Here is a 57,127-nt window from a genome sequence, read left to right as displayed (position 1 = left end):
AAAAAACTTGATAAAGTGGCCTATATTCGCTTTGCTTCAGTGTATTTGAGTTTTGATGATATTCAACAATTTGGCGATGAAATTGCCAAGCTAACAGAAGAAAGTGACAAGGATTAATATGACAGCGGCAGAATTTGATCGCAAAGCGATGCAGCGCGCTATTGATCTTGCGTGGCTGGGGCAATTTACCACCAGCCCAAACCCGATGGTGGGCTGCGTGATTGTCAAAAATGGCGAGATTATCGGCGAAGGCTACCACCAAAAAGCAGGCGAGGCGCATGCTGAAGTGGTGGCGTTGCAAGATTGCGCGCGGCGCTGTATCAATCCGCGTGGAGCCACGATTTATGTCACCCTTGAGCCTTGCGCGCACACTGGGCGCACGCCGCCGTGTGTTGATCGCATTTTGGCTGCGAATGTGGCGCGCGTGGTTATTGCGCTTGAAGATCCAAATCCAAAAGTGGCTGGCAAAAGTATTCAACGTTTGCGTGATGCGGGCATTCAAGTGGATGTCGGGCTGCTTGCGGAGCAAGCGGAGGTGCAAAATAAAGGTTTTCTCAAACGCATGCGCACAGGGCGGCCTTATGTGCAACTGAAAATGGCAATGACCATTGACGGCAAAACTGCCACTGCCAGTGGTGAGAGCAAATGGATCACCAATGCCCAATCGCGTCAAGACGTGCAAACCCATCGTGCGAGCGCGTGTGCCATTTTGTCGGCGAGTGGCACAGTGCTGGTGGATAATCCAAGTTTGACGGTGCGCTGGGCTGAGCTGCCCAATGCAACGCAGGCGCGTTACGCTGAAGGGATGTTGCGCCAGCCCATTCGGATTATTATGGATTCTAAACACCGCATTCGTCCAAATTTGCAACTCTTTGACGCACAAAGTGCGGTTTGGTTGGTGGGATCGGATAGCCTAGAGCGAGATCTGAGTGCTTTCCCCGCATTTTGCAGCGCGTTACAACTGCCTTCAAATAAGCCACAGTTGCTAGAACTTATGCGAGTGCTCGGTGAAAAAGAGATTAATTTATTGTGGGTTGAAGCGGGCGCTAATTTGGCAGGCTCGCTAATTTCCGCAGGCGTTGTGGACGAATTGATCGTTTATATCGCGCCGAAATTATTGGGCGATCAAGCTCAAGGCTTGTGTCATTTGCCTGATGTGCATACCCTTGCAGGCGCACCGCACTTTACATTATGCAGTAGTGAAATATTTGGGGACGACATTAAGTTGACTTACCGCGCGAAAAGTGAGGATACACCATGCTAAAAAAAATCATACAAGCGGTGGTGGTTGGGCTGTGTGCGGCGGCGATTGTGCTGCTGGCATTGCCGTTAATTGAAAAACGTGATAGCGCCTTTTGGCATAAAAGTGGCGAGATTGTCAGTTATTCTGATGCCGTGCGTATCGCGGCTCCCGCGGTGGTGAACGTGTATAACCAATCGCTACAAAACCGCACTTTAGATCAAGATCAAGGCGATCAACTGCGGGTTAATAACCTCGGATCAGGGGTAATTATGCGCAAAAATGGCTATATTCTTACTAACCGTCATGTGATCGAAAATGCCGATCAAATTGTCGTGGCGTTGCAAAACGGGCAAATTTTTGAAGCCCATTTAATCGGCTCGGATTCCCTGACGGATTTGGCGGTGTTAAAAATTGAGGCGGATAATCTGCCCACTATTCCGCAAAACGATAAACGTCAGCCGCATGTGGGCGATGTAGCGCTTGCCATTGGCAATCCTTATAATCTAGGGCAAAGCGTGAGCCAAGGGATTATCAGTGCACTTGGTCGCAGCGCATTGGGTGAAATTGGGCGGCAGAATTTTATCCAAACCGATGCGTCGATTAACCGCGGCAATTCAGGGGGGGCGCTGATCAACACCGCAGGCGAACTGGTTGGAATCAACACCTTAACACTGGGCAAAGATCAAAACGAAATTGCTGAAGGCTTGAGCTTTGCTATTCCTGTGAGCATTGCGGATACGATTTTGGATAAAATCATCAAAGATGGGCGTGTCATTCGCGGCTTTTTTGGGGTGGAGAGCCAGATTTTTTATAATAACGATGAGCAACTCGGGTTGAACAAACAAGGGGTGCTGGTTACGGCCGTTACGCCCAACGGCCCTGCGGCGCGTGCGGGCATTTTACCAGGGGATTTGATCACGCTTTTTGACCACCAAAAAGTCAATTCTCCAACACAGCTGATGCAAAAAATTGCAGAAATGAAACCCGACAGCCAAGTGAATGTACAAATTGAGCGCTTAGGCAAGGTGATTGATGTGCCTGTAACGATTGCGGAGTACCCAAGAAGTGAATAGTGAAAAAACAAAGTGCGGTCCACCTGTTAGTCATTTTTTTGCCTGCCTTGACCGTTTAAAGTTGATTCAACGTTGGTCGTTAATGCGCAAAATTGAGAATGAAAATCTAGCAGAGCATAGCTTACAAGTTGCACTGGTGGCGCATGCGCTGGCGGTCATTAAAAATCGCTTTTTCAATGGCGACGTGAATCCCGAAAAAATTGCCCTTGTCGCACTTTATCACGATACGAGTGAAATTTTTACGGGCGATTTGCCAACGCCTGTGAAGTATTTCAACCCAGAAATCACCAGTGCCTATAAAGAAATTGAAGTGCAGGCTGAGCGGCATTTGCTTTCGTTGCTGCCTGCGGAACTGCAGGCGGATTTTATGCCAATTTTATGCAGTGAGCATATTGATGCGCAAACGCATCATTTGGTTAAGCAAGCTGATGTGATTTGCGCGTTTATTAAAGCCAAAGCGGAGCTTGCGCATGGCAACCAAGAGTTCAAACCTGCCCTAGTGCGCTTAGAGAGGCTTTTGGCCCAATGGCAAAGCGAAGAAATGGCCTATTTTCTTGATGTCTTTGTTCCGAGCTTTGGCAAAGCGATAGATGAATTCGCCCTGTGATCAAAGTGCGGTTAACCGCACTTTGTATTATAGCCAGAAGTAGTAGGCCAAAAGCCCTATCACCAGCACACAGAATACATTAAGTACAATCCCCACTTTAGCCATATCGGATTGCTTGATATAGCCCGTCGAATAGACAATAGCGTTAGGTGGTGTGGCTATTGGGAGCATAAAGGCACAGCTGGCACCACAGGCGATAATGGCCGCAAGCGCAATGGGCGGCGCATTCAGGCTGTCAGCCACGGAAATAAAAATAGGCATCAGCAGCGCGGCGCTGGCGGTGTTGGAGGTAAACTCCGTTAAAAAGATAATAAAACAGGTCAGCACGATGGTGATCATCAGCCAATGTTTATTACCGATAAACTGCACGATGCTGTCGGCCAAAATATGGCTAGCGCCTGAGCTTTTCAGCACTACACTTAACGTCAGCCCGCCGCCGAAGAGCAGCAGCACCCCCCATTCCACATGCTTTTGCACTTCACTCCAGCGGGCAACCCCACTGGCGGTGAGCGCAACAACCGCACTTAATGCGATGATGCTATCGAAACTTTGAATTTTTTCGCTGAGGTTGAGCACTTGCGTCAGCACGGGGTTGAGTAGTGAGCTGAACACAAGGATAAGTGCGGTGATGCCAAAGATGATCAAGGTCAGCCATTTTTGCCGATCCAAAACCACTTTTTCCATATTAAAGGAAAAATGGATTTTAAAATTAGGGCGCAGAATAAGCCACAGGGCGATGATCATCGACGGCATCAATAGCATCATCACTGGAAAACCGTATTTCAGCCACTCGGCAAATGTGATGTCTAACTGTGAGGCGAGAATGGCATTCGGCGCACTGCCAATTAATGTTCCGATGCCACCGATGCTGGAACTAAATGCCATACCGAGCAGAATAAAAATATACAAAGAGCGGTTTTGTTTGTAGTCAATATCGCGCAGTAAGCCAAGCGTGAGTGGCAGCATCATGGCTGCAACGGCGGTATTGTTGATCCACATAGATAAAAAGGCGGTAACGGTGAATAGATAAACCACCGTGAGAGCTAAATTGCCGCCAGCAAGGCGGATAATATAGTGCGCGATCAACTTATCCAATTCTTGTAAACGTAGTACCGCCGCCAGCACAAAGCCACCGAAGAACATAAAAATAATCGGCGTGGCAAAAGGCGCCAGCGCGGCTTTGGTGTTGATAAGCCCAAGTAAAATGGCCATGACAGGCACCATTAACGAGGTGACAGTAATATTAAACGCCTCGGTGAGCCATAAAATGCCGATAAAACACAGTAATGCCAGCCCGCGGTTTTCTGTCGGGGAGAACGGCAATATATTGATTAAAATAAATAACAGCACGACATCAAGCAAAAAGATAATGCCGCTGCGATAAGGTTTCAGTTGTTGCCAAAGAGATGTTGTCATAACAGCGTCCTGAGTGTGATATTGACTATTTTTAACATATTTGCAACAAGATGGGAAAGCCCTTTTCTCAGATGTGTGAGCTAGGTTACATTTTATTTTGAAGTAAAAGTGCGGTCAAACCGCACTTTGTATTATTTATTATGCGGATTGCGGGTGTTCGTATTCACCAAATTACGCATCAATAAAGCATAATTGAGATCCAAATCCGCTGGCACCGCTAAAAAGACAAAATGCCCGTCACCAAGAGCCGCGTCAACGCATTCACCTTTGCGGTTAAACATCTTTTCGATCTTAAATACGATATTTCCCTGTGGCGTCATCATTTCGACTTCATCACCGAGCAAAAACTTGTTTTTCACAGCCACTTCAGCGAGATTGTCTTTCCGCACGCCAGTAAATTCGCCCACAAACTGTTGCTTGTCGGAAATGGAATAGCCGTAATCATAATTTTGATATTCATCATGGGTGTGGCGGCGCAAAAAGCCTTCCGTATAGCCACGATGTGCAAGGGATTCAAGCGTGGACATCAAACTTTCATCAAACGGCTTGCCAGCTGCGGCATCATCAATTGCCTTGCGGTAAACTTGGGCTGTGCGCGCGCAGTAATAAAAAGATTTGGTGCGCCCTTCAATTTTCAGCGAGTGTACACCAAGTGCGGTCAGGCGCTCCACGTGCTGCACGGCGCGCAGGTCTTTGGAGTTCATGATGTAAGTGCCGTGCTCATCTTCAAATGCGGTCATTTCTTCATCAGGTCGTTGGGCTTCAGTGAGCAAAAACACTTTGTCAGTGCTCGGGCCTTCGCCTAACGTTGGCGTAATATTTTTTACGTCAATCCGCTCACTCGCGTCCACAATTTCACCTAATTCATTTTCCTGTCCTTCTTTAACGTTATATTCCCAGCGGCAGGCGTTGGTGCAGGTACCTTGGTTAGGGTCACGCTTATTGATATAACCTGAGAGCAAACAGCGCCCTGAATAGGCCATGCAAAGTGCGCCATGAACAAACACTTCTAGCTCCATTTCAGGCACTTGCGTGCGAATTTCGGCGATTTCATCAAGGGAAAGTTCGCGCGATAAAATCACACGCGTTAGCCCCATTTGTTGCCAAAATTTCACGCTTGCCCAGTTCACCGCATTGGCTTGCACAGAAAGATGAATCGGCATATCTGGGAAATGCTCACGCACTAGCATAATCAGGCCTGGGTCGGACATAATCAAGGCATCAGGCTGCATTTCCACCACAGGGGTTAAGTCACGAATAAAGGTTTTTAACTTTGAATTGTGCGGGGCGATATTTACCACCACATAAAATTTCTTGCCCAGCGCGTGGGCTTCGTCAATCCCGATTTTGAGATTGGCATGGTTGAATTCATTATTGCGTACGCGCAAACTATAACGCGGTTGCCCCGCATAAACGGCATCTGCGCCGTAAGCAAACGCATAGCGCATATTTTTCAGCGAGCCTGCAGGAGAAAGCAGCTCGGGTTTGTGTGTGGTCATAAATTGTCTCTTCTGATGTCAGGTCAGGCTATACCAAAGTGCGGTATAGGGGCGGCAATTTTAGTCTTTTGCGCTTGGCCTTGCAAGTAATCTGATTGAATTTGAGCCAATTCGGGTTATAATTTCAATTTATTTCAGCGAGATAAGGCGAGCTATGCAACGGGAATGGGCAGCAAGAATTCAAGCAGACAACGCGCGCGATAATGACTATCGCTCGCCATTTCAGCGAGACCGCGGGCGGCTTTTGCACTCTGCGGCATTTCGTTGTTTGCAAGCCAAAACACAAATTCACGCGGTGGGTGAAAATGACTTTTATCGCACACGCTTGACGCATTCGTTAGAAGTAGCTCAAATTGGCAGCAGCTTGCGCATGCAGCTTAAGCAAGGCGACGTGCTCGCGCAACTGGGTGATGTCGAGTTAGCTACACAAGCTAAAGCGGCCTTGCCTGCAATCTCACTGGTGGAATCGTTGTGTTTTGCCCACGACATTGGCCATCCGCCATTTGGGCATGGTGGCGAGGTTGCGCTTAATTATATGATGTGGCAACACGGCGGTTTTGAAGGCAATGCACAGACATTTCGCATTCTCACTAAACTTGAGCCTTACACACAACACGCGGGTATGAACCTCACTCGCCGTACGCTGCTTGGTGTGGTGAAATATCCCGCCATATTAGATGAAACCTCACCACAATACGCCCAGCTGCCCGCCCAAAATGCGCGCGACCCACGTTATATCAATATGCGCCAATGGCGGCCAGGCAAAGGGATTTTTCGTGATGATCAAGCGATTTTTGATTGGGTGCTCAGCCCGCTGGGAGAAGAAGAACGGCAAGAATTTTGTCGCACACAGCCACGTACGAGTACCGATCAACATGTGAAAACTTATTACAAATCCCTAGATTGCTCAATTATGGAGCTGGCAGACGACATCGCCTATGCCGTGCACGATCTTGAAGATGCTATTGTGGTCGGGATGGTTAACCTCCAACATTGGCAACAGGCACTCGCGCAGCTTAAACAGTGCCATTCTCAGTGGATACGAGTGCATATTGACAGTTTAACGGAAAATCTTTTTTCCACACGGCACTTTGAGCGCAAAAATGCGATTGGGGCGCTAGTCAATTTTTTCATCACTGCTGTGCGTTGGAAAGTGCAACCCCCTTTTCAAACCGCACTTTTACGCTTCAACGCCGAACTGCCTGACGAGGTAATCGAAGTGTTGCAAATTTTCAAAATTTTCGTGCGCGATTACGTCATTCGTCATGTCAACACACAACGCATTGAATACAAAGGGCAGCGCATTCTAACTGAACTGTTTCAAATATTTGCCGCCGATCCTGAACGCCTGCTGCCAACTAACACCGCCAATCGCTGGTGCACAGCACAAGACAGCGACAAACAGCGCGTTATCTGCGACTACATCGCTGGCATGTCAGACTCCTACGCACTGAAAGTCTACCAACAACTCTAAGCGCAAATGCAAGCCAAAAAAAAGCCCTTCAGCAGAAGGGCAAAGTATTTGGAGTCATACTTTTTAGGGTATGTGTTCATTGTAACAACAATATTTCACATTTCAATAACAATTTTAACTTTTACTTAATATTGTGATATCGGTCACGGTTTTTTGTAAAAAGGGGATGTTTTATAGTGTAAAAAAATCACTATAATTATGAGATATAAAACTCTTAGTCAAGGTTTAATAGAAAAATGACATATATAGTCGGTCTCACTGGTGGCATTGGCAGTGGTAAGAGTACGATTGCGGATTTATTTGCAGCGCTTGGGGTGCCAGTGGTTGATGCGGATGTGGTGGCGCGTGAGGTAGTGGCGAAGGGTTCGACCGCACTTTTGCACATTGCTGAGCATTTTGGTGACGAGGTGTTGAATGCAGATGGTTCGCTAAATCGTGCGGCGTTGCGCGCGCGAGTGTTTAATGACTGTACGCAAACGCAGTGGCTTAATGATTTGTTGCACCCGTTGATTCGTAAAAAAATGCTGGCTGAACTCAATGCGGTACGCGCGCCTTATGCGCTGTGGGTGGTGCCGTTGTTGTTTGAAAATCACCTTGAGGCATTTTGTGACCGCACTTTGGTTGTGGATGTCAGTCGTGAAACACAAATTGAGCGAGCTACGCGGCGTGACAGCAATAAACGTGAACAAATTGAGAAAATTATTGCGGCGCAAATTGACCGTGATCGCCGTTTGACAACAGCCGACGATGTGATTAACAATGATGAGCCGTGGCAAGAAAGCCAAGCCGAGATTACAGCTCGAGTGGCTAAGTTACATCAATTTTATTTAGATCAAGCGAAGAAAAAGTATGAAAAAAACGAACGTTGACAGTGTCTCATGCCCGATTTGTAAAAAGCAAGTGGCGTGGAGTGAGCAAAGCCCTTATCGTCCTTTCTGCTCTAAGCGTTGCCAGCTAATTGATTTGGGTGAGTGGGCGAATGAGGAGAAAGCCATCAGTGCAGGTAGCGCCGATTTTGCTGAGGATGGTGCTGTCAATGAGTATGGTAGTGATTGGACACATTAGGGAGTGAGTATGGATATTCAGCAAGAACACGATGAATCAGGGGGCAAATTTTTTATTGCGCAAGCGGGTAAACTCATTGCGGAATTAACCTACCAAAAAATCAACGAGCACAGTGTGAATGCAAATCATACTTTTGTATCACCACAACTGCGTGGTCAAGGGGTGGCAGATCAGTTGTATCAAGCATTTAAAGAATACGTTGCTCAACAAGGGTATCATGCTGAGGCGAGCTGTTCTTATGTGGCGGCAAAATTGGCGCGGGAGAAAGCGTAAAAGTGCGGTTTAATACCACTCACAATCTAGTATAATAGCAATTTACCGCACGTTAACCAATAAAAACACGGCACTTTTGGCACAATTTTATCATTTTGTGATCTGGGTTGGCAGAATGAATAATTGCCCTTGAAATTTTATCTTGGGAATACTATGTTAATACCAACCCCAAGGGGTTTTTATCACACAAGTCGAGAGGTAGGTACTATGATCGTGAAAATTACCAGTAAACAAATGGACATCACCCCCGCAATTCGTACCCATATTGAAGAACGTGTGGCCAAGCTAGAAAAATGGCAAACTCAGTTGATCAATCCGCATTTTATTCTGAATAAAGTACCAAAAGGTTTTAGTGCAGAAGCGAATATTGGCACGCCGTATGGTGATTTGTTCGCCTGTGCGGAAAATGACGATATGTATAAATGTATCAATCAATTAGAAGAAAAACTTGAACGCCAGCTGAATAAACTGCAACACAAAGATGAAGCGCGGCGCAATGCCGAGCGGTTGAAAGACTCTTTTGAATAATATCAAAGCCAGCGAAAGCTGGCTTTTTTAACCGCACTTTATTTCTGTTTTGGCTTATTGCTCATGATTTCAATGACCTGTTTATCAGTATGTAGCATACTGCGAGAGGCAATAGCGCAGAGATTGTTGATTGAGGCATCAATATCAAATTCTACAATCCCTTCATTGCCAGTAACATGGGTATTATCCATTGCCATCAGCACGGCTTTGTAGCCACTTGATACGCTGGTTGAAACTTTCATCGCACAGCTATTCGCCGCGCCGTCGCAGATAATGCCACTAATATCGCCAATCATCGAACAAATGCCCATACTCACCGTTTCAAACTTGCCCGTTAGTAGCCAAGCAATGCCTGCGCAACTGCCCATTGAGGCGGTGGTAACAGCACATAAGGCAGAGAGTTTGGGTAATTTGCTGTGGATGAAAATGGCCATTAAATGGGATAAAAACAACGCGCGAGTTAATTTTTCATCATCTGCCGCTAAATATTGGGCAACCACGACAACGGGCATGGTGGCAGCGATGCCTTGATTGCCTGAACCCGAGTTGCTCATTGCAGGCAGGCTGGCGCCACCCATGCGCGCATCGGAGGCGGCGGTAGTGCGAATAATAATGCGGCTTAATAAGTCGTCTGACATCAATCCGCTGCCCACGTGTTTTTGCAACGTGCGCCCGATATGTAACCCATAATTTTCTCGCAATCCTTCATCTGAAAGTGCGGTATTGAGCTTGGCGGCTTGTAAGATAAAAGCAATTTTATCCAGTGGCACGGTCATAGCCACATCGTAGAGCATTTTTGCTGTACACTGGGTGAGCTGCTGATATTGATTATCTGTGGTGCAGCCTTTGGGTATGCGATCTTCAAATAGAATGTTGCCGTTTTTTTCAATTAAAATCACGTTAGTGTGGTGGTCTTGAATACACACCCGCACAGAGTCGTTATCAGCAAACAGCGTAGCTTCAGAATAGAGGATATGCTCGGTTTCAAAAATACCCACCTCAACCTGCGAGGCGTTTAACATGGCTTTAGCTTGTGCTACTTGCTCAGGACGAATATGGGTCAGCACTTCTAATCCCGCCTCAGGATCCCCTCCGATGGCACCGATGGCCGCGGCAATCGGCAAACCCACCATCCCCGTGCCAGGTACGGCGACCCCTAAGCCATTTTTCATTAAGTTGGGCGATACTTTGGCAATAATGCGTTGCGGCAGGGCATTGAGATGCTTGCGTGCAATGGCGCAGGCTAGTGCTAGTGAAATCGGCTCGGTGCAGCCGAGAGCTGGCACAACATCGTCGCGTACAATCTGAATTAAATGATCTTCAAATGTTGAGTTGGGCATAATGTCTCATAATGGCAAAAATATGTGCGCTATTCTAGCCTAAATTTACGTTATTTTTAATCATTGCAGCGTGTTAAAACTGCACATAGTGATAAAATAACACAGAATGATTAAGAAATGTGAAATCTATCACGTTCTATTTTCATTATAGGCTAGGATTAAAAATAAAATTGTGGTTTAATAATGGTAAAATTCAGTTTAGCTGAATTGCGTGTTCAAAAGATAACCTTGCATTAAGGAGTTAAAGGAGCAACTATGTCAAACATTTTAGAACAATTCTCATTGAAAGGTAAAATTGCCTTAGTTACTGGTGCGTCATACGGCATCGGCTTTGCCATTGCCACAGCACTAAGCCAAGCAGGCGCGAAAATCGTATTCAACGATGTCAACGAAGAAAACCTGAAAAAAGGCCTTGCCGCTTACAAAGAAGCAGGCATTGATGCACATGGCTATTTATTCGATGTAACCAATGAAAGTGCGGTCAAAGAGTACATTGAAAAGATTGAAAAAGAAGTCGGCGTGATTGATATTTTGGTCAACAATGCAGGCATCATTCAACGTATTCCAATGTTGGAAACCAGCGCATCTGATTATCGTAAAATCATCGATATTGATTTGACTGGCCCGTTTATTATGTCTAAAGCCGTATTGCCTTCAATGATCAAAAAAGGCCACGGTAAAATCATCAACATTTGTTCAATGATGAGTGAATTAGGCCGCGAAACCGTTGTAGGTTATGCCTCTGCTAAAGGTGGCTTGAAAATGCTGACCAAAAATATTTGTTCAGAATTTGGTGAAGCTAACATTCAATGTAATGGTATTGGCCCAGGCTATATCGCAACACCGCAAACTGCGCCATTACGTGAAAAACAAGCTGATGGCTCACGTCACCCATTTGACCAATTCATTATCGCCAAAACACCCGCTGCACGTTGGGGTACCCCTGAAGATTTGGCTGGTGCCGCCGTGTTCTTGTCATCTGATGCGTCCAACTTCATTAACGGTCACATCCTCTACGTGGACGGCGGTATCTTGGCTTATATCGGTAAACAGCCATAATCGCAATCATCGTTGCAAACAAAACCCAACCGCGCGTTGGGTTTTTTGTTTGCTATAGTTATGTATTTTGCGATCAGCATTCCAAAAAAAGCAAAGTGCGGTCGCTTTTTTAGGGGAAAAAGACTAGATTAATTCCCATTGAATGAGTAGAATTGCGCGTTTATTTCATTCAACGGTTTGGCCGTAATGTGTGACAACGAGGCAACAATGACAACACGCACCAATTTATTGAATTTAAATCGCCAGCAGCTGCGCCAATTTTTGCAAGGATTAGGCGAGAAACCTTTTCGAGCGGATCAATTAATGAAATGGATTTACCATTTTGGTGAAGACAATTTTGATAATATGACCAATATTAACAAAGCGCTACGAGAAAAGCTCAAAGCGGTGGCAGAGATTGTTGCGCCGACGGTAGCTCAAGAGCAACGTTCAAGTGACGGCACAATCAAATGGGCGATGCAAGTGGGCAGTCAGCAGGTGGAAACGGTTTACATTCCTGAAGACGATCGCGCGACATTGTGTGTGTCATCACAGGTGGGGTGTGCATTGGAATGTACTTTTTGTTCCACCGCCCAGCAAGGCTTTAATCGCAACTTGACTGTGTCAGAAATTATTGGTCAAGTGTGGCGTGCTTCGCAAATTATTGGCAATCATGGCAAAACGGGCGTGCGCCCTATCACGAATGTGGTGATGATGGGCATGGGCGAGCCACTGCTGAATGTGGCTAATGTGGTGCCGGCGATGGAAATTATGCTGGATGATTTTGGCTATGGGCTGTCTAAGCGACGAGTTACGCTTTCAACATCGGGTGTCGTGCCTGCCCTTGATCGCTTGCCTGAGATGATTGATGTGGCGCTGGCGATCTCATTGCATGCACCGAATGATCAACTGCGTGATGAAATTGTGCCGCTCAATAAAAAATACAATATTGCGATGTTGATGGATTCTGTGCACCGTTATCTCGCGCAATCCAAAGCGAATCATGGTAAAGTGACGATAGAATATGTGATGCTTAACCAAGTTAACGACAGCACCGAGCACGCGCACCAGCTGGCGAAATTGCTTGCCAACACGCCGTGTAAAATCAACCTTATCCCGTGGAATCCGTTTCCCCAAGCACCTTATACGAAAAGCTCAAACACCCGTATTGACCGCTTTCAAAAAGTGCTGATGGAATATGGTTTAACAGTGATTGTGCGTAAAACACGTGGTGATGATATTGATGCTGCCTGCGGCCAGTTGGCGGGTGATGTGATTGATAGAACCAAACGCACCCTGAATAAAAAAGCATTTGGACAAGCCATTGATGTGGCTTCAACACAGTAATTAAGGAGTAAAAGTGCGGTTATTACGGTTTGGATTATTTTGTTTGGCTTGGCTGCTGACAGGGTGTGCCACACAGCTTGACCACACAACAGATCAAGGCAAGGCCTATGCGCGTGCGCAGGTTGCACTGGGTTATATGCAACAACATCAATACGACAGTGCCAAGCAGAATATTGATAAGGCCTTAGAATTTGCACCAGAGTACTATCTGCCTTATTTGCTGCTCGCGCACTACTATCAACAAATAGGCAATTTAACGCAAGCCGAGCAGTATTACCAATTGGCGATGGAAAAAGACCCCACTCAGGGAGATGTGTATAATAATTACGGTGCTTTTTTATGCCAGCAGGCACGCTTTAGTCAAGCATTTGCAATGTTTGATAAAGCGCTAGCGCAAAAAGAGTATTATAAAGTAGCGCAAACGTTAGAAAACACCGCACTTTGTGCGAATTTGGCACATGATATGACCCGTCAACAACAGGCATTGCAAAAGTTGCAGAAACTCAATCCTGAGCGAGCCGCACAGTTGCGTCAGCAGCTGTAATGTAAAAAGCGGAGAAATCGCACAATATTTTGGATTAATTGTTGCAAATCGTATCCTGTAAATTTAAACTCTCCGTTTGATATTAATTACTGGATAAGCGTATGGACAACGAGCAACCACAATCCCCATCAAGCTTAACGCTTGGGCAACAATTTCGTCAGCGTCGCGAGGCGTTGGGCTTAACCATTGAAGATGTCGTGCAGCAAACCCATTTGAAGACGGCGGTGATCCATCATCTTGAAAATGATGAATTTATCGTGCCGAATTATCCGCCAACATTCATGCGTGGCTATGTGCAAAACTACGCTAAATTCTTAAAAATCCCAAAAGAGCAGTGGCAAAACGCCCACATCTCATTTGGTGCACCAGTTGAAAATGACTTACAAAAGAACCTGCGCAATAACCATAAAGTTAATCATTATTCATCTTACTCTGGTTGGGTGGGACGCCTGACATGGATTATCGTGCTGATTATGATTGGTATGACAGGTTACTGGTGGTGGCAAAACTATTATCAACAATCGCAAAATGAGCGTGAAAGCCTCGTTGAAAACTTTTTAAACAAAAATGAACTAATCGAAACGCCTGTCAGCAGTGAGAATGCTTCAGAGCCTGCGTTGGAAAAAGAGACGCTTGAAACCAGCGAAAATGCACCTGTGCAGCCAAGCACAGTTGATAACCCACCAGTGGTGAATGAACCGAGCGTTGAACCTGCGGGGCTTGAACGAAAAGCACAGGAAGCGCCAAGCAATGCTGCGCCACAAAATGAAAGTGCGGTTGCCAACGACGTGAACCAAGCACAAACTTCAGGCGAAGTGCTCAGCAATGCCATGGAGAAACTGAATAACACAGCACAAAGTGCGGTTGAGTCAACGGATGACAATGTGCAAGTGACAGATGCGACGAGTGCGGTAAGTGAAAATGGCTTGAGTATTGAAATTACGGGCGCAAGCTGCTGGCTTAGCGTGAAAGATGCTAATCGTAAAGTACTGGCGCAAAAAGAATATAAACGCGGCGAAGTGCTGAATTTTGATAACAGTGAAGCCTATTCCCTTGTAATTGGTGCGCCACAAAATGTGAAAATCACCTTCCGTGGTGAGGCCGTGCCACTGAAAATTGATGGGCGTGTTGCGCGCTTTAAATTACCGAAAAACTGATTAGGAACTTATGCAAGCTCAATCTCCAATTAAACGCAGAGCCTCGAAAAAAATTCACGTTGGTAATGTGCCTGTGGGTGGTGATGCGCCCATTTCGGTGCAATCTATGACCAACACTCGGACAACGGATGTCGCAGCGACGGTTGCACAAATTCATCAGTTGGAAAAAGTGGGAGCTGATATTGTGCGGGTGTCGGTGCCAACAATGGACGCCGCCGAGGCTTTTAAACTCATCAAGCAGCAAGTCAGCGTGCCATTGGTGGCGGATATTCACTTTGATTATCGCATCGCGTTGAAAGTAGCGGAGTATGGTGTGGATTGCCTGCGCATTAACCCAGGTAACATCGGGCGGGAAGATCGCATTCGCGCGGTGGTGGACTGCGCCAAAGATAAAAATATCCCGATCCGCATTGGTGTTAACGCTGGCTCGCTTGAGCGTGACCTGCAAGAAAAATACGGTGAACCCACACCCCAAGCGTTGCTGGAATCCGCATTGCGTCATGTGGATATTTTAGATAAATTCAATTTTGATCAATTTAAAGTCAGTGTAAAAGCCTCAGATGTTTTTTTAGCCGTTGAAGCTTATCGTTTATTGGCCGCACAAATTGAACAGCCATTGCACTTGGGCATCACTGAGGCAGGCGGTGCCCGTGCTGGTGCGGTGAAAAGTGCGGTCGGGCTAGGGATGCTGCTGGCAGAAGGCATTGGTGACACGCTGCGGGTGTCATTGGCGGCCAACCCCGTTGAAGAGATTAAAGTGGGCTTTGATATTTTAAAATCGTTACGCATTCGCTCGCGGGGGATCAATTTCATCGCGTGCCCAACCTGTTCACGCCAAGAATTTGATGTGATTGGTACGGTTAACGCGCTTGAGCAGCGGTTAGAAGACATCACCACCGCGATGGATGTGTCGATTATCGGTTGCGTGGTGAATGGACCAGGTGAGGCGTTGGTGTCTGATCTTGGCGTGACGGGAGGCAACAAAAAGAGCGGTTTTTATCTTGACGGCGTGCGCCAAAAAGAGCGTTTTGATAATGATGATTTAATTGATCAACTTGAGGCGCGAATTCGTGCTCAGGTGGCGGTCAAAGACCCTAGCCAACGTATTGATGTAGTTGAAAAATAATAAGGAAGAGTTGTGGCGAATATCATTAAAGCCATTCGTGGCATGAACGATTGCTTGCCAAGCCAAACACCTGTTTGGCAGTGGTTGGAAAAAACGGTACGTGGCGTGTTGGCACAATACGGTTACAGTGAAATCCGTATGCCGATTGTGGAGTCCACACCGCTTTTTAAACGCGCCATCGGTGAAGTGACCGATGTGGTGGAAAAAGAGATGTTCACTTTCGATGATCGCGATGGTGAAAGTTTGACGCTGCGCCCAGAAGGAACTGCGGGGTGTGTGCGGGCAGGCATTGAAAATGGGTTGCTATATAATCAAGAACAGCGTTTGTGGTATATGGGGCCGATGTTTCGTTACGAGCGCCCGCAAAAGGGGCGTTATCGCCAGTTTCACCAAATCGGCGTGGAGGTGTTTGGCATTGCCAACCCTGAAATTGATGCAGAATTAATTCTGCTCACAGCACGGCTGTGGCGTGAATTGGGTATTTTTGAGCATGTGAGCTTACAGCTCAATTCCATTGGCTCAGCGCAGTCGCGTGCGGTGTATCGCCAAGCGTTGGTGGATTATTTACAACAGCATTTGGATGTGCTGGATGATGATTGCAAGCGCCGTTTGACAACGAACCCATTGCGGATTTTAGACAGTAAAAATGAGCGTGTGCAAGCGGTGCTGGATAACGCGCCAAACTTGCAAGATTATTTAAGCGAAGAAGATAAAGCGCACTTTGCTCAACTCTGCCAGATTTTAGATGAAATGGGCATTGCTTATGAAATTAATCCAAAATTGGTGCGCGGTTTAGATTATTATAACAAAACGGTATTTGAGTGGGTGACAACGGCACTGGGTGCGCAAGGCACGGTGTGTGGCGGTGGGCGTTATGATACTCTTGTTGAGCAGCTTGGTGGGCATACCACCTGTGGTATTGGCTTTGCTATGGGCGTTGAGCGCTTAGTATTGTTGGTGCAAGAAGTTAACCCAGCACTTGCCATTAAAAGTGCGGTTGATGTGTATGTGATCCACAGTGGTGAGGCGGCGCGTAAGGTTGCGTTTCGTTTGAGCGAACAGCTGCGCAGTGATTTGCCCGCCGTAAAAGTGATGTTGCACTGCAGCTCAGGCGCGTTTAAAAAGCAATTTAAGCGTGCAGATAAAAGCAATGCGCAGTTTGCCGTCGTGATCGGAGAGGATGAAGCACAGCAACAAATTGTGGCGATTAAACCATTAAAACAAGAGATTGAACAATTCACTTTGCCTGTGGCGCAGGTGAGTGCGTATTTCGCTGAAAACCTAAATAAGGAGTAACGCGTGTCGTATATTACTGAAGAACAACAAGTTGAAGAGCTAAAAAGCTGGTGGAAAGAAAACAGCAAAGTGATTATCACGACCTTGATTTTGGTGTTTGCCAGCGTATTAGGTTGGCGATATTGGCAAAATTATCAGCTCAATAGTCGCCTTGAAGCATCTAACGACTATGAACAAGTGCTCAGTGCCTATCAAAAAGACCCTAAAAATAATGCAGGGTTGCTGTCACAGTTTGTGAAAGAGCATGAAGGTTCAAGCTACGCGGTGTTTGCCTTATTTGAACAAGCAAAAAGTGCGGTTGAGCATAATCAACTTGAGCAAGCACAAGCCTACTTAACACAAGCGCAGCAAATCAGTAAAGATAGTGAACTAAAAGCGACCGCAGCTATTCGCTTAGCCAGTGTGCAGCTGCAAGCCAAACAATTTGAAGCGGCGATTGGTCCCCTCAATGGTGTGGGTGAGGCGGCTTATTATGGTGTCAAACAGCGCCTGCTCGGGGAGGCTTATCTTGGCTTAGGCGATAAAGAAAAAGCGAAGGCAGCGTTTGAAGCAGCGCTGAAAACGCCAAATTTGGATCAACTGGATAAAGATTTGATTCAATTGCGCTTAAATAACCTGTAATTTTATTTTAATACATAACAATAAAAGGAATCCTTATGTCTGATTTACAAACCCTCATTGAATCTGCTTTTGAGCGTCGTGCGGAAATTTCACCTAAAACAGCGGATACTCAACTGCGTGATGCGGTTGCGCAAGTGCTTGCGGATTTAGATTCAGGAAAACGCCGCGTGGCAGAAAAAATTAACGGTGAATGGGTGGTTAACCAATGGCTTAAAAAAGCGGTATTGCTCTCTTTTCGTATCAATGACAATGTGTTGGTCGAGGGAAATGAAACGCGCTATTTCGACAAAGTGCCAATGAAATTTGCCAACTACGATCAAGCACGTTTTGAACGAGAAGGTTTCCGTGTTGTGCCACCTGCAGCTGTGCGTCAAGGTGCATTTATTGCGCGTAATACTGTTTTAATGCCATCTTATGTCAACATCGGCGCATATGTGGATGAAGGCACGATGGTGGACACATGGGCAACCGTTGGCTCATGTGCGCAAATTGGTAAAAACGTGCATTTATCCGGTGGCGTGGGCATCGGTGGCGTGTTAGAGCCATTGCAAGCGAATCCAACCATCATTGAAGATAACTGCTTTATCGGTGCACGTTCTGAGATTGTGGAAGGTGTGATCGTTGAAGAGGGCTCAGTCATTTCTATGGGTGTATTTATTGGTCAAAGCACCAAGATTTATGATCGCGAAACGGGTGAAATTCATTATGGTCGCGTACCAGCAGGTTCTGTTGTTGTTTCAGGCAGTTTGCCATCAAAGTGCGGTCAATATAGCTTGTATGCTGCCGTTATCGTGAAAAAGGTGGACGCCAAAACTCGTGGTAAAGTTGGCATTAACGAATTGTTACGGACAATTGATTAATTTTCATTCAAATTTAGCAAACAATAGGAATTATTTACATTCTTTTGATTGCATTTTGAGCAAAAACGACAAATAATAGTTGAAGTAGCGAGTAGACACGTTAGAATCTACTTGCTAGTGTAAAAAAATCTTTTTTTATTACACAAATTGACGATAAATAATCTAGGAGTTTAGAATGAAAAAGTTACTATTAACAACCGTATTACTTGGCGCAACCGCATTGGCTGTAACAGGCTGTGATGACAAACAAGTACAGGATGTGAAAGATAGCGTTGCCCAAGCAAAAGATACCGTTGTTGAAAAAGCAACTGAAGCAAAAGACGCTGTGGCAGAAAAAGCGGCTGAAGCGAAAGATGCAGTAGCTGAAAAAGCAGCGGAAGTAAAAGATGCTGTGAATAACAAAGTGGAAGAAACTAAAGATGCGGTCGCCCACAAAGTTGAAGAAGTGAAACAAGCAGCCATTGATGCTAAAGACGCGGCAGCGGATAAAGCTGTTGAAGCAAAAGAAGCAGCAGAGCAAGCAAAAGATAGCGCGGTTGCAAAATTAGAAGAAGCAAAATCTGCTGTTGCAGATAAAGTGGCAGATGCGAAAGAAGCTGTGGCGGATAAAGCCGTTGATGCTAAAGAAGCTGCCTCTGACGCTAAACAAGAAGCATTAGATAAAGTGAGTGATGTGAAAAATGCGTCAGCTGAAAAAGTGGCAGATGCCAAAGAAGCTGTAGCAGACAAAGTAGCGGAAGCTAAAGAAGCAGCGGCTGATGTGAAAGCAGAAGCGGCAACTAAAGCGGCTGAAGTGCAACAAGAAGCAGCGGGTAAAGGCGCTGAAGTAAAAGCACAAGCAGATGCTGCAGCACAAGAAATCAAAGAAAGTGCTAAAGGCGTTGCGGATGCCGTTTCACAAAAAGCGGATGAAGCGAAAAAAATGCTGGATGGCGCAACAGAAAGTAATAAATAATTAAAATCTGTTGGTTATTGAAAACCTTTATCCTTTGGGATAAAGGTTTTTTTTCTTTTTAAATCAATGCACTGAAGTTGCTTATTATTATTTTTACAAAACGTCTGAGAAAATGTGATATAATAACGCACTGTAACTGATTTCCTTTCTATATGAAGAGTTTAAACATCTAAGTAGCACATTGGTGCGGAGTATAAGAATGATAGCAGCAAATAAACGTTCAATTATTACCCTTTTTTTTGGTGAGACGGATCTTGGTTCGCACCAAGTGAAAATGGTATTAGCTGAAAAGGAAGTTCCTCATGAGAAAGAGTTGATCGCGCCAAATAGTTTGAATGAAGATTTTCTTGAATTGGGAACCAATGGTGAGTTGCCAACCTTAGTTGATCGCGATTTGGTTTTATATAAACCGCGCATTATCTTGGAATACCTCGATGAGCGTTTTCCTCACCCACCGTTGATGCCTGTTTATCCTGTTGATCGCGCAAAATCCCGTTTGATGATGCACCGGATCGAACAAGATTGGTTTAGTATGATTGAAAGTGCGGATAAATGCGAAGAGGACGCGGAGAAAAAAGTCATTTTAACCCAACTGCGTGATGAGATTCTCTCTTTTGGCCCAATCTTTTCTCAAAAGCCATTTTTTTTGAGTGATGTATTTAGCTTGGTGGATTGTTATATCGCACCGATTTTATATTATTTGCAAGAGCAAGGCATTAAATTCACAGGCGCAGGCAGTAAAGCGATTAAAGGTTATATGGAACGCGTTTTCACGCGTCCAAGTTTTATTGCCTCGATCAAATCAGGCCCCGTTAAAATTGTTGAGAAATAATCATGAGTAGTGCGAAACGTCCTTACTTACTAAGAGCCTATTATGATTGGTTTTTAGATAACGATCTCACGCCTTATTTGGTGGTCAATGCGCTTTATCCAAATACGAAAGTGCCACAGGATTTTGTGCGCGATGGGCAGATTGTGCTGAACATTGCGCCTTCTGCTTGTGGCAATTTGTTGCTCGGTAATGAGCGCATCCAATTTTCTGCTCGCTTTCGTGGCGTGCCGCAAGAGATTGTGGTGCCATTGGGTGCGGCAATGGCGATTTATGCCCGTGAAAATGGCGATGGCGTGTTGTTTGAAGACGAAGAAGCTTATCAATCGGCATCCACCATCACCACAGATCAACCCAATGATTTCACTGAGGCGGTTGATCCGCCGAAAAAAGCCAAGCGCAAGGATGCTGGGCATTTGAAAATCATCAAATAAAATTACCGCACGTTTAAAGTGCGGTTTTTTTTGAGAACGAATCAATAATCGGGCAGTTGCTGTGCTCATCATCTGGGCAGATGTCCACCAGCTGCTGGAGTTGATACTTCACTTCTTGCAATTTGGCAATCTGAGCATCAATTAGTTCAATTTTTTCTTGTGTTTTGGCTTTCACCTCGCAGCTTTTGCGCTGTGGATCAAGCCATAATAGTAATAATTCTTTTGCTTCGTGCAAGTTGAAGCCCGCCTCACGGGTACGTTTTAAAAACTGTAATTGCGCGATGTGTGCGTTGCTGTATTGTCTATAGCCATTAGCGCTGCGCACGGGGGCGTCAATCAACCCTTTTTGTTCATAAAAGCGGATGGTTTTGGCATTTAAGCCAGTTAGTGCTGCCACATGGTTAATTTGCATTTGTACTTGACCTTCCAGTAAGGGAAAGGTTTATTCTAGTACAAAATAGCAAAAAGATAAAATAAGGAGTTTCTATGATTTATGCCCTGTCAGGATTGTCGTGTCAGCACTGTGTAGCCAATGTGTGTAAAGTGCTGAGTGCGCTGGACGGCGAGTGCAAAGTTAACCTCACTTTTGCACAATTGCGTGATGATGTGCCCAGTGAAAAGGTGATTAGGGCAGTGTTCGATGCTGGCTATGAGGCGAAAATTGCTGATGCACCTGCTTATGAATTGGCGCTCACGGGGCTAAATTGCGGGCATTGCATTGCCAGTGTGGAAAAAGCACTGCATGCTTATGATGCAAGCCTCATTTACACGATCAGCAAAACTGCACTGTCGGTGTTTGCCCCGAATGATGCCGATGAGGTGATCGGCGTGATTGAACAGGCAGGTTTTGGCGCAAAAAAGTCTGAGGGGGCGCGGCCCCCAAAGCCTGAAGGGGTGTTAGCACGCCCTGATAGCCCTGAACCTGTGAAAAATATCGCCTATAATACAGCTCTTGCACTCGGTGGCTTAAGCTGCGCTGCGTGCGTGGCTAAGGTGGAAAAAGCCTTAAGTGCGGTTGAAGGTGTCGATGCTGTGCAAGTTAATCTTGCCGATGCCACAGCACAGGTTGCAGGCGAAGCCGATGTGCAGACATTGATTAATGCTGTGCAACAGGCGGGCTATCACGCTGAGCAGGTGGAAAGTGGTGATGCTTTGCGTACTAAAAATGCGCAACGCTATGCCGAAGAAATTCAATCGCGCAAACGTCAGGCCGTGCTTGCGTTAAGCTTGGGGGGGGCTTTAATGCTGTGGGGCTTTTGGGCTGGAATGGAGGTTGATACGCCTTCGCGTGGCATTTGGTTCGCGGTGGGATTAGTGTGTTTGGCTGTAATGGTTTACAGCGGTGGGCATTTTTATCGCAATGCACTGAATAATTTGCGCCATGGCAATGCCACGATGGATACGTTAGTTGCGCTCGGGACAGGCACAGCGTGGCTGTTTTCTATGTCGGTGGTGATGTTTCCTGATTTTTATCCCGCACACGCTCGGCATCTCTATTTTGAAGCCAGCTTGATGATTATTGGATTGGTTAGTTTAGGAAAATTATTTGAGGCCAAAGCCAAGCAGCATTCTTCACAAGCGCTGAATAAATTATTGGATCTCACACCAGACAAAGTGCGGTTAATCACACCGGAAGGCGAGCAGTGGGTTGCTTTAGCGCAAGTGAAATCGGGCATGAAACTGCGCCTGAAAACGGGAGATAAAGTGCCCGTTGACGGCGTGGTTGAGCGCGGCGAGGCGTGGCTTGATGAAGCGATGCTCACTGGTGAGCCGTTGCAGATACACAAAACGCAAGGTGATGTGGTGCGTGCAGGCACCTTAGTTGACAACGGCGGCGTTGATGTTGTTGCGCGTGATGTGGGCGAGGGCACGCTGCTGGCCAATATCATTCGGTTGGTTAAACAAGCGCAAAGCAGTAAGCCGAAAATTGCACAGTTAGCAGATAAAGTGGCCGCTGTATTTGTGCCTACCGTGTTTTTACTGGCATTGCTCGCGTTGGTGTTGTGGCTGGTGTTACCGCAATCACCCAATCTAGCACAGGCGCTAGTGGTGTTTACCAGCGTGTTAATTATCGCCTGCCCGTGCGCATTAGGGCTGGCTACGCCCATGTCGGTCATCGCCGCTGTGGCTCGCGCGGCACAGCTTGGCATATTAGTGCGAGATGCGCAAGCATTGCAAAATGCCGCTAATGTGGATACCGTCGTGTTTGACAAAACAGGCACGCTCACGCAGGGCAAGCCGATGATTACCGATATTGTCACGCACACGCAGGATAAGACCGCACTTTTCACCCTTGCGGCGGTGCTGGAGCAGGCTGCTAATCACCCTTTAGCCTATGCGTTTTTAAATGATGCGCGCTTAGCGCATAGCACATTTCCAGATGTGCAAGCATTTCACACGCACAAAGGCATGGGAATATCTGGCGTGGTGAAGGGTAAATCCGTGTTGCTTGGTAATGCAGCATTGATGGCACAACACAATGTGGCGCTGACGGATTTTGCAGCGCGCGCACAACAGGTGCGTGAGCAAGGGGGAACCGTTGTCTTTTTGGCTCTCGATAGTGCGTTGCAAGGCTTTTTTGTGCTCAAAGATTCTCTGCGTACAGACAGCGTGAGCGCAATTGCGCGCTTACATTCGATGGGGATCAAAACAGTCATGTTAACTGGCGACAGCCATTCCACTGCCACTGCAATGGCGCGTGAGCTGGGCATTGATGAGGTGATTGCCGATGTGCTGCCAGAGGGGAAAGCCAATGAGATTGCCCAATTGCAGCAGCATGGGCATAAAGTGGCGATGGTGGGTGATGGAATTAATGACGCGCCAGCGCTGGCGCGCGCTGATGTCAGCATTGCCATTGCACAAGGCAGCGACATTGCCATTGAAACCGCAGGCTTAACGCTCATGCACCCAAGCATAAGTGCGGTCAGTGATGTATTGCAGTTGTCCAACGCCACCATGCGCAACATCAAGCAAAATCTCTGTGGGGCGTTTATTTATAACAGCTTAGGCATCCCGATTGCGATGGGAGTTTTGTATCCCATTTGGGGGATTATGCTCAGCCCTGTGTTTGCCGCTGCCGCGATGGCACTCTCGTCGGTCACGGTGGTCACCAATGCCAACCGCTTGTTACGTTTTAAACCGTAATAAAAAACCCGAGCCTCGGCTCGGGTATTGACCGCACTTTTATTTGCGACAAATCGTTTTTAAAATGCCGTCTTTCGCTGTGTCGGGCATTGGCTGAGTTTGTGGTTTTTTGTTGGTTTCTTGGCCAATTTTTTTGTTATGTTTGCCATAAATTAAGGTTTGGCGGTTGGCGATGGTCCACTTTTCGCAAGAGTATTGATATTCCATCAATAAATGGGTGATGCCTTTTTGATCGCCGAGATCATTACGTGGTTTTTTGAAATTCACCTTCACCCACACGCGGTCAGTCAATACGTTGCTGCGCTGCATATTGATATAAATTTTATCTCCTGTCACTGTGTCTGCAATGTAATGCCATTTGCTTGCCCAAGCAGGCAAAGCGAATAAACACAGGCAGAGCATCATCCATTTTTTCATAACATCTCCTTGAAGTTTTTGATAACGCTAGATTATCACTGTGTTCTACACAAAACAATCCATTAACGCCCGCGGTGTAAAAAATCCAAGAAAGATTGCCCTTGCCATCCGCAGAGGGTACAATTCAGACCTCTTATTTAAATGAATACAGTTATGTTAAACAATATTCGCATTGTATTGGTGGCGCCTTCTCACAGTGGCAATGTCGGTTCGGTGGCGCGCGCGATGAAAACGATGGGGCTAGCGCAGTTGGTGCTGGTTAACCCCAGTTGCACGCTAGATGAGCAAGCATTTGCGCTGGCCGCAGGTGCGAAAGATGTGCTTGAGCAGGTCAAGATTGTAGCTAGCTTTGATGAGGCCATTGGCGATTGTTCACTGGTGATGGGATCGAGTGCGAGATTGCGCCATTTGCAAAGCACATTGGTGACCCCGCGCGAGGGTGCACAGTTAACCATTAATGAGCTGTCTAAGTATGAGCAAAGTGCGGTTGCGCTGGTGTTTGGGCGTGAGCGTGTGGGTTTGACCAATGAGGAATTGCTCAAATGCCACTATCATGTCAATATTCCCGCCAACCCTGATTATGCTTCTCTCAATTTGGCGATGGCGGTGCAGTTGGTGTGTTATGAGGTGCGCATGGCGTATCTCAGCGCAACGCACAAGGCATTGAAAACACGGCTGTCGAGTGCGGGCTATGCTAGCGTGTCGGAAGTTGAACATTTGCTTGCCCACAGCGAGAGAACATACCGCACTTTAGGGTTTATCCAAAATGAGGCGGTGATGGAAAAGTTGCGTCGGCTTTATAACCGCGCGCGGCTTGAAAAAAATGAAGTCAACATCTTGCAAGGGATCTTAAGTGCGGTGGATAAGCGCATAAAGTAATCACTATCAACATAATCGCTGAAAACTTACAAAAATAGTCAAGTTTAAAGTTGACTAAATTAGTAAGGTATGAAAAAATTTACTCCATTGATTCAACCTGGAGTGAACTATGAAATTAACCTCAAAAGGGCGCTATGCGGTGACCGCAATGTTGGACATTGCGCTCAATTCTCAAGCTGATGAGAATGAAACACCCATCACGCTCGCAGACATTTCAGAGCGCCAGCAGATTTCGCTTTCATACCTTGAACAACTGTTTGCCAAATTGCGTCGACGTGGCTTGGTAAAAAGCGTACGTGGGCCAGGTGGCGGCTATTTACTCGGGTTGTCGGTTGATCACATCTCTATTGGCATGATCATCGCCGCGGTAAATGAAAACATCACCGCAACGAAATGCCAAGGCAAAAGCAACTGTCAAGGTGGCGTGCGCTGTTTGACGCATTCACTCTGGGAGCAACTCAGTGATGAAATTGAAACCTTTTTAAATGGCATCACCATTGGGGACTTGGTCAACAAAGAAAATCAACGCAACGCATTAAAACAACATAAGCACCAACACAGTTTTGAAGTTGAAACGCGCCTGTAAAAAGTGCGGTCAACTTATTTGAGGAGTGACAATGAAATTACCCATTTATCTTGATTATGCAGCCACGTGTCCAATGGATGAACGTGTGGCAAAAAAAATGATGGAATATATGACCTTTGATGGTATTTTTGGCAACCCTGCATCGCGCTCGCACCGCTTTGGCTGGCAGGCTGAAGAAGCGGTTGATATCGCACGTAATCACGTGGCGGATTTAATCGGCGCAGACTCGCGCGAGATTGTGTTTACCTCAGGCGCAACAGAATCTGATAATCTCGCAATCAAAGGCGCCGCGCACTTTTATCAAACCAAAGGCAAGCATATTATCACTTGCAAAACCGAGCATAAAGCGGTGTTGGACACTTGTCGTCAGCTTGAGCGAGAAGGCTTTGAAGTAACTTATCTTGAGCCTGAAAGTGATGGCTTGATTGATTTAAACAAACTTAAAGCCGCTATGCGTGAGGACACCATTTTGGTATCTATTATGCACGTCAACAATGAAATCGGCGTGGTGCAAGATATTGAAAAAATTGGCCAATTGTGCCGTTCGAAAAAAATTATTTTCCATGTGGATGCCACCCAAAGTGTGGGCAAAATTGCAATTGATTTAGCCCAATTGCCCGTTGATTTGATGTCGTTTTCTGCTCACAAACTCTATGGGCCAAAAGGCATTGGTGGCTTGTTTGTGCGCCGTAAACCACGCGTGCGACTTGAGGCGATTATTCACGGTGGTGGGCATGAGCGTGGTATGCGCTCAGGTACCTTGCCAGTGCACCAAATTGTGGGTATGGGCGAGGCGTATCGCATCTGCAAAGAAGAAATGGCAACCGAAATCCCACGCATTAAAGCATTGCGTGATCGCCTCTATAATGGCTTAAAAGATATTGAAGAAACCCACGTTAATGGCTCAATGGCGCACCGCGTGGCGAACAATTTAAACATTAGCTTTAATTATGTGGAAGGTGAATCGTTGATGATGGCGTTAAGCGACATTGCTGTCTCATCTGGCTCAGCGTGTACGTCAGCCAGCCTTGAGCCATCTTATGTGTTGCGCGCATTGGGGCTGAATGATGAACTGGCACACAGCTCTATTCGTTTTTCACTCGGGCGCTACACCACAGAAGAAGATATTGATTACACCATTGACTTGGTTAAAAGAGCGGTACAGAAATTACGCGATCTATCCCCCCTTTGGGATATGTTTAAAGAAGGGATCGATTTAAGCACGGTGCAATGGACAGCGCACTAATTAACGGGAGATTATTATGGCGTATAGCGAAAAAGTGATTGATCACTACGAAAACCCACGCAATGTTGGGTCATTTGATAAAAAAGAACAAAACGTCGGCTCTGGTATGGTTGGAGCACCAGCGTGTGGTGACGTGATGCAGTTGCAAATTAAAGTCAGTGATGAAGGCATTATTGAAGATGCGCGTTTTAAAACCTACGGTTGTGGCTCAGCGATTGCCTCAAGTTCTCTCATTACAGAATGGGTAAAAGGCAAGTCTCTTGATGAAGCGGGGGCAATTAAAAACAGCCAAATTGCGGAAGAGTTAGAATTGCCACCAGTGAAGGTGCACTGCTCGATTTTGGCAGAAGATGCCATTAAAGCCGCCATTGCGGACTACAAATCAAAAAATAACAAATAATAAAAGTGCGGTTCACGCATAAGGATGATTGATGAGTGTGACGCTTTCTGAAAGTGCGGCAAATCGTGTACGCACTTTTTTGACCAATCGTGGTAAAGGCATCGGCTTGCGTCTGGGGGTAAAAACGTCAGGCTGCTCGGGCTTGGCTTATGTGTTAGAATTTGTTGATGCGCTAAATGATGACGATGAAGTGTTTGAACAACACGGTGTGAAGATTATTATCGATCGCAAAAGTTTGGTTTATCTTGATGGCACACAGTTAGATTTTGTGAAAGAAGGCTTGAACGAAGGCTTTAAATTTCACAATCCAAATGTGAAAGATGAATGTGGCTGCGGTGAAAGTTTTACGGTGTAAATGATGCAAAATCCATTTGAGTTATTTGAACTGCCACTCACGTTTAAGCTGGATCTCAATGCGTTAAATGCGCGCTATTTGGCACTTCAAAAAGCACATCACCCTGATAATTTTGCCACCGCCAGCAAAACTGATCAACTCAACGCTGTGCAACGCACGGCAGACATCAACGAGGCATATCACACCTTGAAAAGCCCGCTACTGCGCGCGCAAGCGCTGTTGCAATGGGCGGGTGGCGATACGTGGGACGGTGAGCAAACGGTGCATGACAGTGACTTTTTGCTTTCTCAATTGAGCCTGCGTGAGCAACTTATGGAGGTTGAGCAAAGCCGCGATGAAACCGCACTTTGCGCGTTGCGTGATGAAAACGACAAAATCTATGTCGAGGCTTTGCGTGAGCTTGAAAGTGCGGTTGATCAACGCCACTGGAGTGAGGCTAAACGCTTTATCAACCGCTTGAAATTCATTGAAAAATTTCAGCGTGATGTGGACGCAGTGGAAGAGCAGTTTTATGATTAATTTGCCTGCGTTGCAGGTTTTCTTATTTGAGTGATAAACATGGCGTTATTGCAAATCGCAGAACCTGGGCAAAGTGTAGCCCCCCATCAACATCGCTTAGCGGTTGGCATTGATCTTGGCACGACGAATACGTTAGTTGCGACCGTGCGAAATGGACAAAGTGAAATTTTAAATGATGAAGATGATGTCGCATTAATTCCTTCTGTGGTGCATTACGGCCAAAATAGTCAAGTGCAAGTTGGTCGCGCGGCACTCGCGCAAGCCATTGACGATGCAAGCCACACTGTGATTTCAGTTAAACGCCTGATCGGGCGAAGCCTTGATGATATCCATACCCGCTATCCTAATTTACCTTACACTTTCACACAAAGTGATAACGGCTTGCCGTTGATTCAAACCGCACTTGGGCCGTTAAGCCCTGTGCAAATTTCCGCTGATATTTTAAAGCGCGTTAATGCGCTGGCGAGTGCGCGCCTTGGTGGCGAGTTAGAAGGGGCGGTGATTACCGTGCCCGCGTATTTTGATGACGCGCAACGCCAAGCAACGAAAGATGCGGCTCGCATAGCTGGGCTTAACGTATTGCGATTGCTTAATGAGCCAACTGCGGCCGCCATTGCCTACGGCTTAGATTCAGGGCAAGAAGGTGTGATCGCGGTGTTTGATTTAGGCGGCGGAACCTTTGATATTTCGATTCTACGCCTGTCAAAAGGGGTTTTTGAAGTGTTAGCCACTGGTGGTGATACCGCACTGGGTGGAGATGATTTTGATCATCTCGTTGCAGACTGGATCATCGCACAATCACAACACACACCGCAAACGAGTGCCCAGCGGCGCGAGCTTATTGAAACGGCGATTCGCGCTAAAATCGCCCTAAGTGAGCAAGAAACGACCCAAGTGCGGTTTATGGATTGGGTGGGCGAACTTACCCGTACGCAGTTTGATGAATTGATTCAGCCTTTGGTGAAGCGCGCCATTATGGCGTGTCGCCGTGCATTGAAAGATGCGCACGTGAGCACTGATGAAGTGCTACAAGTGGTGATGGTGGGCGGCTCCACCCGCGTGCCGCTTGTGCGAACTGAAGTGGGCGCGTTTTTCAAACGTGAGCCACTGGTGAGCATTGACCCAGATAAAGTGGTCGCGCTAGGGGCTGCCATTCAGGCGGATATTTTGGTCGGCAATAAAGCCGACAGCGATATGTTGCTGCTTGATGTTACGCCACTTTCACTTGGCATTGAAATCATGGGCGGCATGGTAGAAAAAATCGTGCCACGCAACACCACTATTCCAACGGCGCGAGCACAAGAATTCACCACGTTTAAAGATGGGCAAACAGCGATGTCTATCCATGTGCTGCAAGGTGAGCGTGAAATGGTGCAAGACTGCCGCTCTCTGGCACGCTTTACCCTGCGGGGTATTCCGCCGATGGTGGCGGGTGCGGCGCATATTCGTGTTACATTTCAAATTGATGCAGACGGGCTTTTGAATGTGACGGCGATGGAAAAATCAACCCAAGTTCAAGCCACCGTGCAAGTGAAACCTTCCTATGGGCTGGATGAAGAGCAAATCCGCCATATGATTCACGATTCCATTGAACACGCCGCCGATGATCGCGATGCACGTCGCTTAAATGAGCAACGTGTTGAAGGGGCGCGCGTGATTGAAAGTGTGCGCGAAGCACTCAAACAAGACCGCACTTTGCTTAATGATGATGAATATGCAGCGATAATGCAAGCCACTGAGCAGCTTGAGCAAGCCTGCCGCGGTGATGAGGCTCAAGAGATTAAAGTTCATATTAATCAATTAGATAAATTAACACAAGATTTTGCCGCACGGCGTATGGATAGCTCTGTACGCAAAGTGTTACAAGGGCAGAAAGTCAGTAATATAGAATAGGATACAATATGCCAAAATTAATTTTTCTCCCAAATGAGACTCTTTGCCCTGAAGGCATGGTGGTGGAAGCGCAAAAAGGGGAAAGCATTTTAGACGCGGCCTTAAATGCGGGGATCGAGATCGAACACGCCTGTGAAAAATCGTGTGCCTGCACCACTTGTCATGTGGTGGTGCGTGAAGGATTTGACTCTCTCAACGAAACATCTGATGTAGAAGAAGATATGCTGGATAAAGCGTGGGGATTAGAAATGGATAGCCGCTTAAGTTGCCAAGCCATTGTTGGCGATGAAGATCTTGTGATTGATATTCCACGTTACACAGTCAACCACGCTCGCGAAGAGCATTAATGTGATACGAAAGTGGGGCGGTTAAAAGTGCGGTCAGCTAAGGTAACCGCACTTTTTTATTATTTAATTTTCTCTAAATGAGCAAGCAGTTGTGCTGATGGGATTCGCTGAATATTACGCAGACGCAACAATAAGAGTACGGCGGCGAGGGTTAAGCATAATACAAATCCAATCCAAAAGCCTTCAGCCCCTAGTGGTGGGAATCCCCACTCTGTTAGCGCGGTGATGTAACCCACTGGCATGCCCACCACCCAGTAACTAAACAGCGAGATAATTAATACCGCTTTGGTGTCTTTATAAGCACGCAAGGCGCCACCAGCGATAGCCTGCACTGAGTCAGGCAACTGATAAGCGGCGGCAAACAGCAATAAGAATGATGCCATTTCAATAACGTGTGGATTATGCACAAAAATGTGTGCAATTTGAGTACGAAATACCAGCGTGATAATCGCAGTTGCCGTAGCAACCAGCAAACCTAGCGCGATGGCGAGATAACTGACCAATTTAGCGCCATCAAGATTTTTTTCACCTAAGCGTTGCCCAACTAAAATGGTGGTGGCCATAGAAATTGATAGTGGCATCATGTAAAAAAAGGAGCTGGTGTTTAGCGTGATCTGGTGGCTAGCCACAACATTGGCGCCCAGCGGTGCGAGTAATAAGCCAACAACAGCAAACAGACTCACTTCAGCGCACAGCGTTAATGCAATAGGCACCCCAAGATTGAGCAATTTGCGTAGAGTGGCAAGATTGGGCAGTTCAAAAATGCGAGGGAAGAGGTTAATTTTGCGTAAATGGCTGGCCTTAATACAATAGCCGATCAGCATTAACATCATCAGCCAATTAACACAAGCGGAGGCAATGCCACAACCTACCGCACCAAAGGCAGGTAGCCCAAATTTACCGTAAATTAACGTGTAATTTAAAATGATATTAAGCAACAGCCCAATAAAACCGATCACCATGGCAGGCTTGGTTTTGGCCATACCATCATTTAGTCCACGGAAGTTGATCATTATCAAATATGCAACCACGCCAATAGAAATGGCTTTGAGATAGTTCTCGGCTATGCTACGTAGACTTTCATCCATTTCGCGTAAATTGAGCAGTAAATGGTTATTGAAAATCAACCACGTCAGCGGAATACTCACAATCAATGCAATCCACAAGCCTTGACGTACTTGATGCCCAATCCGCGCCCGTTGCCCAGATCCGTTTAAATAAGCAATCACGGGAGGCAAAGAAAGCAGCAAGCCTTGTCCAAACAGCAGTAATGGCAGCCAAATAGAAGCACCAATGGAGATTGCCGCCATATCATTTGCACTCACGCGCCCTGCCATGATGGTATCGACCATGCCCATGGTGCTTTGTGAAAGCTGCGCGACCCAAATTGGCCCAGCAATACGAAACAGTTGCTTGCTTTCATGGCGAATATTGGCATTTGATAAGCGTCTTTTTAGCATAACTTTTATGGCGCATAGAAAGCGTCATAGCTCCAGTGAAGAAAATTGAAACGATTGTTGATTTTTTTCAATCAATGTACACAGTTATATTTTATTAATCAAGGGCAGTGCGTGTTCATAACCGCTTTTTACCAATTTATTTTGGTTTGGAGGTGGCATTTTCGTGCTGAGTTTACAAAATCAGATATTTTTTCTGGAATATGATAAAATACGCCCCAGAACCTGACGTATTATTTCATATTGTGGAGTACACGATGAGCAAAGAACAACAAACTCGCTATGAAGCCAGCATGTCTGCCGCCCTTGGTCCAATGGATGATGAAGAATTTAAAAATTTGATTCGCAAAGAAGCCGAAGCTCGGTTTAAATTTTTTAATGAGCATCCTAATGCCACGTTTCAAAATCTAACACTAGAAGAGTGGATAGATATGCTGCGCGAGCAATATGAGCAGTATCGTGATTGGTATCAAAGCCAAAACAATAACGCATAATGCGACGACTGAGTTTAGCAACATTTAACGTGTGATAACGAGGAAGCGATGTTCACGGGTATTGTGCAGGGCAAAGCCCGCATTGAAAAAATTATCCGCAAGGTTGGTTTTCAAACGCATATTATTGCCATGCCGACCGCACTTTTAGAGGGCTTAAGCGTTGGGGCATCGGTGGCGCATAACGGCGTGTGTTTGACGGTAACCGAGATCAACGGTGCGTTGGTCAGCTTTGATTTGATGGCGCAAACTTTGGCGATTACCAATTTGCGCCAAGTACAAGAGGGCGATGAGGTCAATATTGAGCGCGCGATGAAAATGGGGACGGAAATTGGCGGGCATTTGCTTTCAGGGCATATTTTCTGTACGGCAACCATTGCGCAGATTGAACGCACGACAAACAACTATAAAGTGCGGTTTCATTTGCCATCGCACGCGATGAAATATGTGCTTGCCAAAGGGTTTATCGCCATTGATGGTGCTAGTTTAACCATTGTTGATGTTGATCGCACTGATAACACGTTCTCTGTTAGTTTTATTCCCGAAACGCTTGAGCGTACAATCATTGCTCAGAAAAGGGAGGGCGAGCAGGTTAACATTGAAATTGACAGCCAAACGCAGGCGATTATTGATACAGTCGAACGTTATTTGGCACAAAATTTGCCAATCAACGGTTAGAAAGCCGTAACCAATGTTATAAATTGTCAGGCTAACTATTGTCAAACGAAATAATAGTTGATATTGTCTGTGCAATTTTTAGCGCCTAACCTTTAGGTTGAATAGATAAATGGAATAAAAATGAGCAAATCATTAGTGATCGTCGAGTCTCCTGCCAAGGCCAAAACCATCAATAAATATTTAGGCAAAGACTATGTTGTTAAATCGAGCGTCGGGCATGTGCGAGATCTCCCAACCGTCGGCTCAAGCACGGGCGAAAAGCGTAAAGCTGTTTCCACCAAAGGCATGAGTGCTGGTGAAAAAGCAAAAATTAAGCACGAGCGTGAGCAAGAAGCGTTGGTCAAACGCATGGGCATTGACCCTTATCACGACTGGCAGGCGAATTACCAAGTATTGCCAGGCAAAGAAAAGGTGGTGTCTGAGCTTAAATCCGCAGCCAAAAAGGCTGATCACATTTATCTGGCAACCGACTTGGATAGAGAAGGAGAAGCCATTGCGTGGCATTTAAAAGAGCTGATCGGCGGTGACGACAGCCGTTTTAGCCGCGTGGTGTTTAATGAAATCACCAAAAATGCGATCAAAAACGCGTTTGCCCAGCCTGAAAAGCTCAATATGGATCGGGTTAATGCGCAACAAACGCGCCGCTTTTTAGACCGTGTGGTGGGCTATATGGTGTCGCCTTTATTATGGAAAAAGGTGGCGCGGGGGCTTTCTGCTGGGCGCGTGCAATCGGTGGCAGTGAAATTGTTAGTTGAGCGCGAGCGTGAAATTAAATCGTTCGATCCACAAGAGTTTTGGACAATTCAAGCCGACACGACCACCACTCAGAAAAAAACGATCACATTAGATGTCACCCACGTTAAAGGCAAAAAATTCTCGCCTGAAAATGAAAAACAAGCGCAAAGTGCGGTCAAGGCACTTGAAAGTGCGGTTTTTCAGGTTGAAAGTATTGAAACGAAGCCGACAAAATCCACGGCTAAGCCGCCTTTCATTACCTCAACATTACAGCAAGCGGCAAGCACGCGTTTGGGCTTTGGCGTGAAAAAAACCATGATGCTTGCCCAGCGCTTGTATGAATCGGGCTATATCACCTATATGCGTACCGACTCCACCAATCTCAGCCAAGACGCATTGAACATGGCGCGCAGTTATATCAGCAGTGAGTTTGGCGCAGATTATTTGCCCGCGAAACCGAATTTTTATTCAAGCAAAGAGAATGCACAAGAAGCGCACGAAGCGATTCGCCCGTCGGATGTGAATGTAACGGCGGCAGCGGTGAGTGGCGTAGATAAAGATGCGGTGCGTTTGTATGATCTTATTTGGCGACAATTTTTAGCCTGCCAAATGCCCGCAGCACAATACGATTCAACGACGCTCGCCGTTAAAGCAGGGGATTATACGCTGAAAACCAAAGGGCGGATCATGCGCTTTGACGGTTGGACAAAAGTGTTGCCACTGGGCAAAAGTGCGGAAGATCAAGTGCTGCCAGAAGTGAGCGAAGGCGAAACGTTGATACTCAATGACTTGCACCCAGAGCAACACTTCACCAAGCCACCTGCACGTTACACGGAAGCTGCATTGGTGAAAGAATTGGAAAAACGGGGCATCGGGCGTCCATCAACCTACGCTTCGATCATTTCAACAATCCAAGATCGGGGCTATGTGCGGGTGGAAAATCGCCGCTTTTATGCTGAAAAAATGGGTGAAATTGTCACCGATCGCCTTAATCAATCTTTTGGCGATTTAATGAATTATGATTTCACCGCCAATATGGAAGACACATTAGACCAAATCGCCAATGGCAACGCCAACTGGAAGGCGCAACTTAATCAATTTTTCACTGATTTTTCGCAACAATTGACCACCGCCGAGCTGGATGAACTTGAAGGTGGCATGCGCCCGAATAATTTGGTGGAAACGGACATTAAATGCCCAACTTGTGGGCGCAATATGGCGATCCGCACCGCCAGCACGGGTGTATTTTTAGGCTGCACAGGCTATGCACTGCCACCGAAAGAGCGCTGCAAAACCACCATTAACCTCATTCCAGAGGCGGAACTGCTCAATGTTTTGGATGATAATTCTGAAACCGACGCATTGCGCAAACGCAAACGCTGCCCGAAATGCCACACGGCGATGGACAGCTATTTGATCGACGCCCACCGCAAATTGCACATTTGTGGTAATAATCCGAATTGCGATGGTTTCATCATTGAAGAGGGTGAATATAAGATTAAAGGCTACGACGGGCCAGTAGTAGAATGTGATAAGTGCGGTGGCGAAATGCACCTTAAACTTGGCCGTTTTGGCAAATACATGGGCTGTACCCAGTGCTCAAACACGCGTAAGATTTTGAAAAATGGTGAAGTGGCGCCACCAAAAGAAGACCCAGTCCCTTTCCCAGAGTTAAAATGCGAAAAATCGGATGCTTATTTCGTGTTGCGTGATGGTGCCAGTGGTGTCTTTTTATCCGCTCATAACTTCCCGAAATCGCGTGAAACGCGAGCACCGTATATTGAAGAGCTTGTGCGTTTTCAAGATCGCCTGCCAGAGAAATTCAAATATCTTGCCAGCGCGCCTGAAAAAGACCCCGACGGCAATAAAACGTTGGTGCGATACTCGCGCAAGGAAAAACGTCAATATGTCACCTCTGAAAAAGACGGCAAAGCCACCAAATGGATCGCCGATTATGTTAACGGCAAATGGGTGGCACGTAAGTAGGTTATCGAAATGTTAAGCTCAAAGTGCGGTTTGTCTTTCAACCGCACTTTTTTACTTTAATCAGAAATGAGCACACAGCCTATTCAATGTCACAACTCATCTGCAAATGTCACAAAAATGTATTTATTTTGTGATCCGCTTCTTATTTTGCTCATCTTGTAATTGTAGATTTACACTTTTTAATCAAAAATAGAGACAAAGGTAAAGTCATCAGTAGCCTAGCTTAGGACAATCCTTATATAAAAGCCCATAGGGGCATGTATTTATTTATAGAGAGAGGTCGATTATGCCAATCGGAACAGTGAAATGGTTTAATAATGCAAAAGGCTTCGGCTTTATTGCAGAGGAAGGCCACGACGAGGATATTTTTGTGCATTATTCTGTGATTGAAATGGAAGGGTATCGCTCATTAAAAGCAGGGCAAAAAGTGGAGTTTGAAGCCATTCATGGTGATAAAGGCTCACACGCCACCAAAATTGTCCCAATTCAAGAATAGTTCTTTGTAATCAGCAGGTGCAGCTTTGTGCCTGCTTCACTCTTGCCCCTCAAATCCCTAAAAGCGGGTTTTGTTCTTGCTTAAAACTGTGTAAAATGCGATCCTTAACCTTATTTTTGTTTCAAGGACTGCTATGAGCGAACATCACGAGAATACGGCGGAATCAGCCCGCCCGAGCAATTTTATCCGTCATATCATTGATGAAGATTTAGCCGAAGGTAAAGTTAACACTATTCACACCCGTTTTCCGCCTGAGCCAAATGGCTATCTGCACATTGGGCATGCGAAATCAATTTGCCTGAATTTTGGCATTGCGCAGGATTATCAAGGCTTATGTAATTTGCGCTTTGACGATACAAACCCCGTCAAAGAAGATGTGGAGTATGTTGATTCCATCAAGCAAGATGTTCAGTGGCTTGGCTTTGATTGGGCAGGTGAAGTGCGCTATGCCTCCGATTATTTCGATCAACTGCACGGCTATGCCATTGAATTGATTGAAAAAGGTCTTGCCTATGTAGATGAACTTTCACCCGATGAAATTCGCGAATATCGTGGCACGCTGACAGAGCCTGGTAAAAACAGCCCTTATCGTGACCGCAGTGTGGCAGAGAACCTTGCGTTGTTTGAAAAAATGCGCAATGGTGAGTTTGCCGAAGGCAAAGCCTGTCTGCGCGCCAAAATTGATATGGCAAGCCCGTTTATGGTGATGCGTGACCCAGTGCTTTATCGCATCAAATTCGCCAGCCACCACCAAACGGGGGACAAATGGTGCATCTACCCGATGTATGACTTCACCCACTGTATTTCTGACGCCATCGAGCGTATCTCGCATTCATTGTGTACGCTGGAGTTTCAAGATAATCGCCGTCTATACGACTGGGTGCTGGACAATATCTCCATTGAGCACCCATTGCCGCATCAATATGAATTTTCACGCTTAAATTTGGAAGGCACGCTCACCTCCAAGCGCAAGCTGCTTTATTTGGTGCAAAATGGCATTGTTGATGGCTGGAATGATCCTCGCATGCCAACCATTTCAGGCTTGCGCCGCCGTGGCTACACCCCCGCATCTTTACGCGAGTTTTGCAAACGCATTGGCGTGACCAAGCAAGACAACGTGGTGGAATATTCTGCGTTGGAATCGTGCATTCGTGATGATCTCAACATCAACGCCCCACGCGCGATGGCAGTGATTGACCCTGTGAAAGTGGTGATTGAAAACTTCAACGGCGAAGGCGAAACTCTTACCGCGCCGAATCACCCAAATCGTCCCGAGCTCGGTGAGCGCCAATTGCCATTTAGCCGTGAAATTTATATCGATCGTGCCGATTTCCGCGAAGAAGCCAACAAAAAATATAAACGCCTTGTGCTCGGCAAAGAAGTGCGCTTGCGCAACGCCTATGTGATCAAAGCTGAGCGTGTCGAAAAAGATGCAGAAGGCAATATCACCACTATTTTTTGCACCTATGATCCTGACACGTTGGGCAAAAACCCAAGTGACGGGCGCAAAGTGAAAGGCGTGATCCACTGGGTGGATGCTAATACGCATCAGCGCGCTGAGTTCCGCCTCTACGATCGTCTGTTCAACGTGCCAAATCCAGGGGCGGCAGAGGATATTGAATCGGTGCTCAACCCAGACTCTTTGCGCATCGCTCACGGCGTGGTAGAGCAAAGCCTGATTAACGCGCAGCCTGAACAGGCCTATCAATTTGAGCGTGAAGGCTATTTTTGCGCCGACAGCAAAGACTCACGCGCGGATCGCTTAGTGTTTAACTTAACCGTTAGCTTAAAAGAAAGCGCGGGATTCTAATCAAAGTGCGGCTTGACCGCACTTTTGTTTTGCTTATGCCATTTTGGGAAGATAAAACGCTTGCGCAACTCAGCGAGCAAGAGTGGGAGCAGCTATGTGACGGCTGCGGGCTGTGCTGCTTTCATAAAATGATCGACGGCTATGGCATTCATGAAAAACTGTATTTCACTCGCATCGCCTGCGATCAGCTCGACCTTGCCACCTGCCAATGCAGCCATTATGCCGATCGTTTTGCGCTTGAAAGTGATTGCACCAAACTCACGCGCGAAAACTTAAGTGAATTTGCGTGGCTGCCTGAAACCTGCGCTTATCGCCTGCGTGCCGAAGGCAAACCGTTGTACACGTGGCACCCACTGATTTCAGGCACCTTTGACAGCGTCAAAAAAGCTGGCATCGTCATTCAAAACGGCGTACACGCTCGCAAAGTCCGCGACTGGACAGATTACATCATCGCCGTTGAAAACGTATTCTGACCGCACTTTGTAATAAGTTAAATAAAAAGCGCTGATGATGGCGCTTTGTGTGATCTGAATTTAACGTGGCTCGCCTTCAACCGCACTTTGTCTTTTCGCGCGCTGAAGTTTTTCATAGACTGCCAGCAGTGCTTGGTGTGGCGCAAATGCTTGCAAGTTTTCATCACTCGGTTCTAAGCCATAAAACGGATTGCCGCCTTGAATGGCCTGCCAGCACGCGTCAACTGCATCCGCGCCATAAAGTGCGGTGAAAACGGCGTGATATTGGCTGCTTTCGCGCGTATCATCTAAGAATAATTCCAATGACTGCATCAAGCAGCGATAATAACAAATACGCTCGGCACTGAATACCGATTCGCTGCTCTCCAGCGTCCATTGCGCCCAGTCAAGTGCGGTGTCTAAATCGCCAGCTGCCAGTGCGAGCATTGATTTCAGTTCACCGATGCGCAAGGTCTGCCACGCGCTGGCTTTGTCCACCGCGATGCCCAAAAACTCACGCACACGGGTGAAGTCATCAATGCCTTGTTGGTCGAGATCGTGCAGCATTTTTTGATAAAAGTGCGGTTGTTGATCAAAATGGGGCAGTGCTAAGATCGGTGCGCGCCAGTTCATGCCCATATTATTATTGGCATAAATCAAGTCATCAACAGGGTAAATATCCGACATCCCAGGCACAATAATACGGCAAGCATAAACGCCGAGATGGGTGTAGTCCATAATATACACATCTTGCTCAAGCGCATTGAAAATCGCCATTAAATTGTCAAACTCCTGCGCTGTGGAGCCAGAAAAATCCCAATCCACAAAGTCAAAATCGCTTTCTTGCTTGAACAAATCCCACGAAATCAAACCGCTGGAGTCAATAAAATGCGTTTCTAAATTGGCGTGTTCTGCCACGTCGTCATCGGCAAATGAAGGCGGGGAGAACACATCTAAATCTTTCAGGCTGCGCCCTTGTAACAGCTCTGTCACGGTGCGCTCAAGGGCCACCGCAAAATTCGGGTGTGCCCCAAATGAGGCAAAACAGGTGCCATTGGTAGGGTTGAGTAGCACCACACAAATCACAGGAAATTGCCCACCGAGGGAGGCATCAAAGGCATAAATCGGGAAACCTTCATTTTCTAAGGTGCGAATGGCTTGTTGAATATGTTCATAGCGCGCGAGCACCGCACTTGGGATTTCAGGCAAAGAGATACATTCGCTGATAATTTTATTTTTCACAAACCGCTCAAACACTTCAGACAGTGCCTGCACGCGCGCTTCGTTTTCACTGTTGCCTGCTGACATACCATTGGAAACATACAGATTGGCGATAATGCTTTGCGGAATATACACCGTTTGCCCATCGCGTACGCGCTGATAAGGCAGCGCCACAATCCCACGCGTGGCATTGCCCGATTGCAGATCCACCAAATCAGCAGGTGTGAGTTCACCGTCAGGGTCAAAATAGTGCCACAGCGCTTTACTCATCAGGCCTGACGGCATCGTGTCGCCCTCAAAAGCAAACCATTTTTCACAAGGGTAATGCACAAATTCACTATTGCTAATCGTTTTCCCGAGATAAAAATCAGCAAAAAAATAGTTCGTGGACAAGCGTTCGAAATATTCTCCGAGTGCGGAGGCAAGGGCGGCTTTTTCGCTTGCGCCTTTGCCATTGGTGAAGCACAGCGGGCAGTGCTTGTCGCGAATGTGGATAGAATACACGTTCGGCACAGGGTTAAGGGCATTCAAATAGTCTAACTCAATGCCCAAGTCGGCTAATTTTTGCGTGAAATAGGCAATGCTTTGCTCAAGGCTGGCATCTTTGCCGAGAATGTGGGTTTGTGTCATAACGTGTTCCTGCATCTGAAAAAGGCGCATAATAGGCAAGAAACAGCAAACAGGCAACTCAATTTTGTGGCGAGCAGCACATTTTTTACACAAAATACGTAAAATTGATTGAAAAATTTCCAAAAGAAACTATTCTTGACAGTGATCACGCCCAGCAAGGGCAGCACAACCAAGGAGACTTTTATGGCACAAGGGTGGTATGAACTCAAACTGGCGAAAAATGGCCAATTTGTCTTTAATTTGAAGGCGGCCAATAGCCAAGTGATTTTAACCAGTGAAATGTACAAAACACGCGCTGCAGCGGAAAATGGCATCGCTTCCGTGCAAAAAAATGGCGCAACGGAATCACTTTATGAAGTGCGAATGGCGAAAAACAACAAGCCGTATTTTGTGTTGAAAGCCAAAAATCACCAAGAAATTGGGCGCAGCCAATATTACAGCAGCCAAGCTGTGGCCAAAAAAGGCATCGCCTCCGTGATGCGTAACGCCGCCAGCACTGTTGTGAAAGACAAAACCCAAGAGCAAAAAGAGAAAGCAAAAAAAGCCTAATTCGAGTAAAGTGCGGTCACACCGCACTTTTCCCCTCTTCTTTGCGTTTCACAAACGCTAAATACTCTTCCAACTGTTCAATAGCTGCCTGACAGCGGCCAATGCGTGCCAACGTGTGGTTGATTTGTGCTTCGCTGACCGCACTTTGTGCCTCTAATTTGGCATTTTGTTGCGTTTCAAGTTGATTTTTTAATCGTGCGAGAAAGCCATAATACAGCTCCAGCCGCGCCCGTGGCGGCAGCTGCTGAATATCTTGCGAGTGTTGTGTCGAAGGGCGCAACGGAGTAGTTCGAGGTGCGTTGAGAATAGCATTCAACGCGTGATATTGCCCCGTGAATTTGTCGGCGTAAAATTGTGCGATAAGCCCATCGTGGGTTTGCTCAAGTAAGTGCAACGTGTGTTGCATTATTTTCTGAGCTTCGCCGACGGTATGCGGGTCTTCTGGAAAGAGTACAGGGCTGAAAAACGCTGGCAGCACTTTAGCGTGATGTGGATCAAAATGTGCAATCGCCTGTGCCAATTGTGCCAACTGTGTTGTTTTTTGTTTGCGCATCTCCCCCCCTTGAGGCGCAGTGTAGCACAATTAAAACGACAAGCAAAAAACAAAAAAGTGCGGTGGGTGAAAAGTTTTTTCTCAAAATTCGATCTACGTCACATAAAAATAAAACAAGATTTTAGAACATAAAATGAAAGTTAAGACGGTGTTTTTATTTGTATATATTTCAATAAGATAATAAAAAACGAAAGTGCGGTTGGAAGAATTGTTATTGACGTAAATTGACCTCATCTAGTCCGCTTTACGCAAAAATGAATGAATGATTTCAATAATATATTGAAATTAAAGGATTTAACATTGATGAAACATCTAAATAGTTACCTTGCGTAATCTTGACAGTATTCATTCAAACTGTCATATTTTCTTACAAGAAGAACATGAGCTGACATTTTCAGTTTGCTTTTCTAATTTATTGTGTATTCGCACACAAGGTGTTTCATTTCAATTTAAGTATTAACCTAACGTAAAAGGACAGACATCATGAAAAAAACACTCGTTGCTCTAGCTGTTGCTGCCATGGCTGCTACCAGCGCTAATGCTGCTGTAGTTTATAATCAAGATGGCACAAAAGTTCAAGTCAATGGTCAATTCCGTATGCAATTACAACGCATTGGCAATTCTCGTATTGATCTCCATGATCGTGGTAACCGTTTAGAAGTGATGGCCAACCAAGATTTAGGCAATGGTTTTTCTGCTGTGGGTAAATACCGTTTAACCTTCAATGGTAAAGACGACAAAGATACCAGCGGTTCAACATTTGGCAACCCAACCACTGACCAACTTTATGCAGGTTTTGAACAAAAAGACATCGGCCGCTTATATTTTGGTCGCCTGCCAACTAATGGTGATGCCATTATGTTAGGTGATTATCAGTTAAGTAATTCTGGTGGTAGCAACCCATTGACCTCCAGTGCGAAAAAAGCGATCCATTTCAAGTCGGCTGATTTTTCTGGCTTCCGTGTAGGTGCCGATTATTTGTTTGGAACAGCAGAAAAACACGCACCAGCACTTACTCGCAATGCCAGTGAAAGCGAAGGTGTTTTTGCCATTAGACAAGATGAAAGTTATGGTAAGCGTTTGAAAAATGGCTACGGTGTGGCAGCTTATTATGATGGTAAACTGGCTGAAAATACAAAATTGCGCGTGCGTGCAGGCTTAACTCACGACCGTTTTGAAAATACTGGCTATAAAAAAGCGTGGCGTGCAGCAATCGAATTGGCACAAGGTCCATTCGCATTGGCTTATAACTACGGCGAAAGTCGTACAAACCTGTTTGATAAGAATCTGACACGTAGAGAGAATGAAGCAACTATGAGTCGTAAAAAAGACAAACGTCATTTTATTGCGGCTAAATATAACATCACTGACATGACCAGCGTGTTTGCCCAATTGAAATTGGAGAAACGCGATATTAAATCACATGGTTATGTTGTGGGTGTTGACCACTGGTTGACTAAACAATTTGGTACTTACATTGAGTTTGCTCGTGATCGCTCAACCACTTTGGGATGGAATCCTAAAGCAAATAATGGAAGAGGAGAATATACAGTTGCTCAACCATACCAAAACAAATACTTCACAGGTTTCCGTTATATTTTCTAATATAATTAAGCTGTGCTAAAAGGCTGGGCAACCAGCCTTTTTTATCCCCAAGTGCGGTTTCAATGTGTTGTAAAAAAGCGATTTAGTTCACAAAATGAAAGAAAAATAAGCTAAAAAGTGTGCAGGTGAATGGCTATTTTCTGTAATTAATTGATTTATATCAAATTAAAAATAGGTGAAAATCAGCATGAAGCTTGACAGTGTAAGGTCTTTCTGTCAGTATGAACTCGAATTTATAACCGTTGGACATTTTGCTTGGCAAAAAGTTCAAATTAATAGTTTATTTATGCACTAGCATCGTAAATAAACAAAACCTTAACTTAAGTAAAAAGGCAGACTATTATGAAAAAAACATTAGTAGCTTTAGCAGTCGCAGCAGTTGCTGCAACCTCTGCAAACGCAGCCGTTGTTTATGACAACGATGGTTCTAAAGTAGAAGTTAAAGGTTCACTTCGTCTTCTTCTCGCTCGTAATGGCGACCAACGTGGTGATCTGAAAAATGATGGTTCACGTTTAATCATCAATGCACAACAACAAATCGGCAACGGCTTGAGCGCATTCGGTCAAGCGCAAATTCGTTTTGATCAAACAGATGACGATCAAACTTTCGGCAATCCTGTAACTAACAAATTGTTTGCAGGTCTTGCTCAAGACGGCGTGGGTGCGTTGAGCTTCGGTCGTCAAGCAACCAATGGTGACGATGTTCAATTAGGTGACTACGCTTATACTTGGGGTGGCAACAACAACCTAAAAGATTCTGCTAAAAAATCTATCAAATTCCGTTCAGCTGACTTCAACGGCTTCAGTTTTGGTTTAGATTACATCTTCGGTAACGCGACCAAATATAAAGAAGGTACAACCGCTAAAGCAACTGATGAGAAAAATGGCTACGGTGCTGCAGTATTCTACACAGCTCCATTGGCACAAGATGTTAACTTGAACTTGGCTGCTGGTTACGGTCAGGATAACACTAATGGTGAAGCATCACTTAATAAAATTGAGTCAGGTATTGCTTCTTACTCATTTGCATCTGTAAAAACTGATCGTACAAAAATCAACTGGCGTACAGCTGCTGAAGTTGAATTTGGACCAGCAGCTTTAGCGGCTAACTATGGTCAAAGCAAATTCAAAGGTGGCGACAAAAAACTTACTGCTTTATTGGTAAGTGGTAAATACACTATCGCTGACACTTCAACTATCTACGGTGAGTGGTTGCGTACAAAATTAACTGATGCGCCACGTTTGAACTCATACGTTGCAGGTGTTGACTACAAACTTCACAAAAACGTAGTAACTTACGTTGAATTTGCTCGTGCACAAGTTGCCGCAGCAACTAAAGATGGTTGGAAAAAAGACCACGAAAACAAATACGGTGCAGGTTTACGCGTATTCTTCTAATCGCGCATCATGCACAACAAAAAGCCAGCTTATGCTGGCTTTTTTAATGCTTGAAGATTGCCAAAGTGCGGTTATAAGCATAAATTTCATATCACAAAGGTTGAAATCCTTGCTACAATGGCGTGAAAGTGAGGAGTGTTATGACAAAGCCATTATCAGAAATTCGCCAGCAAATCACCGCGCTGGATCGCCAATTACTCGATATTCTCAGCCAGCGCCACCAGCTGGCGTTTGATGTGGTGAAAAGCAAAGAAGAAACCCAAAAACCGTTGCGCGACATCAACCGCGAGCAGCAGCTGCTCAAAGATTTGGTAGACTATGCCAACGAGCACAATTTGGGGTTGGATAGTGATTACATTATCGCGATGTTTCAACGCATAATTGAAGACTCTGTGCTCACCCAGCAAGCCTATTTACAAAATAAGCTTAATGCGGCTGCGAAAAGTGCGGTCAAGGTGGCATTTTTAGGTGTGCGTGGCTCGTACTCCAATCTCGCGGCACGGCGTTATGCCAAACGAGTGCAAAAACAGCTTGGCGAAGTCAGCTGCAATTCATTTGCTGAGATTTTTACTGCGGTGGAAAATGGCACGGCGGATGTGGGTGTGCTGCCGCTGGAAAACACCACCTCAGGCGCGATTAATGAGGTCTACGACTTGCTACAACACACCGAGCTGGCCATTGTCGGAGAACTAACATACCCAATTAAGCATTGTGTGCTTGTTAGCCAGCCAACCGCACTTTCAGCGATTGACACGCTTTACAGCCACCCGCAGGTGATTGCGCAATGCAGTCATTTTATTCAAGGGCTGGAAAAGGTGAAAACGCACTATTGCGAAAGCAGCTCACACGCCATGCAGTTGGTTTCACAACTGAACAAACCGAACATTGCCGCGCTTGGCAACGCCGAAGGGGGGGCACTTTATGGCCTTAGCGTATTGCACGATCACATCGCCAACCAGCCGAACAACATTACGCGCTTTATCATCATTAGCAAAAGTACGGTCAATGTTTCGCCACAAGTGCAAAGCAAAACCCTGTTGCTGATGAGCACCACTCAAAAAGCTGGTGCGCTGGTGGACGCATTGTTGGTGTTCAAACATTACGGCATTCAAATGACTAAGCTGGAATCTCGCCCGATTTACGGCAAACCGTGGGAAGAGATGTTTTATCTCGAAATCATCGCTAATATTCACGATGATACTACCCAATGCGCCCTGCAAGAGCTTGCGCGCGTCAGCCAATACCTCAAAGTGCTCGGCTGCTACCCAAGCGATCTTGTTATCCCTGCCTAACACAAAGTGCGGTTGTGACCGCACTTTATTTTTTTAAAACAAAATTTTGATTTTAAGTGGTTTATTCTTGTGCAAATTGAGCCTATAATTTACGCGGTTTTTTATGAGGTGAGTTATGGCAAGTGAAAATTATAGTTTACAAGTTGTTCCACAGTCTGAACGTAAGGGTATGGTGGCATTAACGTTTGTGATGCTGGGATTAACGTTCTTTTCTGCGAGTATGTGGACGGGGGGGACGCTAGGCACATCGCTATCATTTGATGATTTTTTTATAGCGGTGTTGCTGGGGAATTTGATGTTGGGGATTTATACCTCTTTTCTTGGTTATATTGGTGCGAAAACGGGCTTAACAACACATATGTTAGCCCGTTATTCGTTTGGGGTGCGAGGCTCGTGGTTGCCTTCTGCTTTGCTCGGCGGCACGCAGGTGGGCTGGTTTGGTGTGGGGGTGGCGATGTTTGCTATTCCTGTCAATAAATTCACAGGGATAGATGTCAATACCTTGATTTTGCTCTCTGGTGGTTTGATGACGATTACGGTGTTTTTCGGCATCTCGGCGCTGACCGCACTTTCCGTGGTGGCAGTGCCTGCTATCGCCATTCTCGGGAGCTATTCGGTTTATCTTGCGATTAGTGATGTGGGTGGCTTGAGTGTGTTAGGAGGCATTTTGCCACAAAATACCATGAGTTTACCAATGGCGATTACCTTGGTGGTTGGCTCGTTTATCAGCGCAGGCACTTTGACTGCTGATTTTGTACGCTTTGGCAAGCGTGCGAAATATGCAGTGTTAATTACGATGATTGCCTTTTTCTTGGGTAACTCGTTAATGTTTATTTTTGGTGCAGCGGGGGCGGCGGTGAAAGGTGTGGCGGACATTTCCGATGTGATGGTGGCGCAAGGGCTATTGTTGCCAGCCATTATTGTGTTGGGGCTGAATATTTGGACCACGAATGATAATGCACTTTATGCCTCAGGCTTGGGCTTTGCCAATATCACGGGGGTGAGCAGCCGTATTTTGTCTGTGCTCAATGGGATTGTTGGCACGCTGTGTGCGTTGTGGTTGTATAATAATTTTGTGGGCTGGCTGACGTTTTTGTCAGCTGCCATTCCACCCATTGGCGGCATTTTGATTGCGGATTATCTCACTCGTCGTAAAGCCTATGCCGATTTTTCAAGCGCACATTTTGTCAACATAAACTGGGCGGCGATCATTGCCGTTGGGGTGGGGGTGATGTGTGGTAACTTTTTGCCAGGCATTGTGCCACTAAATGCGGTGATCAGTGGGGCGGTGGCTTATTTGGTGTTAAATCCTATTTTGCGCAAGCAGTTTGCCTAAGGAGGGAATATGTTAATTCAAAATGTGCGTATAGCAGGGCGTGAAGCGCGTTGGAATATTCAAATTGAAGAGGGACGTTTTTCCCACATTCAAGTGGCAGATAAGCCATTTCACACGACACAAGACATTATTGATGGCAGTGAGCTGATTGCATATCCGCCTTTTGTTGAGCCGCACATTCATTTAGATGCAACCCAAACTGCAGGGCAGCCAAAATGGAATCAATCGGGTACCTTGTTTGAGGGCATCGAGCGTTGGGCGGAACGCAAGGCGTTACTGAGCATTGATGATGTGAAAGCCCGTGCTTGGAAAACGTTAAAGTGGCAAATCGCCAACGGCATTCAGCACGTGCGCACGCACGTTGACGTATCTGATCCAACCTTGACCGCACTTAAGGCGATGCTTGAGGTAAAAAAAGAGATTGCGCCGTGGGTAGATTTGCAAATTGTAGCATTTCCACAAGAGGGCATTTTATCCTACCCTAACGGTGCACAATTGTTGGAAAAAGCGATGGAATTGGGCGCCGATGTGGTTGGTGGCATACCGCACTTTGAATTTACGCGTGAATATGGCGTGGAATCCATGCACATTGCCTTTGATATTGCTCGACGTTTTAATGCGCTGGTTGATATTCATTGCGATGAAATTGATGACGAACAATCTCGCTTTGTGGAAACGGTCGCCGCCCTGGCATTGAAATATGAGATGGGCGAAAAAGTCACAGCCAGCCATACCACAGCAATGCACTCTTATAATAATGCCTATGCCTCACGCTTATTTCGCTTGTTGAAATTATCCAAAATTCATTTTGTAGCTAATCCACTGGTGAATATTCACTTGCAAGGGCGCTTTGATAGTTATCCTAAACGCCGCGGGGTTACACGAGTGAAAGAGATGCTCAAAGCGGGTATTAATGTTTGTTTTGGGCATGATGATGTATTTGATCCATGGTATCCACTAGGGACTGCCAATATGCTGCAAGTGTTGCATATGGGGTTGCATGTGTGCCAATTAATGGGATACCAACAACTCAACGATAGCCTTACGCTGGTAACAGAGAATAGTGCTAAGGCACTGTATTTAAAGGATTATGGTATCATTGAGGGGAATAGTGCTAACTGCATACTTTTGCCTGCGGAAAATGGCTTTGATGCACTGCGTCGGCAAGTGCCAACACGCTATTCCATTCGCCACGGCAAGATTATTGCTCAAACCCAGCCTGCGCAAAGTACCCTTTTCCTCTCTGCACCTGAGAATATCTCTTATCGTTAACTAAAGTGCGGTTTTGTGACCGCACTTTACTTTTTGTAACAAAATTGTGATTTTTTCCTGAAAGTGTGATCGGTCTCACTTACACAATATGACAATCATCATAGAGTAATGGGCAAATCTCTTATACCCTAATGATGAGATTTTCGTTATCTGCAATCCTATATGTCATTATTGAAGGAGAACCCTATGAAACCATGGAAAAAATTGTTAAGTTTGAGCCTTGCCAGTGTACTTGGTGTGTCTTTATTTTCTGCACAAGCGAATGCGAAAACAGAAAACTGGCCAACAGGCCCCGTTACCATTATTACCCCGTGGGCTGTGGGTGGATTAGCTGACCAAGTGGCCCGCGCAATGACCGAATTTGGTAAAGCAGAATTTGGGCAACCATTGCTCGCAACCAATATCCTCGGTTCTGGTGGTGCAGTGGCGTTGACAGAATATGTGAAAGAAAAACCAAATTCAGACAAGATGATTTTTGGCGGTGAAGGCAGCTTTGCGATTGCGCCATTGACTATGAAAATTAGTTATAAATTTGATCAATTTGTGCCAGTGATCAATGTTTATTCTTCAACATTTGTATTCATTTCTAATCCAAAATTGAATATCAAAAACTTTGCAGATTTGGAAAAATTTGTCAAAGAGGGCAAAGTGGTGAAAATTGCTGCTAATGGCACTAACTCTTCTGAAGCCTTGCAATCTGCAGCGTTAATTGATGCGATGGGCGGTAAATTCAAAATCATTCCTTATGAAGGGGCTAATGAAGCTCTCACTGCCGTTGTGTCAGGTGAAGTGGATTTCGCAACCACCCACGCTTCATTGGCGAAAGAGTTTGTTAAAGCGGGCAGTGTGAACCCTGTGGTGGCCTTTGATGATAAACCACTCAAAGACGATGTGTATGATCTTTCCAGCGTGACCGAGCATGGCTATGACACTTGGATGACTAACATTTGTGCAGTGTTTATGCGTGCAGGAACAGATGAAGCCAATGTGCAAAAAGCCTACAATGCGCTGAAAAACATTATGCAAAATGAAAAATTCCAAGGCATTGCAAAAAATATCGGTGTTCGCATCGATATTCAAGATGGTGCTTGGGTGAAAAACTATATTGAATCCAGCATGACCAAAGCGAAAAAATACGCTGAGTTAGTGAAATAAGATTCAATAGATGAGTGGGGGTAACCATGAAAATTCAGATTAAACAAAATTTAGTGGGTGGACTTGTTTTTTTGATTTTTTCATCACTTTTGTGGTGGCTTATCCCTGCTCAAATTGTCATAAAAGACACTGCAGAGGCGATTAACTCGCAAACCTTTCCACGCATTATTGTTGGGTTAATGTGGCTTTGCAGTGTGATTTTGGTTGCCAAAGAGGTTGTCCTTTTGGTGCAAAAAAAGCCAGTTAAAGTTGTGGTGTTTGATCTTGTAGAGGAGTTTCGTTCACTGATTTTGATTGCGCTTTTAATCGCCTATTGGGGAATGTTAAAAGTGTTGCCTTTTTTGGCGGCTTCACTGCTTTTTGTGATTGCCTTTCTTGCGCTCTCGCGCTGTCGCAACTGGAAATATTATGCCATTGTGTGCACCACGGTGATTTTGGTGAGTGTCGTTTTCGAGCATATTTTGCACGTCAAATTGCCGTAAGGAGTGAGTATGTGGGATCATTTTGTTAATGGATTTAGTGCCTTTTTCTCGTTAAGTAGCTTTTTGTACATCAATCTTGGTCTGTTTTTAGGCATTATTTTTGGTGCTGTGCCAGGCTTGACGGTGATGTTGTGCTTGGTGCTGTTATTGCCGATTACCTACAATTTGGGCGCGATTGATTCGTTTATGTTCTTGCTTGGCATCTATTGTGCGGGCAGCTATGGTGGTTCTATTTCTGCCATTTTGATTCGCACGCCAGGTACGCCTCACGCCACTGCCACTATGATGGATGGTAATCCGCTCTCTCAACAAGGACATTCACAAAAAGCATTAAATATTGCGTTGTACGCGTCGTTTATCGGGGGAACATTCAGTGCTTTGGTGTTGTTATTCCTCGCCCCTGAAGTGGCCAAAGTAGCGTTAAAAATGGGATCACCTGAGTATTTTCTTATCTGTGCTTTTGGGTTAACGATTATTGCTGGGGTGAGTGGTGATAGCCTGTTAAAAGGGATTATTTCAGGTTGCTTGGGGTTATTTTTAGCCAGCGTAGGGCAAGATATTGTCGGCGGCGGTGTGATGCGCTTTACATTTGACAATATTTATCTCTATGGTGGATTTGACCTTGTGATTGTTTTAATTGGGCTGTTTGCCCTTGTTGAAATTATTAACAAAGGGCATTTGTTAGCCAAAACGGGATATGTTAAAAAGAATGAGAAAATCGAATTTGAGAATGAACGTTTAACCAAAAAAGAGTGGGGCAGAATGTCGAAGCCGTTGACGTTTTCTTCCATCATTGGCTCTATTATCGGGATTATTCCTGGCACAGGTGCGTCGATGGCGTCTTTTTTAAGCTACGATGTGGCGCATAAAATCTCTAAAAAACCTGATGAATTTGGCAAAGGCTCGATTGAAGGCATTGCCGCAGCGGAATCGGCGAATAATGCTGTAACAGGGGCAACCTTGATCCCATTATTAACGCTTGGCATTCCAGGCGATGGTGCTGTGGCCATTATGCTGGGGGCGTTGATGATCAACGGGCTAACGCCAGGGCCAAATCTATTTCAAAATCATGGCACCACTGTTTATGCCATTATGATCGGACTAATTTTTGTGAACTTGTTTATGTTATTGCAAGGCAAGTATTTGACTCGACTGTTTGCCAAAGTGGTGAAAGTACCCAGTCAAATTTTGGTGCCGATCATTGCAGTGTTTTGCTTTGCAGGTGCTTATTCGATCAAAAATTCGATGTTTGATCTTGGTACAGCCATTACCTTTGGGGTGGTCTCTTATGTGATGAGTAAGCTCGGCTTTTCAGCGATTCCTGTCTTGCTCGGCTTGGTGCTTGGTTCTTTAACCGAGAAAAATTTCCGTCGTTCATTAATGATTTCTGATGGTAATTGGGATATTTTCGTTACTCGACCATATGCACTGGCATTTTTCATTTTGTTAGTTTCTGTACTTTGTATGCTGATTTATAACAATTATAAAAAGGCTAAAAAAGCACGCCAATAAGGGGGAGTTATGGCTCGACCAAATATTTTATTTTATTTTTCCGACCAGCAACGCTGGGACACCATCGGTGCCTATGGGCAGCCTTTGGATGTGACACCGCACTTAGATGCCCTTGCGCGTCAAGGTGTATTGTTTGAAGAGGCTTACTCACCGCAGCCGGTGTGTGGGCCTTGCCGCTCGGTGTTTCAAAGTGGGCTTTGGCCAACTCAAACAGGCTGTTTTCGTAACAATATCGCTTTGCCATTAGACACGAAAACGCTGGCAGATTATTTCACTGAAAATGGTTATGAAACCGCTTATGTCGGCAAATGGCATCTGGCTAGCGACGGCGAGTTAGAATCCACGCCAACCATTGATTACACCATCACGGCGGTGCCACCTGAACGGCGTGGTGGTTATAAGGGCTTTTGGCGCGCAGCCGATGTGCTGGAGTTCACCTCCCATGGCTACGACGGTTATGTATTTGATGAAAATATGAATAAATGCGAATTCAAAGGCTATCGGGTGGATTGCATTACTGACTTTGCGCTCGAGTTTTTGGATCAATATGATAACGAAAAACCGTTTTTCATGACCATTTCACACATTGAGCCTCATCATCAAAACGACCACCACACCTATGAAGGTCCAGAAGGCTCAAAAACACGCTTTGAGCACTATCAACTTCCGCACGATCTCAAAGTGCTGCGTGGTAACGCCGATGAAATGTATCCTGATTATCTTGGTTGTTGCCGTAGTCTTGATGATAATCTTGGTCGAGTAATCGATAAACTCAAAGAAAAGGGGCTGTTTGATAATACGATCATTATCTACGCATCCGATCACGGATCACATTTTATGACCCGTAACAAAGATGCGCATTTAAATGGTTATGATGACTACAAACGCAGTTGCCATTCCAGCGCATTACATGTGCCGCTGATCATTGCAGGTCCTGGCTACAAAGGCGGGCTGCGGATTAAAGACTTGGTCAGCACCGCCAGCTTGCCGAAAACATTTTTAGCCATGGCGGGCATTGATGTGGGTGATAAGATGATCGGAGAAAACTTGCATGATGTGGTTGAACACCGTGACCCTGCGCGTAGAAATGCAATTTTTGCACAAATCAGTGAAAGCCGCATTGGACGCTGTATCCGCACGGATAAATATCTGTATAGCGTGTATGCACCGCGCGTGCATGGCGGTGCTCAGGGCGGCAGTGATGTCTATTGTGATGATTTTCTCTATGATCTAGAAAAAGATCCATATGAGCTGACTAATGTGGTGGCTGATCCTACTTATCAAGACATCAAAGCACAACTACGCGAGCAGTTGTGTGATTTGATGGAAGAGGCTAAAGAGTCACGCCCTGTTATTCGAGATAATGCCTAGGAAGGCAAAGTGCGGTCAGATGAGATTTCGACCGCACTTTTTTGACTTTAATGCAACGGCTTTTCTTGCTTTTGAATTTGGCATTCCCAGCCGTTGTACTCCCCTTCAAATTGATTGGCGCTATTATCGAAAGTTTTAACAAACTCGAAGATCGCATCATCACGCAAGACGAGATCGTGTTGCAAGATAACAAGGTAGTATGTCTCGTCGTTTTCTTGCACAGGCTCTTGGGTGTAATGAATGTCTAGTGCGCCAAACTCTTTCATGCAGTAATCAATAAACTCTTGCATCTTGTCCGCGTTGTCAAATTGAAATTTATGCGTAATAGGATGTGGTAAATCTAAATTAGCGCCCTCTTGGCTTAGGCTTTCTAGCGTTTGTGCGGTGGCGTTAATCTTCATTTCCAAAGGAGAAGGCAGGAGAAAATCAAAGTAAATATCACAATGGGGGTCGTGCTGCACACTAAAATCTTGGCAATGCTGACTGTCAAGGCAGGTCTTGAATTGTTCAGGATCATCACTGTAGAAATACACGGTGGTTTTATGCCCAATAATGATAAAGCCGACCAAAATGGTATTGCTTAACGCAATTAATGGCAGCAAGGTTTGAGAGAGATTGTCTAAGTGCGCTTCACACTGCCATTGCGATTCAAATACGTTTTGCCCATCCATGGTGGCATCAAACGGCAGTGAGAAAGACAGCGCATATTGCAAGCGCATTTCATCAAGGTGTTGCACCACGCCGATATTCACCATCACAAAGGCTTCTTGTTCATTGATCAAAGTGCGGTAGCTGTCCCATTGATATTGTGCGTCCATACTCGTGTCCTTATGCAAATTCGGTAAAAATCGGTGCGTGGTCTGACGGTTTTTCCATAGCGCGAATGTCAAGATCAATACCCGTTGCCACACATTTTTGTGCCAGCACGTGATCGGCTAAAATCAAATCGATCCGCAGCCCGCGATTATCATCAAAGCCTTTGGAGCGGTAATCAAACCATGAAAAACGATCGCAAACATCAGGATGTTGCGCGCGGAAGGTGTCAACCAAGCCTAAATCAAGCAGCGCGTTGAGCCATTGACGCTCTTCTGGCAAGAAGGAACATTTGCCTGTGCGTAGCCAACGTTTACGGTTTTCCTCACCAATGCCAATGTCTAAATCCGTTGGGCTAATATTCATATCACCCATAATCACGATCGATTGCCCCTTAGGGTGAACAGTGCTGACATAGTGATTGAGATCAGCATAAAACTTTTGCTTAGCAGGGAATTTGGTTTCGTGAGCACGGTTTTCCCCTTGTGGGAAATAGCCATTGATGACGGTAACGATACCATAAGGGGTATCAAGATCCGCCATAATCAGTCGGCGTTGCGCATTTTCATCATCACTGGCAAAGCCTTTGCGTACTGCCAGTGGTTTTTGCTTGCATAACAGTGCCACTCCATAGTGTCCTTTTTGCCCATGGTGAAACACATGATAGCCCAAATGTTCGACTAAATGATGAGGAAAATCTTCATCAGCGACTTTAATTTCTTGCAGCCCAATCACATCAGGGGTGTGTTTAGCAATAATAGCTTCAAGTTGGGCTGGGCGCGCACGCAACCCATTTATATTAAAAGAGATAAATTTCATGCTATTTCCTTACAATCTGTTAGCTCGCTAGTTTAGCAGAATTGTGTTGGAGTGTCTGTCCTTTTCCGTGTTGCAGATTGTATGTAAATTCTATTTTCTCAATTGGTTAATTTTTGTTAAAATGAGACGATTTTACTTTAACCCAAGGACCAAATCATGTTTACCAAAACAAAACTCGCTAAAGCATTGTGTGTGTCTGTCAGCGGGCTGGCGCTGGCTAGTACCGCTTTTGCAGAAAGCGACGGCACACTAGGGCAGCAAGTTGTGAATAAAACGGCTGAAACAATGCAAGCGGTGCAATCGGTGATTGATACACCATCTGATAACGAAAAAGGACAAAGCAACCCACTGACACCAGTGGAAGTGGCGCCTCAACCTGAAAATGCAACACAGTCGCCTGCTAACGAGCAGCTGGAACCCCACGAAAGTGCGGTTCCAGCCGTAACAGAAAAAATTCTGCAAGATGCTAAAGGGCAGCTAGATGAACAAGCAGGTACAACAGTTAATGGCCAAGAGTCATCAGCCACACTTGAGCAAAATGAAGCAGTTAAAGCCCAGCAAGCGCAACTGCTTACGCAATATAAAGCGCAATTACAGAAATTATTAGCAGGACAAAATGTGGTGTTTGCAACCGAGCTTGCTAAACTCTACGGCGAGCACGATTTTCAACCTCTGTGGAGCAATGCGCAAGCCACTCAAAGTTTTATGCGTCAATTGGTGCCGTGGGTGCTCAGTGGTGTGTCTAGTCAAGCGGCGCAGCAGCTCGGTGCAATTAGTCGCAGCAGCGACAAAATGCAACGCGATATTTTACTCAGTGACGCTTTTTTAAATTATCTGTATTACACACAAAATGTGCGCGGCGCACAACGTGCTTGGCTTTATGGTAATAGTGGTTATAAAGCCGCGTTGCCTAATCAGTCAAGTATTAACGCATGGAGTCAAGCCATTAATGGCAATAATACTAAAAACTTTGTGCAAGGTTTTGAGCCAAGTAATAAAAAATATAAAGCAACGGTAAATCGTATTTTGGCCTCGTTGCCATCAGGTGGCATTGCAAGCGTGGTGAGCGTGAGCGAAACACTCAAACCAGGTGATCGTTCCAGTGAAGTGAAAGATCTTGCCACTTTGTTGAAAAATAAAGGTTTTTATTCAGGCAGTATCAATGAAGAGGTTTACACTGGCGCACTTGTTGATGCGGTGAAAGCCTTTCAAGTACGCAATGGCTTAAGTGCTGATGGTGTGGTGGGGGCGAACACACGCAGCCGCTTGAACCCAGCCACAGTGTCGGCTGGCGGAAATCTATACAAATTGGCAATCAACGCACAACGCTTGCGTGTGTTGCCAAATGAGGTAAACGGTATCTTTGTTAACATTCCAACTTATCAATTGAACTATTATCGTAATGGTCAGTTGGTCTTAAATTCTAAAGTCATTGTGGGTAAAAAAGCACGCCCAACGCCTGTGTTGACAAGTCGTTTGAGCAATGTGGTGGTAAATCCACCTTGGAATGCGCCAACCCGTTTGATCAATGAAGACTTGATCCCGAAAGTGCGCCGCGATCCAAGTTATATCTATCGCAACGGCTACACCATTGTTGACGGTAAAGGGCGCACTATTGACCCTTACACCATCGACTGGGAAAATATGACCGCGAAAAAATTCCCATACCGCTTGCGTCAAGCACCAGGTGGCGACAGTGCATTGGGCAGCTTTAAATTTAATATGCCAAGTTCTGATGCCATTTATTTGCACGACACGCCATCACGTGGTCTCTTTTCTCGTTCAGATCGCGCATTAAGCTCTGGTTGTGTGCGTGTGCATAAAGCCGATGAATTGGCCACCTTGTTACTTAATGAAAACGGCTGGACAACAGCGCGCAAACAGCAAGTGTTGGCGAGCAAAAAAACCACCTCAACTAATTTGAGCAAACGTGACGACGTCTATTTGTATTACGTTACAATGTGGGTGGGCAGTGATGGCCAAATTCACACAGCTCCAGACATTTATAATCACGACAGAAAATTAGGCAAAACCAATATTAATTGGGCAAATATCAAAAAAAGCTTAATTTAAACGTGATAGAAATCGCAAAAATTAAAAAAGCTATTGAAAAATAGCTTTTTTTATGTTTTTCTAGTCAAAATTTTGAGGGATGATTAAAACTAATTCTTATTTTTATTGTCTTATTTTCACCGAAACTACTTTTTAATGAATGATGACAGAAACGAACCAACAACGTCGTAAATGGCTTGCATTAGGTGGCATTGTGCTTGGCAGTGCGCTAATGCCGACGGAACTGTTAGCTGCCGTCTCAACGCCAAAGCCCCGTATTTTAAGTTTTCGTAATATTAACAATGGCGAACGTTTAACGTCGCAGCTGGTTAATGGCAAAATCACCAGTGCCGCGGTGTTACAACAGCTGAATTATTTTATGCGTGATCGTCGTTCTCAGCAAGTCACACGGATGGATCCTAAGCTATTTTTCAAACTTTACCATATTCAG

The 57,127-nt window shown here is 45.6% G+C and carries 57 protein-coding genes (2 of these 57 only partly in view); 47 read left to right on the top strand and 10 right to left on the bottom strand.

Going from position 1 to position 57,127, the window contains the following annotated elements; all coding sequences use genetic code 11:
• The 4 genes in view from nrdR to yfbR are tightly spaced (at most 1 nt apart) and all read left to right on the top strand, a layout consistent with a single transcriptional unit that may run on beyond the window.
• Window positions 1-117: the end of a transcriptional regulator NrdR gene (nrdR, locus tag HPC38_RS04930; protein WP_208120173.1), read on the top strand. 348 nt of this gene lie to the left of the window's left edge; the window shows 117 of its 465 coding nt (coding positions 349-465); its start codon lies off the left edge, out of view; it ends in the stop codon at window positions 115-117.
• Between the two features lies 1 nt (window position 118).
• Complete coding sequence (ribD, locus tag HPC38_RS04925) at window positions 119-1,264, top strand: bifunctional diaminohydroxyphosphoribosylaminopyrimidine deaminase/5-amino-6-(5-phosphoribosylamino)uracil reductase RibD (protein WP_208120172.1); 1,146 nt, start codon at window positions 119-121, stop codon at window positions 1,262-1,264.
• A complete protein-coding gene (gene degS, locus HPC38_RS04920) occupies window positions 1,258-2,316 on the top strand; it encodes an outer membrane-stress sensor serine endopeptidase DegS (RefSeq protein WP_208120171.1) in 1,059 nt (352 codons plus the stop codon). The genes ribD and degS overlap by 7 nt, the downstream gene beginning before the upstream one ends.
• Complete coding sequence (gene yfbR, locus HPC38_RS04915; protein ID WP_208120170.1) at window positions 2,309-2,923, top strand: 5'-deoxynucleotidase; 615 nt, start codon at window positions 2,309-2,311, stop codon at window positions 2,921-2,923. The genes degS and yfbR overlap by 8 nt, the downstream gene beginning before the upstream one ends.
• 27 nt (window positions 2,924-2,950) lie before the next feature.
• On the opposite strand, the gene HPC38_RS04910 is transcribed toward yfbR, so the two are convergent.
• A complete protein-coding gene (locus HPC38_RS04910) occupies window positions 2,951-4,339 on the bottom strand; it encodes an SLC13 family permease (RefSeq protein ID WP_208120169.1) in 1,389 nt (462 codons plus the stop codon).
• 131 nt (window positions 4,340-4,470) lie between these two features.
• A complete protein-coding gene (gene trhP, locus HPC38_RS04905) occupies window positions 4,471-5,838 on the bottom strand; it encodes a prephenate-dependent tRNA uridine(34) hydroxylase TrhP (RefSeq protein ID WP_208120168.1) in 1,368 nt (455 codons plus the stop codon).
• Window positions 5,839-5,992: 154 nt separating this feature from the next.
• Here trhP and HPC38_RS04900 point away from each other — a divergent pair, with 154 nt between their 5' ends.
• The 5 genes from HPC38_RS04900 (at window position 5,993) to hpf (ending at window position 9,178) form a co-directional block, all read left to right on the top strand.
• Window positions 5,993-7,312: an anti-phage deoxyguanosine triphosphatase gene (locus tag HPC38_RS04900; RefSeq protein WP_208120167.1), complete on the top strand. Its 1,320-nt coding sequence runs from the start codon at window positions 5,993-5,995 to the stop codon at window positions 7,310-7,312.
• A gap of 236 nt (window positions 7,313-7,548) precedes the next feature.
• On the top strand, window positions 7,549-8,181 hold the full coding sequence (gene coaE / locus HPC38_RS04895; RefSeq protein WP_208120166.1) for a dephospho-CoA kinase: 633 nt from the start codon (window positions 7,549-7,551) through the stop codon (window positions 8,179-8,181).
• Window positions 8,162-8,377, top strand: a complete 216-nt coding sequence (gene yacG / locus HPC38_RS04890; RefSeq protein WP_208120165.1) for a DNA gyrase inhibitor YacG — start codon at window positions 8,162-8,164, stop codon at window positions 8,375-8,377. The genes coaE and yacG overlap by 20 nt, the downstream gene beginning before the upstream one ends.
• Before the next feature lie 9 nt (window positions 8,378-8,386).
• On the top strand, window positions 8,387-8,650 hold the full coding sequence (locus HPC38_RS04885; protein ID WP_208120164.1) for a GNAT family N-acetyltransferase: 264 nt from the start codon (window positions 8,387-8,389) through the stop codon (window positions 8,648-8,650).
• Between the two features lie 207 nt (window positions 8,651-8,857).
• The gene (gene hpf, locus HPC38_RS04880) at window positions 8,858-9,178 is read left to right on the top strand and encodes a ribosome hibernation-promoting factor, HPF/YfiA family (protein WP_208120163.1); all 321 of its coding nucleotides are present in this window, start codon (window positions 8,858-8,860) and stop codon (window positions 9,176-9,178) included.
• A 38-nt stretch (window positions 9,179-9,216) separates the two neighbouring features.
• Here the strand turns inward: hpf and HPC38_RS04875 are convergent, their stop codons facing one another.
• Complete coding sequence (locus HPC38_RS04875; RefSeq protein ID WP_408021844.1) at window positions 9,217-10,200, bottom strand: L-cysteine desulfidase family protein; 984 nt, start codon at window positions 10,198-10,200, stop codon at window positions 9,217-9,219.
• Between the two features lie 573 nt (window positions 10,201-10,773).
• Between HPC38_RS04875 and HPC38_RS04870 the strand changes: the two genes are divergently transcribed.
• The 11 genes from HPC38_RS04870 (at window position 10,774) to HPC38_RS04820 (ending at window position 20,725) form a co-directional block, all read left to right on the top strand.
• Window positions 10,774-11,577 carry a gluconate 5-dehydrogenase gene (locus HPC38_RS04870; RefSeq protein ID WP_208120161.1) on the top strand — a complete coding sequence of 268 codons (804 nt, stop codon included), beginning with the start codon at window positions 10,774-10,776 and terminating at the stop codon, window positions 11,575-11,577.
• Between the two features lie 186 nt (window positions 11,578-11,763).
• Window positions 11,764-12,903 (top strand): bifunctional tRNA (adenosine(37)-C2)-methyltransferase TrmG/ribosomal RNA large subunit methyltransferase RlmN, encoded by a 1,140-nt coding sequence (locus HPC38_RS04865; RefSeq protein WP_408021843.1) that lies wholly within the window; start codon window positions 11,764-11,766, stop codon window positions 12,901-12,903.
• Between the two features lie 13 nt (window positions 12,904-12,916).
• The gene (gene pilW, locus HPC38_RS04860) at window positions 12,917-13,447 is read left to right on the top strand and encodes a type IV pilus biogenesis/stability protein PilW (RefSeq protein WP_208120159.1); all 531 of its coding nucleotides are present in this window, start codon (window positions 12,917-12,919) and stop codon (window positions 13,445-13,447) included.
• 101 nt (window positions 13,448-13,548) lie between these two features.
• Entirely contained in the window at window positions 13,549-14,604 is a 1,056-nt protein-coding gene (locus HPC38_RS04855; RefSeq protein WP_208120158.1) for a RodZ domain-containing protein, read from the top strand.
• Window positions 14,605-14,614: 10 nt separating this feature from the next.
• The gene (ispG, locus tag HPC38_RS04850) at window positions 14,615-15,730 is read left to right on the top strand and encodes a flavodoxin-dependent (E)-4-hydroxy-3-methylbut-2-enyl-diphosphate synthase (RefSeq protein ID WP_208120157.1); all 1,116 of its coding nucleotides are present in this window, start codon (window positions 14,615-14,617) and stop codon (window positions 15,728-15,730) included.
• 12 nt (window positions 15,731-15,742) lie between these two features.
• Window positions 15,743-17,026 carry a histidine--tRNA ligase gene (gene hisS / locus HPC38_RS04845; protein WP_208120156.1) on the top strand — a complete coding sequence of 428 codons (1,284 nt, stop codon included), beginning with the start codon at window positions 15,743-15,745 and terminating at the stop codon, window positions 17,024-17,026.
• A gap of 3 nt (window positions 17,027-17,029) precedes the next feature.
• Window positions 17,030-17,647 carry a YfgM family protein gene (locus tag HPC38_RS04840; RefSeq protein WP_208120155.1) on the top strand — a complete coding sequence of 206 codons (618 nt, stop codon included), beginning with the start codon at window positions 17,030-17,032 and terminating at the stop codon, window positions 17,645-17,647.
• A 35-nt stretch (window positions 17,648-17,682) separates the two neighbouring features.
• Window positions 17,683-18,507, top strand: coding sequence for a 2,3,4,5-tetrahydropyridine-2,6-dicarboxylate N-succinyltransferase (gene dapD / locus HPC38_RS04835; protein WP_208120154.1), 825 nt, complete (start codon window positions 17,683-17,685; stop codon window positions 18,505-18,507).
• 175 nt (window positions 18,508-18,682) lie between these two features.
• Complete coding sequence (locus HPC38_RS04830) at window positions 18,683-19,462, top strand: hypothetical protein (protein ID WP_208120153.1); 780 nt, start codon at window positions 18,683-18,685, stop codon at window positions 19,460-19,462.
• A 199-nt stretch (window positions 19,463-19,661) separates the two neighbouring features.
• Window positions 19,662-20,294, top strand: coding sequence for a glutathione binding-like protein (locus HPC38_RS04825; protein ID WP_208120152.1), 633 nt, complete (start codon window positions 19,662-19,664; stop codon window positions 20,292-20,294).
• A 2-nt stretch (window positions 20,295-20,296) separates the two neighbouring features.
• The gene (locus HPC38_RS04820; protein ID WP_208120151.1) at window positions 20,297-20,725 is read left to right on the top strand and encodes a ClpXP protease specificity-enhancing factor; all 429 of its coding nucleotides are present in this window, start codon (window positions 20,297-20,299) and stop codon (window positions 20,723-20,725) included.
• 13 nt (window positions 20,726-20,738) lie between these two features.
• Here HPC38_RS04820 and cueR read toward each other — a convergent pair whose 3' ends face one another.
• The gene (cueR, locus tag HPC38_RS04815; protein WP_208120150.1) at window positions 20,739-21,137 is read right to left on the bottom strand and encodes a Cu(I)-responsive transcriptional regulator; all 399 of its coding nucleotides are present in this window, start codon (window positions 21,135-21,137) and stop codon (window positions 20,739-20,741) included.
• 74 nt (window positions 21,138-21,211) lie between these two features.
• Between cueR and HPC38_RS04810 the strand changes: the two genes are divergently transcribed.
• On the top strand, window positions 21,212-23,869 hold the full coding sequence (locus tag HPC38_RS04810; protein ID WP_208120149.1) for a cation transporter: 2,658 nt from the start codon (window positions 21,212-21,214) through the stop codon (window positions 23,867-23,869).
• 39 nt (window positions 23,870-23,908) lie between these two features.
• Here HPC38_RS04810 and HPC38_RS04805 read toward each other — a convergent pair whose 3' ends face one another.
• The gene (locus HPC38_RS04805; protein WP_208120148.1) at window positions 23,909-24,286 is read right to left on the bottom strand and encodes a surface-adhesin E family protein; all 378 of its coding nucleotides are present in this window, start codon (window positions 24,284-24,286) and stop codon (window positions 23,909-23,911) included.
• A 153-nt stretch (window positions 24,287-24,439) separates the two neighbouring features.
• Between HPC38_RS04805 and trmJ the strand changes: the two genes are divergently transcribed.
• The 8 genes from trmJ to fdx all read left to right on the top strand — a co-directional run bounded on the left by trmJ (window position 24,440) and on the right by fdx (window position 30,511).
• Window positions 24,440-25,165, top strand: a complete 726-nt coding sequence (gene trmJ, locus HPC38_RS04800; RefSeq protein ID WP_208120147.1) for a tRNA (cytosine(32)/uridine(32)-2'-O)-methyltransferase TrmJ — start codon at window positions 24,440-24,442, stop codon at window positions 25,163-25,165.
• A gap of 109 nt (window positions 25,166-25,274) precedes the next feature.
• Window positions 25,275-25,751, top strand: a complete 477-nt coding sequence (gene iscR, locus HPC38_RS04795) for a Fe-S cluster assembly transcriptional regulator IscR (RefSeq protein ID WP_208120146.1) — start codon at window positions 25,275-25,277, stop codon at window positions 25,749-25,751.
• A gap of 31 nt (window positions 25,752-25,782) precedes the next feature.
• Window positions 25,783-26,997 carry an IscS subfamily cysteine desulfurase gene (locus tag HPC38_RS04790; RefSeq protein ID WP_208120145.1) on the top strand — a complete coding sequence of 405 codons (1,215 nt, stop codon included), beginning with the start codon at window positions 25,783-25,785 and terminating at the stop codon, window positions 26,995-26,997.
• A gap of 16 nt (window positions 26,998-27,013) precedes the next feature.
• Window positions 27,014-27,397, top strand: coding sequence for a Fe-S cluster assembly scaffold IscU (gene iscU, locus HPC38_RS04785; protein ID WP_208120144.1), 384 nt, complete (start codon window positions 27,014-27,016; stop codon window positions 27,395-27,397).
• A gap of 31 nt (window positions 27,398-27,428) precedes the next feature.
• Window positions 27,429-27,752 carry an iron-sulfur cluster assembly protein IscA gene (gene iscA / locus HPC38_RS04780; RefSeq protein ID WP_208120143.1) on the top strand — a complete coding sequence of 108 codons (324 nt, stop codon included), beginning with the start codon at window positions 27,429-27,431 and terminating at the stop codon, window positions 27,750-27,752.
• A gap of 3 nt (window positions 27,753-27,755) precedes the next feature.
• On the top strand, window positions 27,756-28,271 hold the full coding sequence (hscB, locus tag HPC38_RS04775) for a Fe-S protein assembly co-chaperone HscB (RefSeq protein ID WP_208120142.1): 516 nt from the start codon (window positions 27,756-27,758) through the stop codon (window positions 28,269-28,271).
• Window positions 28,272-28,310: 39 nt separating this feature from the next.
• Window positions 28,311-30,164 carry a Fe-S protein assembly chaperone HscA gene (hscA, locus tag HPC38_RS04770; RefSeq protein WP_208120141.1) on the top strand — a complete coding sequence of 618 codons (1,854 nt, stop codon included), beginning with the start codon at window positions 28,311-28,313 and terminating at the stop codon, window positions 30,162-30,164.
• 8 nt (window positions 30,165-30,172) lie between these two features.
• Window positions 30,173-30,511, top strand: coding sequence for an ISC system 2Fe-2S type ferredoxin (gene fdx / locus HPC38_RS04765; RefSeq protein ID WP_208120140.1), 339 nt, complete (start codon window positions 30,173-30,175; stop codon window positions 30,509-30,511).
• Window positions 30,512-30,570: 59 nt separating this feature from the next.
• Here the strand turns inward: fdx and HPC38_RS04760 are convergent, their stop codons facing one another.
• The gene (locus HPC38_RS04760; RefSeq protein ID WP_208120139.1) at window positions 30,571-31,971 is read right to left on the bottom strand and encodes an MATE family efflux transporter; all 1,401 of its coding nucleotides are present in this window, start codon (window positions 31,969-31,971) and stop codon (window positions 30,571-30,573) included.
• Between the two features lie 254 nt (window positions 31,972-32,225).
• Here HPC38_RS04760 and HPC38_RS04755 point away from each other — a divergent pair, with 254 nt between their 5' ends.
• The 6 genes from HPC38_RS04755 (at window position 32,226) to HPC38_RS04730 (ending at window position 38,637) form a co-directional block, all read left to right on the top strand.
• Window positions 32,226-32,462 carry a hypothetical protein gene (locus HPC38_RS04755; RefSeq protein ID WP_208120138.1) on the top strand — a complete coding sequence of 79 codons (237 nt, stop codon included), beginning with the start codon at window positions 32,226-32,228 and terminating at the stop codon, window positions 32,460-32,462.
• Window positions 32,463-32,510: 48 nt separating this feature from the next.
• Entirely contained in the window at window positions 32,511-33,137 is a 627-nt protein-coding gene (locus tag HPC38_RS04750) for a riboflavin synthase subunit alpha (RefSeq protein ID WP_208120137.1), read from the top strand.
• A gap of 120 nt (window positions 33,138-33,257) precedes the next feature.
• Window positions 33,258-35,858 carry a type I DNA topoisomerase gene (topA, locus tag HPC38_RS04745; RefSeq protein WP_208120136.1) on the top strand — a complete coding sequence of 867 codons (2,601 nt, stop codon included), beginning with the start codon at window positions 33,258-33,260 and terminating at the stop codon, window positions 35,856-35,858.
• A gap of 286 nt (window positions 35,859-36,144) precedes the next feature.
• Window positions 36,145-36,354: a cold shock domain-containing protein CspD gene (gene cspD / locus HPC38_RS04740; RefSeq protein WP_208120135.1), complete on the top strand. Its 210-nt coding sequence runs from the start codon at window positions 36,145-36,147 to the stop codon at window positions 36,352-36,354.
• Window positions 36,355-36,487: 133 nt separating this feature from the next.
• Complete coding sequence (gene glnS / locus HPC38_RS04735; RefSeq protein WP_208120134.1) at window positions 36,488-38,164, top strand: glutamine--tRNA ligase; 1,677 nt, start codon at window positions 36,488-36,490, stop codon at window positions 38,162-38,164.
• Between the two features lie 35 nt (window positions 38,165-38,199).
• Window positions 38,200-38,637: a YcgN family cysteine cluster protein gene (locus HPC38_RS04730; RefSeq protein ID WP_208120133.1), complete on the top strand. Its 438-nt coding sequence runs from the start codon at window positions 38,200-38,202 to the stop codon at window positions 38,635-38,637.
• A gap of 60 nt (window positions 38,638-38,697) precedes the next feature.
• Here HPC38_RS04730 and ycaO read toward each other — a convergent pair whose 3' ends face one another.
• A complete protein-coding gene (gene ycaO, locus HPC38_RS04725; RefSeq protein ID WP_408021842.1) occupies window positions 38,698-40,467 on the bottom strand; it encodes a 30S ribosomal protein S12 methylthiotransferase accessory factor YcaO in 1,770 nt (589 codons plus the stop codon).
• 183 nt (window positions 40,468-40,650) lie between these two features.
• Between ycaO and HPC38_RS04720 the strand changes: the two genes are divergently transcribed.
• Complete coding sequence (locus HPC38_RS04720) at window positions 40,651-41,016, top strand: YegP family protein (RefSeq protein ID WP_208120131.1); 366 nt, start codon at window positions 40,651-40,653, stop codon at window positions 41,014-41,016.
• A 16-nt stretch (window positions 41,017-41,032) separates the two neighbouring features.
• Here the strand turns inward: HPC38_RS04720 and priC are convergent, their stop codons facing one another.
• Complete coding sequence (gene priC, locus HPC38_RS04715; protein WP_208120130.1) at window positions 41,033-41,569, bottom strand: primosomal replication protein PriC; 537 nt, start codon at window positions 41,567-41,569, stop codon at window positions 41,033-41,035.
• Between the two features lie 483 nt (window positions 41,570-42,052).
• Here priC and HPC38_RS04710 point away from each other — a divergent pair, with 483 nt between their 5' ends.
• From HPC38_RS04710 to HPC38_RS04670, 9 genes are all read left to right on the top strand, one after another.
• Window positions 42,053-43,174 (top strand): porin, encoded by a 1,122-nt coding sequence (locus HPC38_RS04710; protein ID WP_208120129.1) that lies wholly within the window; start codon window positions 42,053-42,055, stop codon window positions 43,172-43,174.
• 342 nt (window positions 43,175-43,516) lie between these two features.
• Entirely contained in the window at window positions 43,517-44,572 is a 1,056-nt protein-coding gene (locus HPC38_RS04705; RefSeq protein WP_208120128.1) for a porin, read from the top strand.
• 140 nt (window positions 44,573-44,712) lie between these two features.
• Complete coding sequence (locus tag HPC38_RS04700; protein ID WP_208120127.1) at window positions 44,713-45,864, top strand: chorismate mutase; 1,152 nt, start codon at window positions 44,713-44,715, stop codon at window positions 45,862-45,864.
• 115 nt (window positions 45,865-45,979) lie between these two features.
• Window positions 45,980-47,200 carry a cytosine permease gene (codB, locus tag HPC38_RS04695; RefSeq protein WP_208120126.1) on the top strand — a complete coding sequence of 407 codons (1,221 nt, stop codon included), beginning with the start codon at window positions 45,980-45,982 and terminating at the stop codon, window positions 47,198-47,200.
• 9 nt (window positions 47,201-47,209) lie between these two features.
• On the top strand, window positions 47,210-48,472 hold the full coding sequence (locus tag HPC38_RS04690) for a cytosine deaminase (RefSeq protein WP_208120125.1): 1,263 nt from the start codon (window positions 47,210-47,212) through the stop codon (window positions 48,470-48,472).
• Between the two features lie 186 nt (window positions 48,473-48,658).
• Entirely contained in the window at window positions 48,659-49,627 is a 969-nt protein-coding gene (locus HPC38_RS04685; RefSeq protein ID WP_208120124.1) for a tripartite tricarboxylate transporter substrate binding protein, read from the top strand.
• 26 nt (window positions 49,628-49,653) lie between these two features.
• Window positions 49,654-50,109: a tripartite tricarboxylate transporter TctB family protein gene (locus HPC38_RS04680; RefSeq protein WP_208120123.1), complete on the top strand. Its 456-nt coding sequence runs from the start codon at window positions 49,654-49,656 to the stop codon at window positions 50,107-50,109.
• A 9-nt stretch (window positions 50,110-50,118) separates the two neighbouring features.
• A complete protein-coding gene (locus HPC38_RS04675; protein ID WP_208120122.1) occupies window positions 50,119-51,621 on the top strand; it encodes a tripartite tricarboxylate transporter permease in 1,503 nt (500 codons plus the stop codon).
• Window positions 51,622-51,630: 9 nt separating this feature from the next.
• A complete protein-coding gene (locus tag HPC38_RS04670) occupies window positions 51,631-52,992 on the top strand; it encodes a sulfatase-like hydrolase/transferase (protein ID WP_208120121.1) in 1,362 nt (453 codons plus the stop codon).
• A 47-nt stretch (window positions 52,993-53,039) separates the two neighbouring features.
• On the opposite strand, the gene HPC38_RS04665 is transcribed toward HPC38_RS04670, so the two are convergent.
• Together HPC38_RS04665 and xthA are read right to left on the bottom strand one after the other, a co-directional pair.
• Complete coding sequence (locus HPC38_RS04665; RefSeq protein ID WP_208120120.1) at window positions 53,040-53,810, bottom strand: TIGR01619 family protein; 771 nt, start codon at window positions 53,808-53,810, stop codon at window positions 53,040-53,042.
• Between the two features lie 10 nt (window positions 53,811-53,820).
• The gene (gene xthA, locus HPC38_RS04660; RefSeq protein ID WP_208120119.1) at window positions 53,821-54,624 is read right to left on the bottom strand and encodes an exodeoxyribonuclease III; all 804 of its coding nucleotides are present in this window, start codon (window positions 54,622-54,624) and stop codon (window positions 53,821-53,823) included.
• A gap of 156 nt (window positions 54,625-54,780) precedes the next feature.
• On the opposite strand from xthA, the gene HPC38_RS10445 reads away from it, so the two are divergent.
• Both HPC38_RS10445 and HPC38_RS04650 read left to right on the top strand, forming a co-directional pair.
• The gene (locus HPC38_RS10445; RefSeq protein ID WP_235977636.1) at window positions 54,781-56,697 is read left to right on the top strand and encodes a L,D-transpeptidase family protein; all 1,917 of its coding nucleotides are present in this window, start codon (window positions 54,781-54,783) and stop codon (window positions 56,695-56,697) included.
• Window positions 56,698-56,839: 142 nt separating this feature from the next.
• Window positions 56,840-57,127, top strand: the 5' portion of a protein-coding gene (locus HPC38_RS04650) for a YcbK family protein (RefSeq protein ID WP_208120118.1). The gene runs 270 nt beyond the window's last position; 288 of the gene's 558 nt are visible here — the first part of the coding sequence; the start codon lies at window positions 56,840-56,842; its stop codon lies off the right edge, out of view.

This window comes from Spirabiliibacterium pneumoniae, assembly GCF_014884995.1.
In the GTDB taxonomy this organism is placed as follows: Bacteria; Pseudomonadota; Gammaproteobacteria; order Enterobacterales; family Pasteurellaceae; genus Spirabiliibacterium; species Spirabiliibacterium pneumoniae.
This window is presented reverse-complemented; position numbering and strand designations above follow the sequence as displayed.

What these genes read in the sequence shown, in the direction of transcription:
- fdx (WP_208120140.1), top strand. Translation starts at nt 30,173, where the DNA reads ATGCCAAAATTAATTTTTCTCCCAAATGAGACTCTTTGCCCTGAAGGC.
- HPC38_RS04700 (WP_208120127.1), top strand. Translation starts at nt 44,713, where the DNA reads ATGACAAAGCCATTATCAGAAATTCGCCAGCAAATCACCGCGCTGGAT.
- HPC38_RS10445 (WP_235977636.1), top strand. Translation starts at nt 54,781, where the DNA reads ATGTTTACCAAAACAAAACTCGCTAAAGCATTGTGTGTGTCTGTCAGC.
- HPC38_RS04885 (WP_208120164.1), top strand. Translation starts at nt 8,387, where the DNA reads ATGGATATTCAGCAAGAACACGATGAATCAGGGGGCAAATTTTTTATT.
- trmJ (WP_208120147.1), top strand. Translation starts at nt 24,440, where the DNA reads ATGTTAAACAATATTCGCATTGTATTGGTGGCGCCTTCTCACAGTGGC.
- HPC38_RS04855 (WP_208120158.1), top strand. Translation starts at nt 13,549, where the DNA reads ATGGACAACGAGCAACCACAATCCCCATCAAGCTTAACGCTTGGGCAA.
- HPC38_RS04760 (WP_208120139.1), bottom strand. Translation starts at nt 31,971, where the DNA reads ATGCTAAAAAGACGCTTATCAAATGCCAATATTCGCCATGAAAGCAAG.
- dapD (WP_208120154.1), top strand. Translation starts at nt 17,683, where the DNA reads ATGTCTGATTTACAAACCCTCATTGAATCTGCTTTTGAGCGTCGTGCG.
- cspD (WP_208120135.1), top strand. Translation starts at nt 36,145, where the DNA reads ATGCCAATCGGAACAGTGAAATGGTTTAATAATGCAAAAGGCTTCGGC.
- HPC38_RS04825 (WP_208120152.1), top strand. Translation starts at nt 19,662, where the DNA reads ATGATAGCAGCAAATAAACGTTCAATTATTACCCTTTTTTTTGGTGAG.
- HPC38_RS04805 (WP_208120148.1), bottom strand. Translation starts at nt 24,286, where the DNA reads ATGAAAAAATGGATGATGCTCTGCCTGTGTTTATTCGCTTTGCCTGCT.
- HPC38_RS04820 (WP_208120151.1), top strand. Translation starts at nt 20,297, where the DNA reads ATGAGTAGTGCGAAACGTCCTTACTTACTAAGAGCCTATTATGATTGG.
- HPC38_RS04710 (WP_208120129.1), top strand. Translation starts at nt 42,053, where the DNA reads ATGAAAAAAACACTCGTTGCTCTAGCTGTTGCTGCCATGGCTGCTACC.
- ycaO (WP_408021842.1), bottom strand. Translation starts at nt 40,467, where the DNA reads ATGACACAAACCCACATTCTCGGCAAAGATGCCAGCCTTGAGCAAAGC.
- xthA (WP_208120119.1), bottom strand. Translation starts at nt 54,624, where the DNA reads ATGAAATTTATCTCTTTTAATATAAATGGGTTGCGTGCGCGCCCAGCC.
- hpf (WP_208120163.1), top strand. Translation starts at nt 8,858, where the DNA reads ATGATCGTGAAAATTACCAGTAAACAAATGGACATCACCCCCGCAATT.
- HPC38_RS04720 (WP_208120131.1), top strand. Translation starts at nt 40,651, where the DNA reads ATGGCACAAGGGTGGTATGAACTCAAACTGGCGAAAAATGGCCAATTT.
- codB (WP_208120126.1), top strand. Translation starts at nt 45,980, where the DNA reads ATGGCAAGTGAAAATTATAGTTTACAAGTTGTTCCACAGTCTGAACGT.
- HPC38_RS04875 (WP_408021844.1), bottom strand. Translation starts at nt 10,200, where the DNA reads ATGTTAAACGCCTCGCAGGTTGAGGTGGGTATTTTTGAAACCGAGCAT.
- HPC38_RS04910 (WP_208120169.1), bottom strand. Translation starts at nt 4,339, where the DNA reads ATGACAACATCTCTTTGGCAACAACTGAAACCTTATCGCAGCGGCATT.
- HPC38_RS04755 (WP_208120138.1), top strand. Translation starts at nt 32,226, where the DNA reads ATGAGCAAAGAACAACAAACTCGCTATGAAGCCAGCATGTCTGCCGCC.
- glnS (WP_208120134.1), top strand. Translation starts at nt 36,488, where the DNA reads ATGAGCGAACATCACGAGAATACGGCGGAATCAGCCCGCCCGAGCAAT.
- coaE (WP_208120166.1), top strand. Translation starts at nt 7,549, where the DNA reads ATGACATATATAGTCGGTCTCACTGGTGGCATTGGCAGTGGTAAGAGT.
- yacG (WP_208120165.1), top strand. Translation starts at nt 8,162, where the DNA reads ATGAAAAAAACGAACGTTGACAGTGTCTCATGCCCGATTTGTAAAAAG.
- iscR (WP_208120146.1), top strand. Translation starts at nt 25,275, where the DNA reads ATGAAATTAACCTCAAAAGGGCGCTATGCGGTGACCGCAATGTTGGAC.
- HPC38_RS04730 (WP_208120133.1), top strand. Translation starts at nt 38,200, where the DNA reads ATGCCATTTTGGGAAGATAAAACGCTTGCGCAACTCAGCGAGCAAGAG.
- HPC38_RS04900 (WP_208120167.1), top strand. Translation starts at nt 5,993, where the DNA reads ATGCAACGGGAATGGGCAGCAAGAATTCAAGCAGACAACGCGCGCGAT.
- HPC38_RS04750 (WP_208120137.1), top strand. Translation starts at nt 32,511, where the DNA reads ATGTTCACGGGTATTGTGCAGGGCAAAGCCCGCATTGAAAAAATTATC.
- HPC38_RS04870 (WP_208120161.1), top strand. Translation starts at nt 10,774, where the DNA reads ATGTCAAACATTTTAGAACAATTCTCATTGAAAGGTAAAATTGCCTTA.
- HPC38_RS04670 (WP_208120121.1), top strand. Translation starts at nt 51,631, where the DNA reads ATGGCTCGACCAAATATTTTATTTTATTTTTCCGACCAGCAACGCTGG.
- hscA (WP_208120141.1), top strand. Translation starts at nt 28,311, where the DNA reads ATGGCGTTATTGCAAATCGCAGAACCTGGGCAAAGTGTAGCCCCCCAT.
- HPC38_RS04685 (WP_208120124.1), top strand. Translation starts at nt 48,659, where the DNA reads ATGAAACCATGGAAAAAATTGTTAAGTTTGAGCCTTGCCAGTGTACTT.
- HPC38_RS04705 (WP_208120128.1), top strand. Translation starts at nt 43,517, where the DNA reads ATGAAAAAAACATTAGTAGCTTTAGCAGTCGCAGCAGTTGCTGCAACC.
- ribD (WP_208120172.1), top strand. Translation starts at nt 119, where the DNA reads ATGACAGCGGCAGAATTTGATCGCAAAGCGATGCAGCGCGCTATTGAT.
- HPC38_RS04675 (WP_208120122.1), top strand. Translation starts at nt 50,119, where the DNA reads ATGTGGGATCATTTTGTTAATGGATTTAGTGCCTTTTTCTCGTTAAGT.
- HPC38_RS04665 (WP_208120120.1), bottom strand. Translation starts at nt 53,810, where the DNA reads ATGGACGCACAATATCAATGGGACAGCTACCGCACTTTGATCAATGAA.
- trhP (WP_208120168.1), bottom strand. Translation starts at nt 5,838, where the DNA reads ATGACCACACACAAACCCGAGCTGCTTTCTCCTGCAGGCTCGCTGAAA.
- ispG (WP_208120157.1), top strand. Translation starts at nt 14,615, where the DNA reads ATGCAAGCTCAATCTCCAATTAAACGCAGAGCCTCGAAAAAAATTCAC.
- topA (WP_208120136.1), top strand. Translation starts at nt 33,258, where the DNA reads ATGAGCAAATCATTAGTGATCGTCGAGTCTCCTGCCAAGGCCAAAACC.
- priC (WP_208120130.1), bottom strand. Translation starts at nt 41,569, where the DNA reads ATGCGCAAACAAAAAACAACACAGTTGGCACAATTGGCACAGGCGATT.
- HPC38_RS04790 (WP_208120145.1), top strand. Translation starts at nt 25,783, where the DNA reads ATGAAATTACCCATTTATCTTGATTATGCAGCCACGTGTCCAATGGAT.
- cueR (WP_208120150.1), bottom strand. Translation starts at nt 21,137, where the DNA reads ATGCAAATTAACCATGTGGCAGCACTAACTGGCTTAAATGCCAAAACC.
- hscB (WP_208120142.1), top strand. Translation starts at nt 27,756, where the DNA reads ATGCAAAATCCATTTGAGTTATTTGAACTGCCACTCACGTTTAAGCTG.
- HPC38_RS04830 (WP_208120153.1), top strand. Translation starts at nt 18,683, where the DNA reads ATGAAAAAGTTACTATTAACAACCGTATTACTTGGCGCAACCGCATTG.
- HPC38_RS04690 (WP_208120125.1), top strand. Translation starts at nt 47,210, where the DNA reads ATGTTAATTCAAAATGTGCGTATAGCAGGGCGTGAAGCGCGTTGGAAT.
- iscU (WP_208120144.1), top strand. Translation starts at nt 27,014, where the DNA reads ATGGCGTATAGCGAAAAAGTGATTGATCACTACGAAAACCCACGCAAT.
- HPC38_RS04810 (WP_208120149.1), top strand. Translation starts at nt 21,212, where the DNA reads ATGATTTATGCCCTGTCAGGATTGTCGTGTCAGCACTGTGTAGCCAAT.
- iscA (WP_208120143.1), top strand. Translation starts at nt 27,429, where the DNA reads ATGAGTGTGACGCTTTCTGAAAGTGCGGCAAATCGTGTACGCACTTTT.
- HPC38_RS04680 (WP_208120123.1), top strand. Translation starts at nt 49,654, where the DNA reads ATGAAAATTCAGATTAAACAAAATTTAGTGGGTGGACTTGTTTTTTTG.
- degS (WP_208120171.1), top strand. Translation starts at nt 1,258, where the DNA reads ATGCTAAAAAAAATCATACAAGCGGTGGTGGTTGGGCTGTGTGCGGCG.
- HPC38_RS04865 (WP_408021843.1), top strand. Translation starts at nt 11,764, where the DNA reads ATGTGTGACAACGAGGCAACAATGACAACACGCACCAATTTATTGAAT.